We start from the raw sequence: 56,499 nt of genomic DNA, 5'->3' as shown, positions 1-56,499 counted from the left end.
TCATGCTTATATTGTTAGGGCTTGGCATGCTAATCGGTAAACACCTTCCCGTCAAAACAATCTCATTTAAAATCAAATCTGGGAAAGGGTCTGTTTTTCTTTATGGTATTGCTTATGCATTCGGCTCATTAAGTTGTACATTACCGGTGTTTTTATTAGTTGTTTCTCAATCGATGACAAATGATTCAACTGTAACAACCCTGATGAATTTCACTGTATTTTCAATTGGTATGGGGATTGTTGTTACGATTATTACTATACTTTCACTTATTTCACGAAGTCTAGTACAACAATTATTGAGAAAATACCTCCCTTTTATTGAGAAACTAACAGCAGTGGTTATTCTTTTGTCAGGTATATATCTTCTTATCTATTGGATATCTAGTCCGGTCAACTTTTAAGAGTAGAGGTGAAGGAAATGGAGGAAAATATGATGGATATGAAACAAATTCAAAATGAAACTGTCTCCAAATTTTTTTACGGCCTTTCTAATCCAGCAAGGCTAGAAATCGCATTATCATTACTTAATGAAGAAAAAAATGTGAGTCAATTGGTTGAAGAGTTAGGAATGAAACAATCGCAAATTTCTAACCAACTCATGTGTTTAAAGACATGTGGGTTTGTGACTTCCCGAAAGGATGGGAAATTTGTTTACTATAATGTGACAGACCAACGTGTACGCGACATCATTCAATTAGCACAATCTGTTGTAGCCGAAAACGCAGATCGAATCAGTTCTTGTACACGATTATAAGGAGGTATGATTCATGAAAAATACCGTAAAAGGTTTTGGATGGACAGCAATGGCCCTTATTACTTGCCCTTGCCATTTAGTCTTTATAATACCGTTACTTGCAGGTACAGCATTAGGCAGTTTTTTAGCAGAGTATGAAACAATCACTTGGGGAGTGTTAGGTGTTCTTTTTATTTATTTCTTCTACATGGGCTGGAAAAAACTAAGTCAATCAGATGATGATTACGCAGGAAAGGATGATTGTACTCCAAAGGAAAATGAAAAGAAAGCATCATTGGATTGTTGTTCACCTCAACAATTTGAAAAATAAATGTTGAACATAATTTTGTAAACAATAAAACCGAACAAAAAATTGATTTTTAAAGGAGTTTTTTCAATGAGTAAAGATAAAGTTCAAGTTACGCTTCCTGTGCAAGGGATGACTTGTACAGGTTGTGAAGACCACGTAACCAAAGCGTTAGACAAAACCGGAGCAGAAAACCCAAAGGCAGACTTCCGACGAGGAAGTGCAACATTTGATATTGAAAAAGAAAAAATCAGTAAAGCAAAAGAGGCTATAATGAAAGCAGGTTATACGCCCGGAACAGAAGAAGTTGCAGATAATAAACCAGTAAGAGTAAAACTTGATGTTCAAGGAATGACATGTACTGGATGTGAGGATCACGTAACTGAAGCATTGAAAAAAGTTGGAGCAGGCAATCCAACAGCCGATTTTCGTAGTGGTCAAGCGACATTTGAAATTACCAGAGATAAAGTAGAGAAGGCAAAAGAGGCAGTTAATGAATCAGGTTATAAAGCAAGTGATGTGACATTTGAATCTGAAGACAATGTTGTTACTTCTAAAAACAAAGAAGGTGCTTACGATTTGCTGATTATTGGCTCAGGTGGTGCTGCCTTTTCCGCAGCCATTAAAGCCGTTGAAAAAGGGGCTAAAATTGCCATGGTTGAACGAGGCACCATTGGTGGCACCTGCGTCAATATAGGCTGTGTACCTTCAAAAACAATGCTTCGTGCAGGTGAAATCAATCACTTGGCAGGAAATAACCCATTTACTGGTTTGGATACGAAAGCCGAATCAGTTGATATGGCTTCTTTAACTGAGCAAAAGGATGAACTGGTTCAAGGAATGAGGCAACAAAAATATGTTGATCTTATCGATGAATATGGATTTGATTTAATTCGTGGTGAAGCCTCATTTATTGATGAAAACACGGTTAAAGTGAACGGACAAAAATACACAGCAAACAAGTTCCTAATTTCAACAGGGGCATCTCCATCTATTCCGAATATTCCGGGATTAAAAGAGGTAGATTTTCTCACAAGCACAACGGCTCTAGAGTTAAAAGAAGTTCCTGAAAAGTTGGCTGTAATCGGTTCTGGATATATTGCTATGGAGTTAGGACAACTTTTTAATAACCTAGGAGCAAAGGTTTCACTAATGCAACGAAGTGATCGACTTTTGAAAGAATATGATCCAGAAATTTCAGAAGCCGTTGATGAAGCACTAACCGAGCAAGGCCTTAATTTCATCACTGGAGTTACTTATAAAAAAGTAGAACAAGATGGTGACATGAAAAAGGTCTATATTGAAGTAAATGGGGAAGAACAAGTCATTGATGCAGATCAGTTATTGGTCGCAACCGGAAGACGGCCAAACACAAATTCACTTAACCTTGAAGCAGCAGGAGTTGAAATCGGCAAAAGAGGCGAAGTAATTGTAAACGACTTTCTACAAACAAGCAATCCAAGCATCTATGCAGCAGGTGATGTCACGTTAGGACCACAATTTGTCTATGTTGCTGCATACGAGGGTGGAATTGTTGTAGAAAACGCATTGGGATCTGCCAATAAGAAAGTTGATTTGCGCTTTGTACCGGGAGTCACATTTACAAACCCATCTATTGCCACTGTTGGTTTAACCGAACAACAGGCTAAGGATCAAGGATATGATGTAAAGACCTCTGTACTTCCACTAGATAGTGTGCCAAGAGCACTCGTGAACCGTGAAACAAAGGGTGTCTTTAAATTAGTTGTCGATAACCAAACACAAAAGATTCTCGGTGCTCATGTGGTGGCTGAAAATGCTGGCGATGTAATATACGGTGCCACATTAGCCGTTCAGTTCGGACTAACTGCAGATGATTTAAAAAACACTATGGCCCCTTATCTAACAATGTCTGAAGGCTTGAAATTAGCAGCCCTGACATTAGATAAAGACGTTAGTAAATTGTCTTGTTGCGCAGGTTAGATAATATATTTTAGGGAGAGAGGTTGTTCTCTCCCTTTTTGAATACTGAAAAGAGGTATCATCATGTATGAATATTAGAATTCGATAAAGTCAGGGCAAGTATGGTACATTAGCCCGTATTTCTAACGACAAAAATATACTGGTCGTGTTAAGGAAGGGAGGAAATTACATGGCAGGATGTTGTTCCATTGATCCTTATACCCACTTTACGACTATAATTATTGGAGATGGACCACTTGAAATAGCAACCGCATTACATCTTTCGTCATATGGGGAACTAACTGCCTTAGTTCAAAGTGAGTTTTCTCAAAAGAGGACCGAGCAATTCTTCAGTGAGTTCAAGCCGTTTATAGAGGAAAATAGTGAGATGCCTTGGAACTTAGAGGAATTAGAAGATGATATGCACCTCATACTTTTAAATGGACATATCACTATTGGTAAAAACAATACGATAATAATCGAAGACAAAGAAATTTATGGTAAGAAAATATTTTCAGAATATGACACGCTGAAAAAAATAGGATTCCTAAATAAAACTATTCAACCCTATTCAAAAAAAGAAATGTATAAAAAAGTATCAGATAACTTGTGGCTGTTACATCCAGTAGATGGTCAACTCCACGAAACAATATGGAGAGATGCAGAGGATTTTGCTAAATATTTTGTGAGGGGTGAAAGGGAAAATAGGCGCTTTAAATAAAGACATATTTCCTAGTATATTCATATTTACCACCGTGCAAATCGCTGTTAATGTCTTTCCTGCCGTGAAATTTTTGTTAACAAATAGGATTGATAAACATTGTTAACGACGATAAAAGCACATAAGGCACACATCGTCATCATCATCGTTTTCAACCAACTAAACATGATTACCACACCTCTTAAGTTTGATATAAAGGAACATCTTGTCTCTTAATACAAGACGTTCCTTTTGAAAAACTAAATTTGCTGCTCAATATTGTTACAACAACCTTGTATCTCTTTTACCTGTTGACGAATTTCTTCAGGCGAATTAGCATTCTCAATCCTATTGCAGCATTCTTCAATTCTTTTTGCTTGTTGTTTTACATTATCTGTTGCCATATTATTCACCTCCTTTTAACCGCAACAACTTTCTTGGTAGCCTTTATCTGCTGATATAGCCGTTCCAATAACGGCTTCTGAGATACTTGGGTGAATGGAAATAATCTCTGAAAGATCGGTTATCGTCAATTTGCCTTTCATGGCTATCGCGATTTCATGAATTAATTCTTCTGCTCTTGGTCCAACAATGTGAGCACCAATAAGGTGTTTGGATTTTTTGTCACTGATTAACTTAACAAAACCTCTTGTTTCTCCTAAGACCACTGCTGGTCCAACATCTGCAAAGTCCAATCGATTCGAATTAATCTCCATTCCTTTTTCGATCGCCTCTTGTTCTGTCAAACCGATACTTGCTACAGGTGGATGAGTAAATGTTGTTCGTGTGACTAGGCTATAATCGACTTTTTCAATGTTATTTTCAATGGCATTTTTGGCAGCAATTCTACCTTCATAGGAAGCCACAGGTGTTAACATATAGCCACCAATACCATCTCCGCCGGCATAAATGTGCTCCACTGTTGTTTGAAGATATTCATTGACCTGAATACCTGTTTTTTCAACTTTAACCCCAATTTGTTCTAATTCTAGTCCACCTACATTTGGTACACGTCCAGCAGCCAATAAGACCTCGTCCACTTGAATTGTTTTATTCCCTTCAGGTGTTTCAACCTCTACAGTTTTTCCATTTTCACCTTTGGTTACTTTCTTAACCTTACTGTTTAATAACACTTCAATACCTAATTCTTTTGAAATTTCTCCTATGGATTTTGACGAATCAAGATCTTCATTTGCTAACAAGCGATCTCCCATTTCGATTACAGTTAAATCCACACCTGCACTTGCAAAAACGTGTGAAAATTCCATAGCAATGACGCCACCACCTATAATGGCCATTCTCTTAGGTAACTTACGAATGTTTAATACATCCGTGCTATTTATCGTGTATTCAACCCCTTCAATTGGAGGGGTCGCTGTTTTTGACCCTAAAGCCAGAACAAACTTATCAGCAGAAATTTCTGTATCATTGACTTTAATCGTATGTTTAGATGTAAACTGGGCTTCTCCTCTAATTAAATCAATTCCTCGTTCTTTTAAGCCTTTCTCTTTATCTTCTTCAAAGGCTTTAATGATTCTTTCCTTTCGATCTTAACCTTATCCCACAACAAAGATGTGTTTTGGACATCAATGCCAAATTCCTTTGCATTATTGACTAAATCCCAAACTTCACTAGACCTTACCAAGGCCTTTTTGGGGATACATCCCCTGTTAAGTCAGGTTCCCCCTAAAACGTCATCTTTTTCAATTAAAGCCACTTTAGCATTAAGTGCAGCACCTTGTTTCGCAGCCTGAATACCACACATGCCTCCACCGATAACGACAAGATCATACTTTGTCATATGTATTAACCTCCTTTTCATTCCTAGGTTATGTTTTCCCAACTTTTATAATTGTAAACGTTAAAGAGTACCTAGATTAAAATTTAGGTACTCTATCTAAAATAAATTATGCCGGGGTCTGCAGTATTAAATTGTTTTGGAAAAAGTAACCCTTCAGTATATGGAGAAGAAATATTTTGTTTAGTAAACATATAAGCCGTTTGGGCATAGAAGGTTTTTGCTCCTTGTACGTCACGTTGTCCAGTAACAATATCATTTAGCAAATTTAGAGATAAAAAATTCATTGCTTCCTTATGGCATTTTGCTGATGCTTCACCTTTTGTACGGTCTAAATATACACTTCCATCGAAGGCTGCAACATCATCATATAAGTGAATGGGTACCTTATAATCTATGGTTTGTTCTAAAAAGTCTTGGTGAGGAGTTGGAAAGTTATGTGGGACTGTCTCACGATCGATAGTGGTGCGTTTCCACGGACCATTATTATACCAAGTTAGCCTACTCATCGTCGCTTCTTGAGGGTAACCATACTTTTGTATCATGGTTTGTGCTCCCTCTAAAGGTTTCCCTTCCCAATGGGACAAAATTTGTTCTACATAATTATTCATTACCATACCTCCAAATATTCTGCTTAACCTACATGCATTGTATGCAGAGAACCTATTTGGAGGAACAGTTTTATTTGTTTAAACTTAGTTGGACCTCCAAATAGCAATAATAAAATGGATTGGCCCCACTTCAGGAGTACGAATGTTTGAAAATACTTATGTTAGGTTGTATTGAAAGAATGAACGCAATTAAAATGCTCCAATAAATAGAGCATTTTAATTTTAGGATTTTCTAATTGGATTTTTTGACTAGGGTAACAAAAGATTGGGATATTTCATTGTAAGCACTCCGAATGCTAGTATAACAAGTGGAAATAAAAAGAATAAAAAGTGACTAAACCTTAAAGTTTGATTTAAAATCAATCCTTTTAGTAGTAAAATAATAAAACAAATTGCAAAAAGGATTGTACCATTAATTAAGAGTGTGATATAAATACCCTCGCTAAAAGATGTTTCTTTTAGCATGATAAAAATCCCTGTATTGCTAATAATGATTGTAAATACAGCAATAAATATTGCAAGCATTTCTATATACTTGTTTTGTGTGTTATTAATCTTATGTTCAATATTTTCAACTAGGTTAGATATACTTGCATATTTCTCATTCATTTCATCTTGAAGTAACTGCCGATAAACCATGTCACCGGTAATAGTTCTTTCTCCTTGCTCAGTCAATCTTACAAAAGGATCTTGTGCTCTCCAACCTTTTTCTGCTCCCTTTTCGTAGTTGTTTTTTAGTTGTTCACGAGAATCAACCTTTAGGTTATCTACCATGAAAATGTCTGCTGGGACAAAAGATATTAAACCTTTATAGTATAATTCAGTTAACAAGTCTTCAAATTTCGTTTCACTAATTTTGTTATGAAAGAAATCATCATATATCTTTTTTCTATTCTTAATACCTGTATGTGCCTCTATCGGTGGCACCTTTATGTTATCACCAATTAATTGAATAATTTTCTTCTCGTAGTCGCTTAAATCCTGATAATCGAACATTTTCAATAATCCCCCTTAACATAAAAAGAATATCACTTCAATGAGGTAAAACCAATACATATTAATCTTTGGGCAGTTTTAAATATTTGGTGACTCTTTAAAACTGTAATTTTTATAGAGACTGCCTACTAATTTATGCTAATGTTAAAAGGTGGAAGGATTACAGACTGACGTTGTTCTAGTATTTGCAAAGAGTAAGAATGAGTTAAAAAAGTGGCTGGAAGTGGACAAGTAATTGAGGTTTGATGACAAGCAAGATACTTGTAGAGTTGAATATGTGGTATTCAGCAGAGCAAAAGAACTTTAATGTATTGCTTGTTTAGAAGAAGTTGATGATGAATTTAAAAAACATTTGGACTCCCTGAAAGTAGAAATGGTTCACGCAATATCAAAAATAAATGTTTCTAATGGGGAAAGGAGAAACAACCAATATGAAACATATTCACGAAGTTATGAATTTTCTAAATGAAAATAACGGTGCAATTACAGTACTGATAAATATTATATTGGTATCTATTACAGGTGTGTACGTATATTTAACAGGAAGCCTATCTAGGACTTCAAATAAAACAATTGAGCATTCATATAATGAGTATAAAGATAAGAAGAACAAAGAAGAAACTGTGAAAAAGAACCTAATTTACTTGATTAATAGTGAAATATATATGAATTCTTTTATATATGTTTTTTCTCAATACTACCTGTTAAACGGAAAACAAGTAAATTTAAAGGAAAAATTGAGACATTATTTTAATAGTGGTGGAGTTTCAATTGACAGGACTTCAAGAGGCCATATTGTAGTTCACACTGGATTAGATACTTGGAAAGAAATAAACGCACAATGTGCACAATACTTTTCTAATACACTTATGCAGGAATTAACAGGATATTATGCTGGCGTTGAACACTCAAAGATTTATTCTGTTAATGGTATGTCGAATGAGAGTTTTATTGAATTTTGTAGAGGACAACTTATCTCTACATATAAATGTTTAGAGTTATTAAAAGAAGAGGAACCCGGCTTACGAATTGATGAAGGATATAACATTGACGGGAAGATTCTCTCTGTAAATAAGGAAGCAGGAACCCTGTTTGAAATGGATAAACATTTAGAGCAAGTAGGTTCGAAATAATATAAAATTGGTTTCAAACGTTAAGTTCGGAAACAAAATCAAAGAGTTTTGTTGAAATTAAATATTTGAATACAAAAGTTACCAATAATTGATGTTTTTTGGGGTCATTTGTTTTTATCTCTCTAGAATAGTCCCAAATGTTGAAAACTTGTGGAAGAAAAATAAGAAATGATATTGATGAAAATAAAGGTATAGGGAAGTATCTGTAGAATGTAATAATTAATCCTTTTTTCTTTAAAGGTACATATTATTTGTTTTTTCTTTTTGTGACTCTCTTTTGCTGTAATTTGTGGTGTATTCCTTTCTTTGTAAAGAATAAAGACAAATAAAAGCGTGTGAACTACAGGTTAGTTTTACACGCTTTTATTTGTCTTGGTATTGTTAATATTTTATATATAACGATATGAATAATATGTCTGAAAAAAATCCCATACAAGTACTTAATTATTATTCTTATGTTGTTTTACTATTGCTGTATTCAATATTTTACTAATATTCCACCATTCATTATTTGGGAATATCTCCAAAATAAGTTTAATTTTTATATCATGATAGGACTTTACATTATCCGCTCTCACACCAATTGAAACTTCCTTGTCTGCATTTAGCCAATTTAGATCAAGTGCATAAAAATTCGGATGGCTTTCAGGTTTGTTTCCTCTTAAATATTTGGGTGATCTTGTAACTCTAATTATGTTCTCTTGCTCAAGTATCTTAATATGGTTTATGGCTGTTTTGACAGAGCATTGAGCACCCAATGCAATTTGTTCATAAGTCATAAAAAACTCATAATTTCTATCTGCAAATCGTTTTGAGTGAATTAATAAAGCAAAAAGTGTTTTGTGAAATTTTTTTGGGTACTGATACAATGTTAACATTTCACTTCTGGATACAATAATTTTTGTTAAGCCTTTGGAAAACACAACATTTTTTTTAAAAACTAAATTAACGATTCTCGCTATTTCTTTAAAACATTCTTCAAGTGGAGTCTTGAAAAATGCTCTATCTTGCCGCTCCATCCATTGCTGTAGTTTTTGTTCACATTCAGATTTGCTTTCCTTTAAAGTGTTAAAATAAACAGCCAGTTTACAAGTAACAGCATTTCTAGTACCCGGCCTCTTTAATCCATTCTTGTATAAATCTTCTAAGGAATCCAGTGTATCTTCTGAAAGATCCAAGTTCCCCAGAGCAGTGTTTTCTATTTCTTTACTATCAACTTTTATATTTGGTACTTCCTCGTCATCTTCATGTAAATCCGATATTAAATCCTTCAAATATTCAGCGTTCATGGGTTCAATACTTAAAAAATAATCAAAGGATTGAATAGTAGTAAAATTATTTTGCACGTCAACATACCAGCAGACATTACTACTTTTATCCCGATTTTTATGATTGATACCGAGGGGAAGTTTCAGCCCCTGAGTAGGTGTTGGTCGAAGTTCGATTTTCCCATTTATTTTTCCATCTAGTAAGTTATATGTAATTGAAACTGCTGCGTTAAAAAGTACCTTCATTGAATTGTAAGGGATTTCCTCTGAAAAATAAACGTCAACATGATATCCCTTTGTACCGCTCCAACTGGTGAAAATTTTGTCCGTAGGGATTCCGAGAGTGTTTAAAGACTCATAGAGAGCCAATACTACTTTTTTAGCCTCCGGTATAAATGGAACATCCACATCAAAAGTGATAAATTTTGTATGTGTTTTCCTGCAAAAAATGCCGTAAGTACTTTGCTGCAGTATATGAGATTTCAAAAATCCATCATTAAGACTTACATGTTTGTCGTTATTATAAATATTGAATGTATGGTAACTACCATCCTCATTAAGTTTGATATATTTGTATCTAACCGTTATAAACAACTGCTTCAATTTTTCAACTATTTGATTAATATCGCTCATAAAAACACACCCTTCTCTTTAATCTGTCATAATTGGTCATTCCTCCCTGAATTCAATTGTTTTATGTTCCTTAGATTTATATCAATTAAATTTTTTTTGTAAGAAGTTCCATTATGTAATATATCCCATCATCATTTTTTATTAATCTAGTTGCTCGTTTAGTTCAAAGTGTAATTGATTATAGATATTGTCTTTCATTAATCATCATCTCCTTTCATTTTGCCAAATTAAATGGCTTACATTTGTTATAGCATAAAAAGAAAAAGACGTGGTGAGTATGTTTCGAGATAATTGTAGTGGGTTTCTATGAAAATATGAAAACCATTATTACACATGATATTCTTATAAATACTTTAATTGATAAGAAAGAATAATAATTAAGTACTTGTGTGCAATTCTTTTTAATTATATTAAACATATTTACATTGCGTTATTTAAAAAGGGACTAATCGATGATGGTAGAAAGATTTCTGAAGAGTGGGAGTTAATGTTAAAAGAGGGGAATTTTTTCTTTTTGCGGTTGGTATCCATATTTTGGTATATAGTGAGTGGTGGAGAAGTAAAAAGTGCTGGCAAACGGTTTAAAACGCGCTATAATACGACCAAATAAGTTTTGTCAGATAATATGGTTTATGCGACAAGGGTGCTTTATTATCATATATTTTCTCGTCGCATAACACCTATAAAAGAAACACTTTTTTCGTCGTATAACATAGCAGGGAGGATTGTTATTATGAACGCGGTTCCAGCCACTATTTCACAATCACTTGAAAGTTTCAAAACGCATCTTCTAGAAAATGATAAAAGTTTAAACACTATTAAAAGTTACTCTCAAGATCTAAACCACTTCTTTAAATGGGTTCATCAAAGATATGATCCACCTCATTTAATATCTATGCTTACTTCTATTGATTTGAAGGATTATGAACGTCAACTTAAATTAGATGAATCAATTGCTCCAGCAACAATCAATAGAAGATTGGTTGCGTTAATGAAATGGGCGGAATTTTTAGTAACTATCGGATCAACCAATGTTAATCTTTCCAGTAACATTAAAATCAAAAAGATTCAAAAACAGAATAACATACGTTGGCTTACAAGAAAAGAAGTTGGTAAGTTACTACATGCTATTGAGTTAACTAAGCAACAAAACCACAAAAAGGGTATGCTTCATCAAACCATAGTTTATATGGCTGTGAATTTAGGACTTCGAGTACAGGAGATTTGTAATGTTAAAATTGCTGATATTGACTTCCAAACAAACATTGTCAATGTAAATGGCAAGGGGAATAAACACAGAATCATACCTTTGACAGAAAATACTAAGGAGGCAATTGTCAACTGGTTAGAGGTAAGAGATCAAGAATCCGATTATTTACTAATGAGCAGTAAATGTAATCATATTACTACACGAGCCGTACAGCATATTTTTAAGAAATATAGTGATCAACTAGGGATTGAAATAACTCCTCACTCACTAAGGCACACATACTGCAAACAGTTAGCGCAGCATGGTGTAGAAATCCAATCTATTGCGGAACTTGCTGGTCATAGTAGTATTGAGACTACTAGGGTTTATGTCACTCCTTCGATTCAGGAGTTGCAAAATGCTTTGAAACGTACAGAGTTTTAATTTGAGCGTTCAGTTTATTGAGCGCTCTTTTAATATTTATTAATAATGAAGGTTAACCTTTCTAATGAAAATAATGTTTATTTATAATTATTAATAGTTTTATTGAGTGAAATCATTATAATCAATAAAACTATTAATAATAACAGTTAATAAATAAGAATGAGAATCAATAATTAGGAAATTTCTTTTCTGAATTCTTGGTAACAAATAAAATACCATTATAGATGAAAAAAATACATGATATAGAGAATTAAAATCAAAAAAAATAATCCTATAGAAAAAAACAGAAAAAAATAGGTTTTAAACGACATTTAATCCAAATCCCCAATTTCCCCTGATTCTCCTGATTTTTGGACGAATTTAAGACATTTCTATCTAGAACCATTTTTGTAGTTTTTAAATCAAATTTTTTAATTGCAAATTAGATTCCTGTTATTTATAAGATATTTTTATCTACGAATAAAACACCTTACCTCTTTAATAGATAAAAAACTTTAAGATGATTAGATTCGCGCTATAATAGTCATCAAATATAATTTTGAGGTGATAATTTGGGAATGTACATTGGATTAACATTTAAAAGAGAAAGATACTCAGAAATAACAGAAATGTTACAGGACCATGCAAGATTGTTTGACAGAAAACTAGAAATGTACTTAATGGTTGATCTTAATCTTTTGGAACTTCATTTTAAGTCTATGGATTTAGCAGTTATAGATAGGGTATTGCTCTATGACTATGAGGAACTAGGGAATTGGGAGAACTTCAAAAGGTTTTCAAACTTATGCAAAAAGTTTGGGCTAGAGTTTAGCATTATAAAGAAAACAGTAGACTTACACAGTGATGTTGATGTTCCTATTGGCTACCTTACGGAAATTATTCAGTAGAAGGTTGCTAACAAATAAAAAAGAGGGAGGTACAGGTTCAATGGAGAGTCAATCCCAATCATATACAAAAAGCCAAGTTGATTTTATCAATAAACAACTTCAGGCGGCTGCAAGAATGGCTGCTAGAACTGAAAAAGAAATACTTTCGCTTTTTACTGACGATGAAATAAATTTGGTGAAAGTAAAATGGAGTGGCAGCCAACCCTCAAATGGTATTTCTTTTAAAGAAAGGTTAATGAACCAAGTAGATGCTGTAACCCCTGAAGAATTGCTAGTAACTAGATTGAATGTTAATAAGAAAGAACTTTTGCAGAAGATTATGGATCTAACCGCATATCAGGCTTTTACATTAATTCGGGTTTCTAGTCAACGAAGGAATGAATAAAGATGACACTTTTTTGATCGTTGCAGGTTATAGTTTCTCAAGAGGGTGTCGTGAATTTTAGGATATGAATACAAAAAAATCTTATACCACATGTATATAATGTTGTTTCTAGAATTTCGCTAAAGGTGAAAGGGGTTGCTTATTCTGGCTTTGGTGGTTGAAAGACTATTGCATAAAATAGCCTTCCTTATAATCATGCTGTATTTTTCCTTGATCTTTGCCACTGTATGTTTACCATTGATGTGGATTTATTATAGGATTCCAACAACTGATTACTATCTTATTTCTTCTGTTGTCATGTTTTTGGGGGGATTAATTCTTAATATCATGCTGTCCGTTAAATTTCATCATAAAAGTGAAGAATTAGGAAATGGATTTCCAAGAGGAATTGTTCTTAAGATGTTTGGTTGGTTATCGATTGGGTACACCACTGTATTCTTTGTTATGGTGCTACTAACCAGTAAAATAATACCTAGTTTGTATTTTGTTATTTTTCTTATGACTGGCGGGTATTCTTGGTTTTGGACTCTTCAAGGATACATACATGCTAAAAATAATAAAGAAAAGTATGAAAACGGTGATAGTTATAATCCTTGGCTAGGGAGGTTATTATTCTTAGGTATTGCTTTGTCATTACTGATGGGGTATCTGTACTTAGGCTTAATTGAATAAGTGTTCTTTAAAGTCTATTTTTTTTAAATCTTTTCCTCTTAGATTCTTATAGTACTTCTTAATATCTTGTGTTGATCCTTTTCTAGGATGTCGAAAAGACCAAACAGTTTAAGTTGTTTGGTCTTTTCATATAAAGTGAGGGATTTTATTAAGAAATGAAGAGTAATTAACCATTTAAATATTCTCTTTTAACAATTAATCGTCTTCGGAAAGTTCCTCTAACATTCTTAGTGCTTTCTGTCCATTAGCAACATTTATCCCTATATAACTTTTTAATAACTTAATTTTTTCCTTGCGTGTTTTGTGAGTTTTTCCTTCTATTTCTTCAAGGGTTATTGTATTTCTAAAACTGTACTCACCATTAGTTGATTCGGTTAATCTTTTTAACAACGCTTCTAATTCATCTTTCTTCTCTTCGCTTTTTGCGAGTGTTACCACTCTATGGAAAATTGTTATTATCACTTCATAAATTTTCTTTCTGTCTTCCCTTTCTTTAATTGAAAGATCTTCCAAAGATTTGTCAAATTCGTCTTGAAATATAGCCTCTAAAATTCCGAATAGTAATTTGGAAGGTATTGTTTCATCAGAAATATCAATCGTATATCTTTTCTCGAAGTGGTTCTTTATCTTATCTGAAGAATATTGGAAGAATTCCTCTAAAAATTTATGGTCCCATGTATCAAGAACATATTCAGAATGCCCAACCAAGTAATCGACCGATGTATTAAAGTGTTTGGCTATATCTCTGATGGATTCCAATGTAGGTCTTCTAACGTCATTTATATATTTTTGCAAAGTAGAACGGTTGAGACCGAGTTCATCTACTAATTTGTCTCTCTCATAGTCAAATCCATTTTCTTTCAATAAATGTTTTAAGCGTTTCCCAATCATAATTTTCGAATCATTACTCACCAAAATCACCCTTATCTTTTTTAATCATTTATTATGTACATTCTAATTCAATTGTTCAACTTGTGCAAATCAAGAATAAAAAAATTACATTTTGGCTTTACATGCACGACATATGGTGATATTATAATCACAAGTTGAACAAATAAACGATACAATGTGTGATTTTATAATCACAAATCGATTTATGTAGTTTTGGAATAAAGGAGGGGAATCGTTATGAAGGATTGGAAAGTGAAGGAATTAGTTATTTCAGATTTGAGGGAGTTAGCAGCAAGTTGTAAGGGATATGTAGTAATGCTAGGGTGTGGCGGTGTTTTGAATGAATGGGTTAACGGTGTATCACAAGAACTACATAGCGCTGGTGTAACTACTACAAACGATCCAAAAGTTCTGTGGGGTAATATTTATAAGACCCCTACTAAGTATCTAAGGGTTGATTTAGTTTTCATGTTTAAGGAAGACTTTAAAGAAATATTTGATGTGTCAAAGTTAGCGATATGGAGAATCAGTTGGGGTGGCACTATTAGGTTGAGTGACTACTTAAAAAATTTTAAAAGTAACCATGAAAACAATGAAATGGCAGGGGGAGATTTAAATGTTTACGTTAGATGAAACGAAAGAATTACGAGAGATGTTTCCTGATAACGAAGATGTACTAGCAGATGAGGAATTTCAAGTAATCGGGTGGTACATTTATTCTCTTTGGGAAAAGAACGATTTCAAGAATGAAGAAATTATCTATCGAAAGGAAACTGGTGATATTTTTAATTACTTTTTCGAATACGATAATCAACTATTTATGCTTTCTGATGAGACCATTTACTGGGGACAAGGTCAAATTAGTCTAAGGAAAGTTTGTGACACTAATGAAAAGATTAGTAAGAACTACATTAAGAAGTTTATTAGGTATGTAGAATGGACTAATGAATATGACTACTTTGAAGGTCAAGAGGACGAATTTGACTTTGAATTGCATGGAGAAGGTCATGAACACCATGTTGAAATGGCATATGGTCTTATTGAAATTTTGAGAAATAAAGGCTATGACATTACAGATTAGAATTTAAAAAGCACGCATGGGATGAGTAGCATGTTTTCTTCTAGATGGGAATTATACTTAACTTCCCAAAACTAAATAATTGAATAAAGTTGGAACAATCTATGGAGGGTAGAATGCAAGCAAAGTATTAGTCAGCAATTAAATACTTAATATTCAGGTATTAGGAGGAATTGAAATGAAAAAGAATGCAATAGTCTATGTCAAAGGATTTACAAATGAGGTAGTAGAGGCAAATCTTGAACCAATAAAGGAGTATTGCTATAGGAATGGGTTAGAAATAGTTGAAATATTGTCTGATGAAACAGCCTATAACGAAAAGGATCTAGATTGTATAAGAACCCTTTACAATTATATGAGTTCAAAGAAAGTTACTGCAATCATCTTCACTAGTTGTTACCCCGATGTTTCTATAAGAAAGTACATTATGCAGTTAGGTATTTTTCCAGATTATGAAACTCTAAATTTCGATTATGGTGTTCTTGAATCAAGGATAACCAATTGCGCTAAAGGTGAAGAAACGATATTAAATCAGGCTACTTTTGATACTGAGTTAAGTGTAGATTTCGGCAATTTGGTCGAACGATTATCAAAAGAGCAAAATGATCTTCGCTTTATTAACAGAGAGGAAAATGCTCGATTAGTTGAGGAAAGCAAGGGGAGAAAACAAAAGGCTTTTCGAGATTTTATAAAGGAAAAAAGAATATTAGGAATTGTTTTTAATGAAGGAAATATGTCAACGATGATCAGTTATCTTGGGGTTGAATCCTTTATGGATAATACAGGAGATACCGATGCTATGGTTTACAGCAATTATCACGACTTGGAAACAGTATTAAGTTCTAATAACTACTATAAAGTCATATTTGATGGCTTGGGAAACGGAGACCTCGGCGATTTTAGAGACTTAGTACTACTTTGCGAACAATATGCTGTTGAGGTTCAATTCTGTTTCGGTCACTTATCTTCAAGAGGCAATTATGAGTTGATCGAGATACTTGATGAATTAACAGAAAATGCTTAACAGCCAATAATATTAATAAAGAATTACTCAATAAAAAACAAGGGAACAGGTAAGTTTTCTTTACACTGTGGTACTTAATCAAAATTGAGTCAGATTACTTGATATCTAAGGAGGAAATTTCTATGAAGAATAATGCAGTTAATAAAGTTGGTTATATGGTTCACTTAAGTTCTGAAAGGGATGACAGCATAGACTTAGAAATGAAAAGCCGCGTACTAGAGGTGTTATTAGAGAATGTTAAAGGGATAAGTGTTACAAATTATCATTCATATAAGAGTAATCCACTGGTAGCCCAGTATTTTATCAGTTTATTAAGAAAGCAGGACATCGACACAATTGCTGTACAGGATCGTTCAATTTTTAAGAAGGACATCATCAATCTGTTTATCGAAGAGGGGTTTCATTTCATTTTGATTGAAGTTAATCGCAGCAAGACAAAATATAGGATTGAGGAAATTACTAACAACCAATTGAGGTCAGATCTACATAATGTAGCCAGAATCAGTAAGGTTAAATGGGAAAACTTAGGTTCTGACTATAGAAAGGCCTTAATCAATTATGAAAGAGTTGCAAGGATGTCGAATGATTTAGTAGATGAATTCGAATCTACTACTGGTATTAACGTTTCTGCCTATTAAGTTCGTTATTGAAGGAATACAATGTTTGATTTAGTGATAAGTGAATATAAAAACTAAAAAACTAATCAAGGAGATGATACTTTATGAAAAACGTAACATTTTTCACATTATTACCGGAGACTATTCTAGGGAGAACAAGGAATTCTGCTGAGGAATTTTTTGAATACACCATGATGGTGGATATATTTGCTGAGAACAACAACCTTAATATCGTTAATGGTTGCGCAATTTCAAATTTTGAGGATAAGAGTATGAATGATAAGTATTTTTCTAGACTGAAAAAGAAGTCAACTGTATTAATAATATCTCCTGTACATGTTGCAAACTCTAATATTCTAGATTTATTTATAAGTAAAGATGTCACCTTTAGGGTCATTCAGGGGGATTATTTGATGAAACCAAAACTTCTAAAAAAAATCTGGTTAGAAGAAGCAAAAACAACAAAAATTCCACTGGCGGTAGAAAATTTGTTTAAAACAGAGTTATTAACAGCAGAGGGAAAAGTTAGTTCAATATAAAAAATGTCTAGTTAGTTGAAAAATAAAAATAAGAAGACAAAGGAGAGTAAAAAATGAATCCACTTGAAAAATTGATATCAGAAGGAAATGCTCAAATTGTGACGGAGTTAGAAGCAATAAAAGAACCGAACAAATTTATTCTAATTGACTGCGATCCACTGGCTCCAAGACCAAATCTGGTTCTTGAAGAGGTCTTAAAAGGAACAGGTATTACTAGTGAAAAAGAGCCATTATTTAAGGTTTTTGGAGCATGGCAATGGGATTATAGTGAGATTGATGATGAAACTTGGAATAACGTAATAGAAACAATTGAAGATAGGTTAGATTTAGCGTATGAAAATGGATGGGCAAGAAGGGTAAGTTGGAAGCCAACAAGTAGAAAATACCGACAAAGTATCATATAAGGTTATAGTCCGTAGGGGCGGATAGATCCATGCATTTTCCAAATTGATATTAAGTATGACTATCATGCCCCAATTCTAAATCTTAAAGATAAATACTGCTTAAGTATTTCGTACTGATAAGCAGAAAGAGCAAAATTAAGGAGGAGATAAAATGGTAAAGGTAATTGATTATGATGAACAAGGTAACGTAAGAGTAACTAGAGTTTTTAACGGTGAGATAAAAGAAGAAAGAATCTATCGTAAAGAAGATATCGAAGTTATAAGTGAAAAGGATTGTAGAATTCCTATTCAAAGGATTAGTCTTCAAAAGTCAAACAAAGATGAAATTAAAGATCTATTTGATTTCCTTACTAGTGATAAGTTATAACGAAGGTTCCAGAAGAACCTTAGTAAAATTTAGAGGGGGTGGAAGGGATGATTAATACAAGGTATAAGAGATTACAAGACTTAGAAGAGGAGTTGCGTATCATTCGCTCCTTATATGATAGATTTTGGCCTGAAATGTCTGAACAACAGCAAGATTATCTAGCAAATAATGAGCACCAAATTGTTAAAGTAATACGTTTACTTGAGTATCAGTTAGCAGGTTACACTCCTAAGTCTAATTTTTAAAATTAAAAAAACTTATTTGCCTATTTATAAGAAGGGGATGACATTATGAGAACTAAATACAGTAAAGCAATAATGAAAATTGATTGGTCTGGTCCAGAGGGAAATGTGTATCACATTATGTGGAAGGCTGAAGCAGTTCTTGAACATATTGAGGAATTTAATAAGTTAGAGGAACTAAAGTATCGATTAAAACATGATAACTTGAATAGTTATGAGGAAGTTCTTACTTTAATTAATGCGTATGTAACAATTGAGAATATAGATGACTATTATTCTCTTAGAGCCGAACTTGATGGGGAGGAGAGTTAATTATGGGTAAAGTTGGGGTAGCCTTAAGATAGAATTTTTATGATTAGTCGATACGCCCAATAGAAGAATATTGGGAAAATTAGTGATAATGGAGTGGCTTCTATTAGTCCCCGTTTCAATAAATCCTTGAAGGTGAATAAATTCACGCTATACTTTCCCTAAATAACAATATAGTTGTTTTTACTAAATGAATGGACAAGAGAAGGGGGAACAAAATGAATTGGCTTAGAAAAACAATAACCGAAATGAACTATAAAGGAATGACATTATCCTCAATCATTATGGGTCCAATATTAGGATTAGCATCAGTCTACATAGTAGATAGCAAACCCAACCTTGTTACAACGTTTCTCATTCTGTTAATCGTATCGTCATTATCCGGTAGTGTAGATCGCTGGACAAGAGCAAATGAAAAACGGGAGGTAAAAGATTGAAAACTCCACGTTTCAAAAATGAAAAGACCACTAAGTTTGTCTTATTAATTGGAAAGAGCGTTACAATGATGATTTTAACAACGATAACATACCCATTTATACTGTTTGTCAGTGAAATTGATATGACACAGGAAACATGGCTCTTATACGTTGGAGGAATGGCTGCAGGGGTTTTATCTGGAAAAATGAAACTACATGGGGAAGTAAACAAAAAAATGACAAGGTGGTTTGTGTTTTTATCATGTTTATCCATCATGCTTGTAGTTAACACTCTAATGAATATTGAAGAAAAAGCATTGATAACCATATTAGGTCTACTTGTTGGAATTCCGACCTATGTGAGCCTGAAGTATCATTTTAGTGATTTAGAAAATGAAATAAAGAACTATTATGATAATGCAGATTCAGATAATGAAGGATATAAACGTTTTAGAATTTAAGAAAACGAGCATTAACATACTTAAAGGAGGCGATCTCTTAATGGAAAAATTTAATACTAATTACGACGGTAAAATCTATTTGAATTATATCCCGAATGAAAATAAAATGGTTGAATTTATTGTAAATAATGAACGGGTTATGAATTTATGTGTAGAATTTCAGTTTCAGAGAATAGCACAAAAAATAATCAGAGAATTACCATCTACCCTTAGAACAGATGAGGATTTTGAACGAGGAATTGAAGTGTTGAAGAAATATGTAGTCTTTTCCGAAGGAGGTCGGTAATATGGAATTTAAGAATGCTGGATATTTTATGCATATTCAACCTAACGATAACAAGGAAATGTTGGATTACGAATATGCGATAAAGTGTAATGCTGCGTTGATGAAAGGGATTTTTGTCAAAAGTAAGTTTGAGTATAGTAATCACAAACATACTTTACGAAAGTATTTAAACGAATTGGAGTCGCAAGGTATTAAAAGTGTAATCATTCATGACATATTAACACTTTTGGATGAAGAAATTATGAGGTATTTTATTGAAAGAAAATTCAATATAGTGGTTGTAAATCTTTATTTAAATAAAGGATATTGTACAATAACAGAAAGAATTCCTACTGACTTTTATGATTTAAACAAAGATTGCTTTAATGATATTGAAAAAATTAAAGCGTACAAACAAGCGATAAAGGAGGGGAAAGTTGATAAGGGTCTTCAGAGGAATATAATGAAACTTCTAAAGTACTTTGAGCCTCAAGTTAGTAGTACTTCTAACGTTTAGTTTATGTATAAAATATCAGCCACTAATGGAAACGATAGAAAAAAACATGTCGAAACAAAATAAAGTATGTACATACAGGGTCCGGTGGTTTGCACCCAGAGTGGGGGGATATTCACAGTACTTTTTTATGTGAAATTGTAGTGCCTGTAAGTGAAGCAAATGTCAGAATAATAACGCTTTTATAAATTTTTATAATCGTGGAATATTATTTATAAAATGATTTATAGTTTTGGTGGTGTTTAATATTCTTGATGGTGAAGGAATGATGGTTACTCAAAACAATAAAAATTCGATGTTCTGGATTCTTGTTGTATTCTTTTTATTTTTACCCATTATTTTGGAAAAGTTCGCACCGATACATTTCTATAGCAGTTATTGGTTCTTAAGTTTCCCTTCAATTCTCATTGTCTTATTTAGGTTTGGTCCTATATTTGGTATTACAATACTTGGTATATCTTCACTTATCCATATTATTTGGGAAGCATATGAGTTTATTAGAATGGGTGAGTTAATATCAAAAGAAGAATTGGAAATGATTGTTATCGTGAATTTTGTAAAAGTTTCCGTAACTATACTTACCACTGTCTATTTGGTAAAGATAAATCAACATAGGAAAGAACTACAAAAATTAAATGAAAAGTTGGGAAAACTGACGTATAGGGATCACCTTACAGGCTTACCTAATCGATTAATGTTGGAGGACTACATTAATCAGGTAATAAAGCATAGTGAGAAATACAACGAAAGGTTTTCTATTATGTTTTTAGACTTAGATCGATTTAAAGAAGTCAATGACACTTTGGGACACGCTAATGGCGATTCTCTATTAATACAAGTTGCTGAGAGACTGCAAAGAAGTGTGCGAAAAAATGATGTCGTTTTTCGATTAGCAGGAGATGAATTTATTATTGTTTTGAAGGATATAGATAAAGAGGAATGTAGAAATGTGGCGGAAAGAATAATTAACGAAATGTCTGATTCATTCACATTGGAAGGAATGGAATCTAGTGTTTCCCCTAGTATTGGCATTAGTTTTTACCCTGAAAATGGTGTGATTTATCAGGAGATAATAAAAAGTGCTGATAAAGCCATGTATCTCGCTAAACTGAAAGGTAAAAATAATTTCCAATTTGCTTAACTTTATATGTATTTATTAAAGGAGATAAAACTCCTTTTTTTATTTTGAGTTAATAAAAAATATAACATTAAATTTTTTTAATCGTTCAATCCTTAAATTTTCATTCTTTATTGTTATTCTCTTTTATATGTTCAGAATACCTGTTTATTGATAAATAAAGGAGTTAACTAAATGAAATTAAAAGGGCATTTATTAAGTGCTTTTCTCATCGGACTTGTTTCATTAATTGGTTTTAGTTTTATAGCGATTCTAATTAGCGCTCAGAAAATAGTTCGATTTGATCAAGCATTGATTTCCTTTATTCAAGGTTTTGAATCACAAACACTGACTTCAATCATGAAGTTTTTTACATTTATCGGTTCGTTTCCTTTGGTGTTAGTTTTATTTCTTATAGTGTCCTTTATTTTATATAGTGTATTGCAATCCCGGGCCGAAGTTCTTTTGTTAGGAACGGTTATTATAGGAACACAAGTGATAAATCAGGTTTTAAAAATGTTTTTTCATCGGGCTCGACCAGACTTCCATTTGTTAATTGATGTTAGTGGGTATAGTTTTCCGAGTGGGCATGCAATGAGTGCCTTTTCCGTTTATGGTATTTTGACATTTGTTTTTTGGCGGCATATTCCTAATCGCTACTGGCGAACTACAATTGTTTTATTAAGCAGTATATTTATCCTCATAATTGGTACTAGCCGCATTTATCTGGGGGTACACTATCCGAGCGATATTATAGGTGGATACTTTGCTAGTGCGATATGGCTAACTGTTGCCATTTGGTTCTTCCAAAGGTATAAAGAGAAACAATTTGAAAAAAGTTTCTTATAGGAACAAACGTTTTGTTGGTTATTTATGAGAGGACAGCAAAGGAGATTTAAGTGCATTTTCTCTAATTGTGGGCAAAAGAAGAACTTTTTATAAAAAATTTTTAATCATTGTAACGTAAAGTTTTCATCCATATTTGGTATTTTAATAGTGACTTTTGATTTATTGGTAATAAAGATAGGTAATATAACAACTTAGAAGGTCTTCCCATTAGTAAAGGAGAGGTTTTTATGGAAAATTGGATTACTGAAATAATGAATAGTTATGGGTACATGGGGATATTTCTCTTAATTATGTTGGAAAATATATTTCCTCCCATCCCATCAGAGGTCATCCTAACTTTTGGCGGTTTTATGACCACAACCACAAATATGAGTGTTCTAGGGGTAGTTGTTGCCTCGACTGCAGGTTCAGTGGCAGGTGCTGTTGTTCTATATGCTATTGGAATGCTGATTAATGTAAATCGGCTTGAAAAAATTGTAGACAAATGGGGGCACTTTTTACGCCTTACCAGAAAAGATATCTATAAGGCACAGTCATGGTTTGATAGGTATGGAGTGTGGACTGTTTTCTTTTGTAGATTTATCCCTCTAATTAGAAGTTTAATATCCATCCCAGCAGGTATGGCGCGTATGCATTTTTGGTTGTTTTTCCTTCTTACTACAGTGGGAACAATGATTTGGAATATTGTCTTGATTAAAGTGGGTGCTACAGTTGGTTCATCATGGCATGATATTGTTAATTATATGAACATATATTCGAACATCGCCTATGCAATTTTGGCTGTGCTGTTCATTATTTTATTGGCTATTTATGTTAAAAAGAAAACAAAAAGGAACAGCAACGGATAGGAGTGCTTGTACGTGGATTCAATGAATATGATTGAACTATTAAAGTATTTATTTTTGGGATTCATTCAGGGGATAACGGAGCCAATTCCTGTATCGTCGAGTGGACATTTAATTTTATTCGAACATTTTTTCGGCTTACAAATTTCTGGATTAAGTTTTGAGGTGTTGGTCAATTTTGCCTCATTACTTGCCGTTTTGTTTATTTATCGCTCTGATTTGATTCAATTAACAAAGAATAGTGTATCCTATTTAGTCGTTTCGGATAAAACTGAAAGTATGAAAAAAGACTTTTATTTTGTTCTTTATCTGATTATTGGTACCATACCTGCAGGAATTATTGGAGTCCTATTTCAGGACCAAATAGCAGCCATATTTAAAGGAGTAAGGGTTATTGGCTTCACTTTAATAATAACGGGTATTGCACTCTGGTTAATACGAAATCTTAAGGGTAGTAAAGGTGATGGCGAACTAACTCTCAAGGATTCTATTATAATAGGGTTATCTCAGGCTGTGGCGTTAATACCGGGTATCAGTCGTTCAGGTGCAACCATTGTATCTTCTATGGCCCTAGGTACTAAACGTGAGACAGCACTTAAGTTTTCCTTTTTTCTCTATATACCTGTTAGTGTAGGTGGGATGATATTGTCGCTTTCCGAATTAATTCATGATCCAAGAATGGGAGAACTCTTTCTTCCCTATACACTAGCATTTATTGCCTCTTTAGTTGCTTCCTATTTTTCATTAAAGTGGTTCATTAATATTATGCAAAAGGGAAAACTCGGTTACTTTTCAATCTATTGTTTTGTCGTTGGAATTGCAGTCATTATTTTAGGATAAATAAATTCTTATATTTCTACTCCGCCTAAATGGTGGAGTTTTTTTATATGGTCAATTATGAAAAAATTTTCATTAAAATTTTAATTTGTATTTTTTTAATCTTCGGGAGAGATTCATAGTCATTCTTTATATTAAAACTGTACTTAAAAAGTGGGTATTAAGGAGGGTTTGAAATGATTAAGGCAACAAACTTAACAAAACAATATGACAATGGTTTTGTGGCTGTTGATTCTTTAAATCTTCAAGTGAATAAAGGTGACATATACGGATTTTTAGGACCAAATGGTGCAGGGAAAACGACTACCATCCGAATGTTAAATGGGTTAATAGAACCGAGTGATGGGTCAGTAACCATTGAAGAAAAAGAGGTAAAAAGTGAAAATGCATTAGTAAGCAAATTAATTGGGGTATTGCCAGAATCTCATGGTTACTATAATTGGATGACTGGAAGAGAATATTTAAAATTATTTGCTGAACTTTATGGCGTTGATAAGAAAAGGATCAAGTCGCGGGTTGAAGAGGTTCTTGAATGGGTAGGGATGGCCGGGAAAGCAGATATTCTAATCGGACAATATTCACGAGGGATGAGGCAAAGGATTGGTATTGCGAAAACTATTGTGCATGAGCCCTCTATTATATTTCTTGATGAGCCTACATTAGGTTTGGACCCACAAGGGCAAAAAGATATACAGTCGATTATTACAAGATTAAATCAAGAACAGAATGTTACTGTATTTATCACTTCACATTTATTAAAAGAAATCTCAGAAATTTGTAATCGTGTAGCCATTGTCAAACAAGGTAAACTGCTTGAAGAAGGGTATTTAGACGAATTAATAAAAGGCTATCGTTTAGTCTTAAGGAATGAGAATCCTACATTAGAGGATATATTCTTTAGTTTAACAACTGATGAAGTTGGGGGGAGCATCTAATGTCCAGTTTAATAAAAAAGGAAATAAGGGAACATGTCTTTTCCCGAAAAGGCGTTTGGATCTTCTTTGCCATTTCCATTCTATTCAGTGGTTTGACCTATAGTTTCATATCGGTGAAGGAACTAAGTTTACTTGCTCAAGTCGAAGTAAACATGACTTTTATGAAAGCGTTAATTGGTATCAGCATTTTAGTATCTATCATATTAGGATCAACAATGGTTTCTGGTGAAAGGGAGCAAGGAACTTTAGAAAGTCTTTTATTAACACCCTTATCAAAGGTGAAAATAATCCTTTCTAAAGTAGTGGGAATTTTGGTTTTTTGGTTGATTATTTCGGTTATATCTATCCCTTATTTCTATGCTTTGACATATGGAACGAATATGTTGCTTACGATTTTATCCTATTTATATCTAATCGGGTTACCGCTAGTTATTAGTTTTTCATTGCTGTCATTAGCATTTTCTACATGGATATCGTCAAGTAAAAATGCAACCCTTTTGTCGATTGTCTTGTTTTTGGTGACAGCCATACCAATGTTTCTGTCAACAACGATGAAAAAGTCAGGATTTGCACATTTAGTTGATTTATTGAGTCCAGTTTCTGCTAGTATGCTGACTTTAAAGGATTGGCTAGTAAATAGATTAGGTTTTTTCTTTATCTTTATGGATAGTTTACCTGTGCTATGTTTCTTGGCTATATCCATCATTTGCTTATTCTATGCAAGTAAAAAAATGGACTTTTTAGGAGGGGAGTAATTTGTTAAAAAAGGCAGGAATCGTTCTGGCGATACTTTTAGGATTTGTAGTTACTGGGCAAAATGCATTTGCTATGGAACAACCTAATGTTGAGGTTAAAGTAATTTCTCCTACTCAGGTTAAAGATTATCCGGGGAAAGAGACAACAGTTAAAGCACAAATAACGAACCATACCAACCAATCTATAAAAGATCTAGTCGTCTATATTACAATGGCTGATATGGGAAAAAAATGGACGGTTAATCTGGAAGACTATAGTGCAGATAAACCGGAACAAGTTAAAGAATTAAAACCGGGTGAAACAAAGGAAATCTCCCTTCCCATTCGTTTTGTGTATACCAGCAATTATTATCTTTATGTAACGGCCGCTAGTACTCATAGTTTAGATATCTATTCAAGTAATGGAATTCCCATCGATATTATGGGTAATACAAAGATTAATCCGACGATTATACAAGTTGTTTCAATGGGAACCCCACTTATTGTTTTAGTTTTTGTGGGATTGAATTTTACAAAAAATAGAAGAAAGAGAGTTGCTTAAGGAATAATATATGGCTCCGGGAAAAGACTTAATTTTACTGAAACAGGATATTGAAAAAATGTTGGCAGAAAAGCAACAAGAGTTAAATAATGTAGTGTTGAAATATGGATTAAGAAGTAAAGAGGCCCTGTATATAAGTCAAGAATTGGACATAATGATCAATCAAGTAATGAAGGAAAAGGCACTCACATAATAACCTATAAGAAAATGAAAATTTTTTCACGTAAAGGTTAATTAAATTTTAAATTAAATTCAGACTTACTTCATGGTAGGGGCTTAAGATAAGGATGTACCACAGTTTAACAATATGAGGAGGAAGACAAATGAAGAAAAAGTTTATAGTACCAGCATTGGCAGCAGCAATTATTGGAGGAGGAATAGCAGGGACTGCTCTAAATACCTCAGTATTTGCAGCAAGTGCAGACACTAGTAATAGTAAAGTAGAGGTAACAGATGAACAGGAGCAGCAGCAATTGGAGAAAGAAGCAACCATCACTAAGGATGAAGCCATTTCAGCCGCACTAAAAGAGGTTGCAGGAAAAGCAGTGGACACTGAACTTGAAGATGAAGATGGAACAGTTGTTTATGGTGTAGAAGTTACTGATGAACAAGGAAAGAAACAGGATGTAAAAGTTGATGCCAAAACAGGTAAGGTTCTAAAAGTGGAGGCTGATGATGAAGAAGAAAACGAAAAAGGAGAGAAGGAAGAAAAAGAAGATAAAGATGGTGAAGTTTCCGATCAACAAGAGCAACAACTATTAGAAAAAGAAGCAAAAATTACGGCTGAAGAAAGTACAACTATTGCACTAAAAGAAGTAAAAGGCCAAGTAACGGATACTGAACTTGAAGATGAAGACGGAACAGTTGTTTATGGTATTGAAATAACAGACGACCAAGGAAAAAAACATGATGTAAAAGTAGATGCCAAAACAGGTAAGGTCTTAAAGGTTGATGTGGATGATGAAAATGATTCCGAAAGTGACAGTGAACAAGAATAATTTAGTAAATTCAAATATGGTCCTACTTGCTTGTGCAAGTAGGGCTTATTCATTATATATGAGCCACTTCAATTAATGCATTTTGTATCATAACTTTACTTTTTGGTTTAAGATAATAGTGTCATTTTAATCAAATTTTGAAAGTAATGCAAAATAGATAAAGTAACATTTGGAGGTCATGAATTGGATATTTTAGTGATTGAAGATGAAGAAGCATTATCGGAATTTATAGTCCTTGAGTTAACGCATGAAGGATACAATGTAACGGCTGCTTTTGACGGGAGAGAGGGGCTTGAACTTGCATTAGAAAGAAATTGGGATGTGATCCTTTTAGATTTAATGCTGCCAAAGTTAAACGGAATCGAGGTTTGCCGAAGATTAAAGGCAGTAAAGGACGTTCCGATTATTATGATAACGGCAAGAGATAGCGTAATGGACCGGGTATTAGGGCTGGATAGTGGCGCTGATGATTATATCCCGAAACCATTTGCGATTGAAGAATTACTAGCGAGAATTAGAGTCATTATGAGAAGAGAAGAAAAACGTAATGATTTGCCTTCCCTACTTTTGTCATTCAAAGATTTAGAATTAAATATTGAATCAAGGTTATTAAAAAAAGGCGAACAATTGATAGAATTAACGAAAAAGGAATATGACTTATTGTTTATGTTTATGAAAAATATTAATCGTGTCTTAACAAGGGAGGTTCTCCTAGAAAATATTTGGGGTTATGATGCGGAAATTGAAACAAATGTCGTTGATGTTTATGTAAGACATCTTAGAAATAAATTAGATTCTGTAGATAAGGAAAGTTATATTCAAACGATGAGAGGGATGGGGTACGTGATGAGAGAATGAGAAACGTAAAAGAGTTCATTCCAAAAAGCATCAATATTAAATGGAAATTAACTTTATGGGCTGCCCTTTTAATGCTATTTTTATTTTTTTCTTATAATATTTTGCAGTATTTTGTCATTCAGAACTGGGTAGTTAATCAAGAAAAACAAACCATTCAAAAAAAGATGGAAGAAGTAACCGCGTACATTCAAGATTCAAATTTTAAGGGGAATGTTTCGGGAAGTGAACACTATTTAGACGTTCTGAATGAAAAATATCAACTGATAAGGATTGTGAAGGAAAACAATTCTCCGCTATTTACGATATCAGACGAGGTACCACAAGGTTGGGTATCTCCGAAAAATGTAAAAAAAGAGGAACTGGTGGAATTTTCTCCAAAAGGAGATCGTTTGTTGATATTTAGGAAGCCAATCGAAGTAAATGGTTTTAAAGGAACAGTAGAAATAGTTCGCAACTTAGAAAACTTTGATAGTTTGATTAATCAAATATTTATGTTGGTTATCGTCGCAGGACTGGTTGCTATTCTCCTTAGTTTAATCGGCGGCAGACTTATTTCCTTTCAACTACTAAAGCCAATTAATTCAATGATAAGAACAATGAAAAGAATAAAAGAGAATGGGCTAAAAGAAAGGGTTCTAATTAACAAGCAACGAGATGAAATGACAGAGTTAGGAATTATGTTTAATGAATTAATGGATAACTTAGAGAAGTCATTTCAGCAGCAACAACAATTTGTAGAAGATGCCTCTCATGAATTAAAAACACCGTTGTCCATCATACATGGACATCTATCGCTTATCAATCGTTGGGGGAAGGACAATCCAAAAGTTTTGGAGCGCTCAATTGATTTAAGTTTAAATGAAACCAACAGACTTATTCACCTAGTTTCGGAATTATTGACTCTCTCAAGAGCAGAAGAATCCACTACAAATATGAACTCATTGGAAGAAGTCAAAATGAAGGAGATTATGGAAGATATTGTTGAAAACTTTCAAACAATAAATAATGATTTTAAAATATCCTCCACTATAGATGTTGACACGGATTTTACTATAAAAATACTGAAGAGCCACCTTGAACAAATCATGATCATTTTATTGGACAATGCCACAAAATATTCAACAGATGAAAAGGTCATACAGATTAATGTAAGAAACACAGACAAGGAATTGACAATTGAGGTAAAAGATTATGGAATGGGTATCCTGAAAGAAGAATTACCTTTTGTGCTCAATCGCTTTTATCGTGTGGATAAAGCAAGAAGTAGGAAACATGGTGGGAATGGGCTAGGACTATCGATCGCAAAAAGGATACTAGATATTTATCAAGGAACTTTAGAAATTGATAGTGTGTATGGGAAATGGACGAAGGTTCAGATTACTATTCCATTAGATTAATAAGAAGTAATCCTCCTTGTTATATCAATTCTATATAAGAAAATGGGAATTTTGTATTTTAACGTGAACGGATTTTATATAATGGGGAACGGAAAATTTCAAATTCTTCTAGATAATTATTGTGTTACTATAGAGGATAGAAAAAGTAATTGTGGGGAGGTAAATATGACTGATAATGTACAACCGTTAAACCCAATTGCGCTTGAACTCGGCCCAATATCCGTTCATTGGTACGGTATTATCATTGCCTGTGGCATTATACTGGGGTTATGGATAGCGACACGAGAGGCTGATCGTTTGGGATGGGATAAGGAGATTATAATTGATTTTATTATGATTGCCGCACCAGTTGCAATCATTTGTGCACGAATTTATTATGTAGCATTTGAGTGGGAGCATTATTCACAATATCCGTCTCAAATTATTGCCATATGGCAAGGTGGAATTGCCATACACGGTGCGTTGATTGGTGCCGTTTTAACCGCAATCATTTATACAAGAAAGAAAAATATTTCTTTTTGGAAACTTGCTGATATTGTTGCGCCAAGTTTGATTCTTGGACAAGCAATTGGTCGATGGGGAAATTTTATGAACCAAGAGGCGCACGGTGGGGAAACAACAAGAGCATTTTTGGAAAGCCTCCATCTACCCAATTTTATTATCAATCAAATGTTTATTGATGGAACTTATTATGTACCGACCTTTCTTTATGAATCTTCATGGGACCTATTAGGATTTGTTATTTTGTTCTTTGTACTTAGAAGGTTAAAGTTGAAGAATGGCGAATTATTCTTAAGTTATCTTGTTTGGTATTCCATCGGAAGATTTTACGTTGAAGGTTTACGAACCGATAGTTTAATGCTGACATCACAACTACGTATTGCCCAAGTTGTCTCTTTGGTATTAATTGGAATCGGAATAATCATATTTGTGTATCGAAGACTCAAGATACGAACACATACTTCAGGGTAATGATATGAATACGAAACAAAAAGATAAGCAGGAAGAAAGGTCCTTAATAAAAGATAGTAATCAATTAAAGTATGCTCAACAGCATTTAGCGAACGAAAGAACATATTTGGCATGGATAAGAACTGTAGTTTCAATTGTTGGCGTAGGGTTTCTAACAACAAGTTTGCATTTTACGATTGGTGTTAGAAGGAATCCGACTATAGATATGATCAGTATAATTTTAGGGATATTTGCATGTATTCTTGGAATTGCGGTCATTCTTTTAGCAACGAAAAATTACACTAAAAAGAAACGCCAGATTTTCGAGGAAAGGTTCAATCCCTCGAATACCCAAATAACGATGGTCTCCACTCTTATGATTATTTTAATAATCATGGTTATAATCTACTTCTTATTGATAAAGTTTTAAAGTGCTTAGGGGTCTAATAATCTTTATTAATCTTCTATAGTGAAGTATGGGAAATAAGGTAAGAGGGGGCTTCCCTACAAGTGATTTGTAATGACTTATGGGAAAGCCCTATTTGTTTCAAATTAATGGAACTGTACCTGTATCTTTTGTTTGTACCTATAAAAATTACTTCCTTTATCTTGTTCTATATAGGATATGAACAAAAAGTCTCCCTGTCTTCCAAGGGTTATTTATTTAAACAGTTAGTTCTGTAGATCTAACCCATTTATTATTGTGAATTTTAAGGAAAAGCAGAATCGCTCTGAATAGGTTGTCTAAACCTATTGCAATCCATATTCCAGCGATACCCATTCCAAGCCATATACCTAATACATAAACACCAACTGTCCGAAGAAGCCAGATGCCAATTGTTGTGAGATAGAAGGGATATTTAGAATTTTCCGCACCTTGGAATGCCCCTGTAAGGATAAGAACAATGGCTAGAATTGGTTGAATAAATGCGTCAATCTTTAATGCGATAGTAATTTGTTGAATAACAAAGATATCATTGGTGAAAAATGAAGCAGTCCACTCACCGAATACAAATAAAAACAATCCGAAAATTGACATGACGCCTACACCAAGAAAAGTAGAATAATAGGCTATTTTTTTTGCTAATTCATATTGCCTAGAGCCTAACACTTCACCAATTAAAGTGGTTGCCGCTGTTGCAAAACCATAACCTATCATATAGGAAAAAACCTCTATATTACCTGTAATTTGGTGAGCCGCAAAAGTATTAGTCCCAAGTTGAACTATAAACCCAAAGTATATAACCTGCCCAATTCTCATTGCTAAGCGTTCTGCCATGGCTGGGGTCCCAAGTTTGATAAGTTCCTTTTGTTGCTCTTTATCCCAACTCCACTTTGTTAAATTTAAAACATTCCCGATTTTGGATTTTTTTACATAGAAAATGAGTAAGATTACTCCTACTAGTCTAGCGATAACTGTCGCCCATGCTGCTCCAGCGAGACCAAAGGAGGGAATAAGCCAAAAGCCAAAGATAAATACGTAGTCCAAAATAATGTTAATAATATTAATAAATATAGTTACTTTCATTGGTGTTTTGGTATCTTTAGTTCCTCTTAATATACTACTTAAACCAAACATTAAAGAAATTAGTACAGAGGGTATCGCAACGATTTTAAAATATATAACACCTTGGTCCAATACGGTTTTTTCTATGCCCATAAGTTTCAGGAGTGGTTCAGCAAACAAAAAAGTAATGATTCCGAATAATAGTCCTATAATCACACTTAATAAAATTGATTGTTTGGCCACTTTTCCTGCTTTTTCAATTTGATTTGAACCTATATATTTTGCAATATAAACATTAGTAGACACGCCAACTGACATAAATATTGCTAAATAAATTGCAAGTATGGCATTTGTCACTCCTACCGCAGTAACTTCATTAATCCCAATTTGGGACACAAAATATGTATCAACAAATCCTAATATAGTTTGAAAGAAATTTTCAACAATAGCAGGAATAGCGAGAATCATAATCATTTTAAAAATATCCTTTTGAGAGTATTTAGTCTCAACCATCGGGTTTCTCCCTATCTTATAAATTTGTCTATGGCATCATTTAAATCCTTTAATACTTCTTTATCCCCCTTCATTATTGCTTCGGTGACACATCCTTCTAAATGGTCTTTTAGTATCAGTTTTCCGCAATTATCCAAAGCCGAACGTATAGCCGCTATTTGTATGAGTAAATCGCTACAGTCACGATCCTCTTTGGCCATTTCCTTAACTGAACGAACATGTCCTTCAATTCTTGCTAGACGGTTAACAATGCTTTTTCTGTGTTTATGGTGACCAGACATTTTTTCCTCCTTATAACCCCCTAGGGGGGATGCTTTATAAGGGGAGTTTAGGGGATTATATATAAAAGGTCAACTAAATAATCCTCACTTTCAAAGATCCTATAGCAAATAAACTAAGAGTCAGACCAATAAACGATACATGTAATACTAAAAATTAAACTTTGTGAAACATCGGTGGAATGATTACTTGTGAAGTTCTTAAAATTCGCCTATAGAAGTATTCTAGTTTTGCAATTTTAATAAGTTTACTAATTAATATTTTTATTAGCCTTGCTGGTGTTATCCCAAGTGTGTTTTTAACCGCTGCAAATATTATTTTTTTCGGCTTTTGGTATGGTCTGGTCATTTCATTTGTGGGAGAGGCATTAGGTGCAATTGTTTCTTTTTATGCGTATCGGCAGGGTTTTAGGAAATTACCGAAGACAATTTCTATGGAAGCGATTCCAAAGGTCAAAAGATTATTACAGGTAGAAGGAAAAAAAGCCTTTCTTCTTATTCTTTCCTTGAGGTTGCTCCCGTTTATCCCATCGGGGGTAATTAATTTATTTTCGGCTATGGGAAAAGTATCTTTAATACTATTCTCACTTGCCAGTTCACTTGGGAAAATACCTGCATTAATTATTGAAGGATACTCAGTCTTGCAAATTACTGAATTTACATGGCAGGGGAAAATCATATTAACTGGGATTTCCATATACCTTTTGTACCTGTTAAGGAAGATTATCAAGGGAAATTTATAACAAAACTATTAAGTATCTTAAAGGGTACGAGTCATTATTTGTGGGCTTCAATGGAAAGAAAAGCCTATTGTTTAAAGTGACCACAGAAAAAGAGCAATTCCAATCTGCGAAATATGCTCTTTCTATTGTTCTTTATTAGAATTACTTGTTTTCAAGTGGTGCTAGTTCGCTTTCTGTTACCCATTTATGATTGGTCACCTTTTCTCCACCAGTTGTTGGAGTATAGTCAATCATATAAACAGTTGTCTTTTCGGCTGAATCAATTTCAGCAGTTGCACCATCCATTCCTGACATATGTGAAGCCTCTAAAGTTACCTCTGCGCCGGGTTGTAATGGTTTTGCACCTGCTTCTGGAATTTCTTCATGGATAACCCATTTGTGATTTGTTACTCTTTCTCCACTAGTAGTTGGGTTGTAAGAAACAGCATATGCAACGGTATCATAGGCACCGACAACTGTTGCCTCTGCACCCTTCATGCCTTCCATATGCCCTTCTTTAATAATCACTTTACTTCCTACCTTATATGTTGGGTTTTCTGCTGTTTTTAGGTCATTAGGAACTTCACCTGAACTAGAGTGATCCATATTTGCATGATCCATTTGAGTACTTTCATCTGAAGTTGTCCCTTCATTTGCCTTTTCCTTGTCAGTGTTACCACCACATGCAGAAAGCGTAAACACAATAATCAAAGAAACTACAATAAACATTATTTTTCTTCTTTTCACTATTTCTCACCTCAAAGAAAGATTTTAATGAACTTACCAACGGATGTCAAAAACTGGTTCCATTATGATGCTTACCATAGTACAGGGTAAAGGGGATTTTTTTTACTAATTCCAGCCGTAGGGAGTTATATAGTTGTTATGACTCACAATATTTCAAAAAGAGTTTGAAAAAGCATTTTATTAGACAAAGAAATTGTTGAGGGGATATAATCCGAGATACCAAATTATCTCTAAATCGAGATTCTTTGATAAAAGTAAATGATGATACTAGGTTTATATTGGTATTATACATGAATTATTATCAAATACTTGTAGATAATAATTCAGTATTTTAAAAAGAAAGGGGATTATGACATGACATCCATTTTATTCAATAATTTAAACCTTGGAAATACAACTTTAGATAATCGTGTAGGAGTTGCTCCCATGACTCGAACAAGTGCGACACCAGAAGGGCTAGCAACTGACCAAATGGTTGATTATTACGCGAAATTTGCACGTGGAGGTTTTGGATTAATCATTACTGAGGGAACTTATCCAGATAGTAAGTACAGTCAAGGATACTTTGATCAGCCGGGAATTATCGATAATGAACAGGTACAAGCATGGAAAAAAGTTACCGATGCTGTTCATCAAGAAGGAGGTAAAATTTTTGTTCAGTTAATGCATGCAGGTGCTCTATCTCAAGGAAATCGTTTTACCAAAGAAACGTTGGCTCCATCTTCTGTTCAACCAAAGGGTGAACAAATGAAATTCTATGGGGGAGAGGGATCTTTCCCTCAACCAAAAGAGGCAACAAAAGATGATATTACAGATTTAATAAAAGGTTTTGTTGATGCAGCACAACGGGCAAAAGATGCAGGGTTTGATGGTATTGAAATACATGGTGCAAATGGATATATATTAGATCAATTCTTAACAGATTACACAAACCAACGAACAGATGAGTACGGTGGATCAACTGAAAATCGCGTTAAACTTTTAGTTGAAGTATCGAAGGCTGTTCGTGAGGCTGTAGGCCAAAGTTATACAGTTGGTATTCGTATTTCACAAGGAAAGGTAAATGATTATACGCATAAATGGGCAGGCAAAGAAAAGGATGCAAAAATTATTTTTAGTCAGATAGGACAAGCAGGTCTGGATTACATTCATGTTACGGAATACGAAGCATGGCAACCTGCATTTTCTGAAGGAGAAGGGACTAAGGCAACAGATTCTGCTTTTGGTGATGATGGTCCTTCACTTGCTGCCTTAGCCAAGAAATATGGAAAATTACCTGTCATTGCAAATGGTGGTCTGGAAGATCCAGAAAGGGCTGAGGCAATTATTTACAAAGGTGAGGCAGATGTAATTACTCTGGGGAAAGGTGCACTTGCTAACGGTGATTGGGTCAAAAGAGTGAAGAACGATGAACCATTAAAAGAATTTAATCCTGAAAAAATATTAAGCCCTAATGCCAAAATAAAAGATTTTGAAGTTTGAAATATAAAATAAGAAGTTAAATTGGAGGTTACAAAGTGGCAAAAGTACTAGCAGTTTTATCTAGTGGATATAAAGATGAAGAAAATAGTTATGAGACAGGTTGGTGGGGCGAAGAACTTTTTGCTCCTCTAGAAGCCTTAGAAAAAGCAGGACATCAAGTAGATCTTGCTTCTCCGCTAGGGGGAAAACCAACTGTGGATCAGGCTAGTTTTTTACCAGAGTATGATCCAGAGGAAACTTTCAAGTCCTTATATGAATCAGGGCGTGCAGATGAAACACAGAAATTATCGGATATAAATCCAAATGATTATGATGTTGTATTGATTGTAGGTGGTCACGGCGCAATGTATGATCTAGTGAAAGACGAAGATTTGCATAGAATTATCAATACTATATACGATAATAAAGGAATCGTTGCGGCAGAATGTCATGGTCCAGCCCCACTAATCTGGACAATACGCCCGGATGGAAAAAGCATTATCGCGGGGAAAAAAGTAACGGGTTATCCAGACGAAATAGAACCAGAAGGCTTGCTTGATATTCTTCCATTCAGCCTAGAACAAGAAATGGCAAAGATCGCTCAATATGATAAAGGTGATGTAACCAAAAAAGCCTATGCTGTTTGGGCAGATGATCAAATTGTTACAAGTCGTGATCCATTTTCTTCTAAATTGATGGGCGAAGAATTAGTTAAAGCACTTGATAAGGAAAAAAGATAGAAAGTTTGAAAATGAGGGAGTGTTAAGATGAAGGCAAATTTTGATTTGAGTGGAAAGGTAGCATTAGTTACAGGGGCAGGAAGAGGAATAGGGAGAACTCTTGCAGAAGGGTTGGCATATGCTGGTGCAGATGTTGTATTGGTTGCTAGAACTGAAGAAGAGGTGAGTAATGCTGCAAAGGAAATCTCCGGGGCTACAGGTCGTAATACGTTAGCATTAGTTTGTGATGTCACGGATGGTGACTATGTGAATAAAACCGTAAACAAGGCATATGAACATTTTGGGCATCTTGATATCCTTGTTAATAATGCTGGGACAAGTGTTCGTGAAACAACACTAGATTTATCAGAAGAAAATTGGGATAAAGTAATGGATGTTAATTTTAAATCAGTATTTTTGATGTCCAAAGCCGTTGGAAAGTATATGGTTGAACAAAAGTCAGGGAGAATTATAAATGTAGCCTCTGTGGCTTCTTCATTAACGTTATCATCGGGAACTCCATATGGCCCAAGTAAAGCAGGTGTTGTTCAATTGACGCGACAAATGGCAAATGAATGGGCTACCGAAGGAATTACGGTCAATGCGATTAGTCCTTGGTTTTTTAAAACATCATTAAACGAAACCGCATTAGAAAATAAAGAATTTCGGACACTGTTAGAGAATAGAACACCCATGAGAAGACTAGGACAATTAGAAGAACTTATAGCCCCTGTGGTTATGTTTAGTTCAGATAGTGCAAGTTATATAACTGGTCAGAATCTCTTTATAGATGGAGGGGTAACTAATTACGCATTTTAAAGAAATAGTTAATATTTTCAACGGAAAAACGTGATTTTATTTTGAACTCATGGTTCAATAATTATCTGAAGTTGGAATCCTTGTTACTATATGACTCATTTTAGTAAAATGAGAAATGACTCATACATTTGGCACATGAGATGAAGCAAAGGTGCCAGTGCGATTATTAAGTAAAATAGTGTCTCACCTCCGTTAGTGGGGTGGGATTTTTTATACCTTGTATTATATACTAAAGAGTTATTGAAAGGGGGACAGGAAATGAATAGAGCATTGTTTATTTTATTAATAGTTTTAACAACAAGTTTAATGGGGTCTTCGTTTGCTGTTGGGAAGATAGGTTTAAATTATATTTCACCTTTACTTTTGGTTGGATTGCGTTTCACGCTTGCAGGTTTACTGATGGGGTTATTGGTTATTTTATTAAAACGGAATCACCCAAAAAAACTAAGGGAATGGATCCAAATTATAATTGTCGGTTTTTTTCAAACAACTGGGGTTATGGGCTTTATATTTTTAAGTCTACGCACGATAACGGCTGGAGAATCATCCATCTTAACTTTTACTAATCCTTTGCTTGTTATTATATTCGGTACTTTGTTTTTAGGAACTAAATATCGGTGGAATCAGTGGTTAGGTGTTCTAGTAGGATTTATTGGTGTATTTATTACTCTAGGTGGCAACTTAGATGTTCAACAACTAGGTACCCTTTTTGGATTGTTAAGTGCAGTCTCGTGGGCTATCGCAACCTTATTGTTGAAAAAATGGGGGGCTTCATTTGATATATGGGTTTTAACAGCCTATCAAATGTTATTTGGTGGTCTCCTTTTATTGATAGGAAGTGCTTTATTTGAACAAGTTCAAATTGTAATTACGTCCGTTTCAATTTTGATTGTTTTGTGGTTAGCGATTATGGCCTCAATTGTGCAATTTGCTATTTGGTTCTTTTTGTTACAAAAAGAAAATCCGGGGAAGGTAAGTTCTTTTCTATTTCTGGCTCCTTTATTTGGTGTAATATTTGGCTGGCTTTTATTAAAAGAACAACTGCATATCACAACATTAATAGGTGGGGCTATTATATTGGTTGGAATATATCTTGTTAACAGGCCACAAAAAATAAAAGAGATTGATAACACACTCTAAAATTCTACATTTTTGCAAAACTAATTGATATTCTTGGTTATAACATTTAAAAAGAGTCGCAAAAGGGGTGACAGTAACTCTACTGTCGTCCCTTTTTTAGTCTATTACTTCCTTTAAAACTTGTTGCATTTCAGGAGTTTGCATAAATTCAATCATAACTTCTTTCATTTCTGGACTTTGCATATTTTCAATCATTGTGCGCTGTACTTCAGGGTTTTTCATTGTTTCAATCATAGTATCCTGCATTTCAGGAGAACTCATTATATCAACCATTGCTTCTTGCATTTCAGGGGTATTCATCATATCTGCAAGCATATTCGGTGTAAGGCTACTATCCATCATATCCTCATTATTCATGTTCATCCCACAGCCAACTAGCAGAAATAATAAAGTTGGTATTAAAATCATAAATCTTTTCATCGTTAGTCTCCCTTCGAGCAAATTCCGGTATTTTACTTTTACTATGTCCTTTAAGGGAAAAATAATACTTTTGGAACTTTTACACATAATAACAACGCATTTTAGTTTAGGAAAAGAGGTATTCGTTTATGTCTGATTCTATAGAAGAAATATCCCCGGAGGAAGTTGAGGAACTAATTAAGCAGGGAAAAGCCGAAAGTATCATTGATGTTCGTGAACATAATGAGGTTATGGGAGGGCGAATCCCTAATGCTCGTCATATCCCATTAGGGGAGATAATACAACGCACCTATGAGATAGAAAAGGAAAAGGAGCACGTTATTGTTTGTCGTTCAGGTAATCGTAGTGGACTTGCTAGCGAATGGTTACAAGAGCGCGGGTTTAAAATCAAAAATATGACAGGTGGAATGAGTAAGTGGAAAGGTGATTTAGAGGCCTAAACATACTTTTTTCAAAAAGGAGTACAGATATATGAGTGTAAAAATGATTGGTGTTAAGGAACTAGTAAAAAAAATCATCCAAGGCGAACGATTATACATCCTCGATGTGCGAACCAAGAAGAGTTTTGATGATTGGAAAGTAGAGGGGAAGAATGTTGAAGTAATTAACTTACCTTCAAGTGAGTTGTTGGAGGTTATTGATACTGTAATGGAAAAAGTACCGAAAGGAGAAAAATTATATGTTATTTGTGCAAAGGGTAAATCTTCTTTAATGGCTGCAGAGAAAATCGTTCAAAAAGGATATGATAATATCTATTCGATTGAGGGTGGGATGAGGGCATGGAGTGAACATTTGGAGCCCATTAAAGTTGGAGATTTAAATAACGGTGGGGCTCTTTATCAATTTGTACGTATAGGAAAGGGGTGTCTTTCCTATCTTATTATTTCTGATGGAAAAGGTGCATTGGTTGATACTAATCGAATGACAGATACTTACGAAGAATTTCTAACGAATCATTCTATAGAACTAACACATGTTTTTGATACCCACCTTCATGCTGATCATATTTCAGGGGGAAGGAGAATTGCAAATAAGTTAGGAGCAGCATACTATCTCCCCCCGAAGGATGCAGGGGAAGTATTGTTTGAATTTAACCCAATCAATGATGGGGATGAAATAACAGTTGGTAACTCAAAAGTTAAGGCAGTATACTCTCCGGGGCATACAATTGGAAGTACCTCTTTTATTATTGATAATGCATATTTATTGACCGGGGACATATTGTTTGTAGATTCTATTGGGCGTCCAGATTTAGCAGGTAAAGCAGAGGACTGGGTCGGTGACTTAAGAAATACCCTGTATGGTACTTATAAAGGATTAGCAGACGATTTAGTTGTTCTTCCTGCGCATTATATGGGTATAAATGAAATGAACCAAGATGGAAGTATATCTGAAAGATTAGGTGTGTTATATAAAGAAAATCATGGATTAAATATACAAGACGAAAGTGAATTTAGAAGAGCAGTCACAGATAAATTACCTCCACAACCAAACTCTTATGAAGAAATACGGCAACTTAATATGGGGAAATTAAAACGTCAAGAAGTGGAACAAAGTGAAATGGAAATAGGGCCAAATCGCTGTGCAATACGCTAGAAAGTTCTACTTTTGTGTGTATTTTTTTTATACTCTTAAAATGTTTGTTAGAAAGGTGTGATGATATTGGCAGGACATCGGTTTAAACCTGATAAAGCAGATAAGTTATTAGATCCTAAACGTAGAGAATTGGTTTCACCTGAACAAGTCGTAAAAGAATTAAAGGTTAAAAAGGAAAATATAATTGCTGATTTAGGGGCAGGTAATGGTTTCTTTACCATTCCATTAGCAAAGGCAACTGAACAGGAAGTTTATGCTGTTGATATTGAGGAAAAAATGTTAAACCTCTTAAGGGAAAATGCTAATTCTGAAAAAATTGGCAATATCCAATATGTAATTAGTGACCTAGAGGATATACGGTTGAATGACGACCTTGTAGATAAGGCCCTTATAGCCTTCGTAGTACATGAAATTCCTAATTTAATAAAGGCTCTTGGAGAATTCAAAAGGATACTGAGACCAAACGGAACTCTACTTATTCTTGAATGGGAAGCCATTGAAATGGAAATGGGACCACCATTACATGAAAGGATCTCCTCAGGTAAAATGAAAGAAATATTAATTGAAAATGATGTTGAGCCTTCAATTATTCATTTTAGTGAAGCCGTTTATGGAGCCCTTATCAATATATAAGGAGGGAAAGTCATGCAATTTGATTATACTGTTGAAACTAAGAATAATTCCAAACAGCCATATCTACATTGGAGGAAACCTTAAAAGAAGAGAAGTTTGGTGTGCTATGGGAATTTGATATTAAAGGAAAGTTACAAGAAAAGGGATTAGAATTTAATCAAGATTATAAAGTCTTAGAAGTATGTAATCCACATGAAGCCCAACGAATATTTAGTGAAAATCAGATGGTTGGGTACTTTCTACCTTGTAAAATTGTTGTTTATTCTGATCAGGGTAAAACAAAAATTGGTATGCCGAGGCCTACTAAGGTGACAAAAACTTGCGGTTTCATTTTGGATTTGCTAAAGGTCGTTATTTGTATCTATGTCAAATCAAAATAAAGTTTGCAGAATGAGAAAAAAGTCTGCTTAAGAAGAAAAAAGTTTGCACGAAGCCTCGTGGGTGTATCCAGTATATGGATATATTCATGGGGTTTTTTATGTTGAACTGTGTTCATATAGAGGTGTCCTAAAGGGCTTAATGTTCCCCTTACGGGATTAATTAGCCCAAGGGCAGAAGGGGGCATGCGTATGTCTCTCTGAGAGGATACAGCCGGCAACCAATCCAATCAACGAATGGCACAAACCCTGTAACATGTAAAACAATCCATGTGGCAATGAATAAAAAAGGATACTTTTAATCAGAATAAGATGTGCATTACCTTCTAGGTTCAAGGAATAAAGGAGTTATTTAAATGAATGAAGAACAGAGAAGTATTTTTGATAAAATAATCGAAGATTATGAAAACCTAATGTCTGAAGGTATTGATTATTGGGCTAGATTTTCAAACTTAGATACGTGGCAGTTTTGGGTCAATGTTGTATTCCTCATATTGCCTTTAATTGTTATATGGTTTTCTATTGATAAGAAGAGGGCATTATTATTGGGATTCTACGGTTTTAATGTGCACGTTTGGTTCACATACATAGATAGTTTGGGTGTTAATTTTGGGACATGGGGTTACCCATTTAAGGCGATTCCGCTATTTCCTGTTAGTTTTGCCTTAGATGTATCATTAATACCAGTTGTGTATATGTTGGTTTATCAGTGGACTTTAAACCATAGAAAAAATTATTATTTGTATTTAACCATAACAAGTGCCTTTCTTGCATTTATATTTAAACCAATCTTGGTGTGGTCAGGCCTGTTTATTTTATTGAAGGGGTTTAATTACTTTCATTTATTTTTAGGTTACTTAGTCATTATGTTGGTATCTAAATGGATAACCAATATATTTGTACATTTTCAAAGAAATGAACCGAAAACAAGTATCTGATGTTTTTATGAAAAATTAATCATAGGTCATGTCGGGAGTATAGAAATAGTAAGATGTCCCATTACTTCCTGTAAACTAAAGTGGAGGCATAGTATAACATGAGGCATAGATTAGTCTAAGAATCGGGAAACGTATCTACGATACCTCTTCTCGGTTTTTTTATTTGGAGAAGGTTTGGCAATTACTTTTCGCAGACAAGGAGGAAAGCAATGGATGGGGGTGGTGCATATGTTGTTTAGGATTCCCTTTAAAAGGTCTTCTTTATATTAGTGGTACTCCCGGCATAAGTACAGCACAAGGGCCGTGTCAATGTCTCTCTGAAGGAGTACATTAGAATCAACACAATAAGGGCAGCCCACGTCCAGCAACGTGTAACATGCCCCAAGGAAAGTCCTCGCCCTTAAAAATAAATATATATAAATAATTAGGTATAGGTCACGAGGTAAGTAGGGGAAGGGTGTGGAACAGGAGAAACCGTAAGGTATAGTAGTGTTTCCTGTTACAGCAGTCTACTCTCTCTTATATTTGGTAACTGTACATAGTAGGGGAGGAGGGAGCCAGACTATGTATGAGGCATATGGATTAGATAATTGAATCGGGAACGTATCTACGATATCACTCCTCGGTTTTTTATTTAGAGAAGGACGGGGATGGATAATCTCGGCATAAGTACAGGACAAGGGATATTTCCATGTCTCACCGAAGGGAGCATTAGAACCAACCCATTCAAAGGAAGTCGTCCTCGTCCAGTAATGTGTAATACGCTTCAGACAGCAGCACTCGCCCATAAAGAAATAATTAAAAATAAAAATAAATAATTTTGTATGGGTAACGTGGTAAGTATGGGATTAACGGTGGTATATGTGAGGAACCGTAAGGTATTATGTATAAGGCAGATGGATTAGACTATCGAATAGGAAACGTATCTTCGATACCTTTTGCCGGTATTTAATTTGGATAAAGGTGAAACGCAGAAAATCCTTTCTCCTCATTCCTCAATTCACCTTATAAGTTCAAGTCCTATTTTGAAAGAAGCAAAAGAGTAAAAGGAAAATGAGGAATTTTGGGGCATAGTCGTAATTGTATGGCTTCTTTCAAACTCACACCTAAACGGTTAAGGACATCCCCTTCTTTCGTTGATTCCCCTTCAATGTATTCTTGTCTTTTTAACACTATTGACGAGGTGCAAATAATATTACTGAAACACCCACTAAGCATATACCCGCACCTATCCAATCGTATAAATCAGGTGTTTTTTTATCAATACCCCATCCCCACAATACAGAAAGAACGATAAATACTCCTCCATAGGCAGCGTATACTCTGCCGAATGATGGGAATGTTTGAAATGTGGCAATAACACCATATAACGCCAAGGCTATTCCTCCGAAAACACCCCAATAGAATGGCTTACCTTCTCTTAACCATAGCCAAATAAGATAACCTCCACCAATCTCAGCAAATCCAGCAAATATAAACAATACAATTGCGTAAATCATTTAAAGCCCACCCTTGATAAATTTATTGACATGGTAATTATACCGTATCCCAAGGGTAGTAAAGCACTGCATTACCATAGAACAACCAGAAGGCAAGAATCGCTTATTGTACAGGTGGCACCGTAAGGTGCTCTCATAAGGTTTAGGTCACTCCCTTTGTTTGGTGATCTCTACTCTATATTTAAGCAAACTTTATTCTTACTTTTTTATTTTAGAGTTCAATTCTGGCTGAAAAGGGGCAAATCTTTGAGCAAACTTTATTCTAAAGGAATAATCTGGATAACCCCATTAAAGTCAGATTAGATAAGGGCTAAACTTGCTTCCTCGCTTCTGCAAACTTTATTCTAATTTAACAATAATCAGGTTGTTACATTGACAATTAGGTTGTGACTTAACACTTATGTGTAATTGGGCTTTTCATGACTGTTAAATTTAAAGCGATTTAAATTGAAATTTTTAATTGCAAAATAAATTTTTATAACAAAAATAAAAGAACTTGGATTAATTTCCAAGTTCTTTTTACATAAACATTTAGTTTTGAATATCATTAAATATTTTCATTAGTCTTAGGACGCCCTCAATTATAATCATTATGTATTATTAACTTCTATGCTATAGTAGAAGATGTGTTAAGATAAGAAATGGTTTCCCATAATTTTTTAATATTATCTATAGAAATACCAATAAGAAAAAAAGGGGGATTTCTATTTTGAGAATCTAATGACTAATTTATTATATCGACTATTTCAGTTGAGTCCCTTTTTTAATATGATAGTTAAAATCTAAATCTCTGCTAATATATTCACATAAACAACCTTTAAATTTCATTGTTAAAAACGGTTTTTATGTTTTAAATAAATGGATAGCACATATAATATGTACCCTTTGTAAAGGACATTTTAATACCACACCTGTCCTTATTTAAAATAGTAAAAACAAAGATCAAATGTTTATGAAAATTAGTTTATTAGGTATTGTGATTTTTGAAAAAAAGGAGCCCAAAAATAGACTCCTTTAATTTTTTAATCTTCCTCACCGTCTTCCTCATCTTCATCTTCATCTTCATCATCTTCATCATCATTTTCAATTTCAATTTCGGTTTCTTTTCCATTGGTAAATTTAATTTCAAGCTCTAGTTCTTTAATATCGTCCTTTTTAATATTAAGTCCTGACAAAATGTTCTCTAAAATTTCATCTTTTGTCATGTCCTCAGTTAAAGCTATTTCATCAACAAAGTTTTCAATCCATTCAACAGCTTGTTCACCATTATGTTTTGCTTTTCCTTCTTTAGTTTCCTCTTCAACTTCAGCCTTTACTTTTCCTTCTTCACTTTCATATTTGAGTTTTAACTTTTGGCTGTCAATCAGTTTCAGATTAAACTCAAACTCACGAATCCCATTATATCCTTCATCAATAATTTCATCTTCTAATTCTATTTCCACTTTATTGCCATTGGTAAATTTAACTTCAATTTCTAGTTCTTTATACTTACCCTCTTCAATTTGTAATGTTTCTAATACATTCATTACAATCTCATCTTTGCTCATGTCTGATGTTAAAGCTAATTGATTGATAATTTTTTCAATTAGTCGTATTGCTTCTTCGCCTTTAATTTTAGTCTCTTCATTCTCTGTTTCATTTTTTAATTCAGCCTGAATTTTCCCTTTTTTGTTTTTATACTTTAATTTATACCCTTGATTCAATCCCTCAACTTCAATCTTTAACTCTACCAAGTTAGAAGTTGTGTTAACGTCATTTTCATTGATGAGGTTTGCTTCTATCACTTTATTATCTTTAACGATCAGTGTCACGAAGTCTCCTTGCATCAACTGATCAGCAGTAATAAAGCGTTCATAGTATTGTACCAATAAGTCAGGTTGTATGCTGTATGTCATAGACTCTCCGTTAAATGTTTCAACAGTCACTGTTCCTACTACCTTCTCTGTTGATTCATTTTCCTCTTGTTCTGATTGAACTGTCTTTTGTTCAAAGGAGATGTCTGTAATCTCCCCCTGTATAGTAAGTGCACCTGACTGTTCTAAGAGATCTTCATTTGTACGCTCTAGAAATGCTGCCATTTCAGCACGTGTAACGTTTTTGTTTGGCTTAAATGTATTGTCTGAATAGCCTGCTGTAATTCCTTCTTCTGCAGCTACGTTTACATATCCGATAGCTCCAGCAGGGATGGAGTTAACGTCTTTAAACTCAGGTATATTTGTCATTTCCTGTAAAGCTACATCTTCTAACCCAAGAGCTTTAACTAGTAATTGGACAATCCATACTCTTGAGGCTGGTTGACCTGCATCAATTTTATCTTCTGTACCATTGAATAATCCATTTTCTAGGGCTATAACAACATGTCCTCTTGCCCAAGAAGGTATTTGTTCTTCATCTTTAAAATGTAGAGGTGTATCACTAGGTACGGCTAATGCTTCGTCCTCTAAATTCATTAAACGAACGGCCATGACAATCGCTTCAATTCTCTTAACAGGTTTGTTGGGGCGGAATGAACCATCCTCGTAGCCCTTAATTACATCTTTTGATTGCATTTTCCCTATGTATTCTGATGCCCAAGATGCTTCTTCTGAATCATTGAAGTCAAATGTAAAGCCTTTACGTTCTTGTGTCGAATCATTTATTCTTGTTTCCTCGTCATTTTCCTTTGTTTCTTCTGCGAAACTAGGAATTGCTAAAGTTGATATGAGGATTAATACAAGTACAATTCCTAAAAAAAATTTTGTTTTGTTCATATAATACTCTCCTTTATTTATAAAATAAAAAAAGTCTAACAATTACTTGTTAGACAGATTTACCCAAAAATTTTAGGTAGCTGGCTAACATAGATCAAAAGATCTTTAGTCCCTAAAGCTTTGCGTCCTTACCTTTCGGTAAGTTTGCCTTTAACTAAGTCAATATAATAATGTAGAGAGAGTCTAGTCCTTACTGAAAGACTATCAATTGATACATGTCCTTGCAAGGACCTATATACCCATAATGTGACGGATTATAGTAACTAAAACTATTATTAATAAGGCAATCTCTTAAAAATGCATGGTAATAAATGCCTACCAGTTGAAATTTAATATAAGCTGAGCTTCCCTAATCTAATTAGTAAAGCTTGTTGGCTGACATTGAATTTATTTGCTAATTCTTGGATGTTGTCATCACTTTCTAAATCAATTCCATCTTTAAATATGGCTTTTTTTAATACTTCCCCTGGCATTAATAGTGCGGCAGTAAATGTACTAGCTTCTATTTCTTCATAGTCAATTGCCTGAGAAGATAGTGAATTTCTAAAATAACCCCTAAAATTTCGATCAACGTGTATTTGTTCACCTTCATGTAAAACAAAATGACCAATTTCATGAGCTATTGTGAATCTGTGTCGAGTATCTGAATGGTTGTCATTTAATCCAATAATAGTTTTATTATTATCTATATAGAGAACACCAGAAATGTCACCCTTCAACGGTTCGGCTTTTATTGAAATTCCTAAACGTTTTGCAATTGATTTAACATCAATTGGAATGGTCTTAAGTTCAAATTTTTGGAGGAGTTCGTAAGCTTTTCTTTCAACATTTTCTAGTTTCATTATTTTCCCTCCTTTTCCTCCGAAATTAATTACTCTATTCAATTTAATTCTTCACTACTAATGTTATCATTTATAAAAACTTTATTTTTGTGGACTTTTATATTACGTTTTTCTCTTACTCTTATATTTTTGGTAGGAATTCAGTTGGAGACACTTATAATGCTTCTGACAAATAGTATAAAACGTGAACAGAGAGCTTTTTCAATATTTGTTACTGATGTCCTCCTGAGTCCAAGTGATTCAGCAAGAGCTTGTTGAGTAAGTCCTTTATTATTACGGATATTTTTAATCTTTTTACCAATTTATCTATAGACAAGGTGGCAAAAAAATTATGGCACCGGTGGTAAATTTCAAAGAACTATGGAATACAATTTTAATGAATAAACAAATATAAAAAGTTTTAACAAGTGAGCTAATATTATCTATGTGACAACTTGATTGTCAATTTGTCCGTGGACTTCTCAATTTTAAAACTACAATATTTAAATCTGTTTGTAATTATCAGAAAATAAACACCCCATATTACAAGTTTTTTATTTTTACTCATATTACAAGCTGAATGTAACTCAATATGTTGTGAAGTTATAATCAGGTTGTAATTTATCAATTATGTAAGGGAAGATTCTTACTGCTGCAGTTTAAAATGTTTAGTAATTAGAACGAGGTTGGGACAAATATGAATTTTCATAAAGAAAATCCAAGCGATTCTATTGAATCTGTCTGGATTATTTATTGGTTGCACATTTAAATTTGCTCCGTTAAAATACTCCGTATTCCGCGGGCAAGGCTCGAGCTAGGGAACTTCATCGAAGAAACTTCTTTGTTCCTTGTGACGAGTAACCGTAGGCGCATCCGTCGGCAGAAAAGCACTGCCTGTGGGGTCTCGAAACTCGTGCTGTTTTCGCAGGAGTCTCCGTATTTTAACTGCACTAGATATCTCCTCTTACACAATACAATAAAAAAATACTCAACTTTTTATGAACACATTTTTTTGTCCCAGCTCCTTTTTGTGAATTATCAAAGGCGAAAAGCAAGGTAGACATAGATATTTTGGAATAAAAGATCCAGGAGTTGCTAGCGTTATAACCATTAAAAATGTCTATCCCTATTATTACAGGGACAGACACTATTTTAATACTATTCATTTTCGTTTACTTCACCATTTACCTGCTCCTCAGAACAACTACTAATATCATAAGCTTCAATAATAGATTTTAAATCCTGAGATGAATAACTAAGGTTTTCTGCTGAGCTAGATACAGAGTGTAAAGCTTGAACCTGTTGATCAAGTGTGGCATTTACTTCTTGGTTAGAAGCAGCTGTTTGTTGAATACTCTCTGATATTTTTTCTGTTGCTTGCAATACTTGTTTTTTGTTTCCGTTCATCTGGTTTACTTCTTCTACATTTTGCTTGATGTTGTTATTAATGCTTTGTATGTTGCTTTCAATATTATTAAAGACATTAACAGTTTCTGATACTACCTCTTCCTGACGATTAGAGAGTCTTTTTGTTTTAGTAATAGCTTTAACTGCTTCCGATGAGCTATCTAATATTTGTTGTACTATGTCTTGTACTTCAGTTGAGGATTGAGAGGATTGTTCAGCAAGCTTACGTACTTCTTCAGCTACTACTGCAAAACCTTTTCCATGCTCTCCTGCTCTAGCCGCTTCAATGCTTGCATTTAAAGCAAGAAGGTTTGTTTGTTCAGAGACATCATTAATGCTATCTATTGAATTGTTAATCCTTTGAATTTGATTAGATAGTAACTCTATAATCTTTTCAACTTCTTTAATTTTCTCAGAAGATTCTTTAGAGCTTTCATCTAACTCATTCATTTGAGATAAGCCCGATTTATTAGCCTCTATCGCTTCTTTTGATTGTTCATTCATTTGATGAGACGTTGTTGTAACCTGTTCAATACTAGATGACAGTTTATGAATCTCTTCAATAGTCATTTCTATTTCCTCAGCAGCATTTGATGAAGTTAATGCAATTTGATCCATTGTCTTTTTAATTTCATCACTACCTGCTGTCGTCTCCTCTGAAACAGCACTAAAGTTTTCTGCTGATTCAGTAACAACTGCTGAGGAGCTTTTCGCTTTTCTAATGAAGTCTCTCATACCTTCAACCATGGAATTAAAATGATTCGTTAACCTACCAATCTCATCACTTCGATCAGAATGAACCATTACATTTAAGTTTCCTTCTGCAACTTTTTGTGTTTGTGTAGCTAGATTCTCCAAAGGGCGTGCAATTCCTCTTGCCACGAACATAATTACAATCACTACCACCATAAGTGCTACACTAACTATAATGAGCAAGTTTATTAACAATTGATTTGTTGATGCGTAAACTTCCTTAGTTGGAATTGCTAAGCCAAGTTTCCACCCTGTCTTAGAAAGTGTTGTATAAAAAACTTCTAAGACTGTATTTTCATAGTTAATATGTACATTTCCGTTCTGCTCTTCAATAATTACTTTCGCCTTATCTTTAAAATGATCCGCTATGTTTTTGTTCATTATGGTCTCTGGTTTAGGATGGGCTAGGTATTTACCATTTTGATCTATTAAAAAAGCATAGCCGCTTTCACTAACATCAATGTTGGAAACAATGTCTTGAATACTAGATAAATTGATATCACTTGATACTACTCCTTCAAACTCACTACCATCGTAAAACGGTACAGCTGTGGTTACCATCGTGATATCTGATGCTTTGTCATAGTAAGGGTTTGTCCAACCAGCCACTTCTGCATTTTTCCCAGCTTGATACCATGCCGTTGACGGGAAGTCGTAGTCAGGTGCCTCATAATCTTCTGTATAAGTGACACCGTTATCTGTTTTATAAACATATGGGCCAAAGTATCTTTCAGAAGAACTGTATGTGTATGGCTCATACCATACACCGGCTCCTAATGAATCTTCATTTGCTTGAATGGTGTTTTCCAGAATATCTTTATAATCAGATCTTGTTAGTTTTTTTCCATGTGCTTCTACAACTGCCGCTATTGACTCAGCAATTTTTTGATGTTGATTAAATTTTGTGTTTATATCATTAATGATACTTGTCTGAGTCGCATTCATTTTATCTTGTATTTCACCTTCAACTTGATTTTTAGATGTGAAGTAAGCTGCTAGTGTCACAATTAATAATGACACAACAATAATAGGTAGCAATGCAATTAACATTTTGTTTCTTAGTCGGGATTGTTTTCTATTCAATTTTATAACCTCCTATTGAAATATTTTTATTTATAATTCATTTTTATTTATCGAAGCAAGCTGATCACCCTTCCTAAGAGAATAGTCCTTGTTAATCATTGGTATTAGGACTACTCACTTTCTTAATATCGTCTGTGTTAAATAAATTTTAAACAAAAAATATAAATTTAACATTTAATGTAGCAATTCAGATTCAGAACAAATATTCCTTGACAGGAATATTCTTAATGTGGAATAATTAAATTGACAACAATATATGGCATAAAAGAGAAGAGCATGGTGGTGATATTTTATTTGTAGTAATGCAATTTTAGATTCTGAAAAATTCACATGGTGGGAGAGAATTCAACATGAACGCACAAACATTTAATGCATTGGCGGATCCTAATCGTCTTAATATCGTGGAACTGCTTATTGATGAACCACTTCCAGTGGGGGAAATTGCAAAAAAACTAGATCTAAATCAGCCCCAGGCTTCGAAACATCTTCGTGTATTGAGCGACGCTGGTCTTGTTGAGGTTCAGCCGGTAGCTAATCGTCGAATTTATAAGCTAAGAACAGAACCACTTCAAGAATTAGATCAGTGGATTAATTCCTATCGTCGTATGTGGGAAGCGCGGATGGACCGTTTGGACGATTATCTCGATGTTTTACAAGGAAAGAAACCGTTAAATTGAGGTCATACAGCCCTCACACTTTCATACATCTAGAAAACTTTCCTTATTTCTTTTTTGATCATTACTTTGAAAAAAGGTAAATAAAAATTTGAATGGAGGAGTTAAGATGTCAGTTCATGAATTAAGCTCTAGAGTAGAGAATGATAAGGTTTTGGTACTTGAACGTACTTTTGATGCACCACGTGATTTAGTGTTCAAAATGTTTAAAGATCCTGAGCACCTCAAACATTGGTGGGGACCTCGTGGCTGGGAGCTTCCAGTGTGCAACGTTGATTTCCGCCCGGGTGGTGTATGGCATTACTGTATGAAATGTGTGGATCAAAACCAAGGAGATTTCTACGGAATGGAAGCTTGGGGAAAAGCCGTTTACAAGGAAATTATTGAGCCGGAAATGATTGCTTACACGGATTACTTTTCGGATGCGGAAGGAAATATTAATGACAGCATGCCCCCATCCGAAAACACATTAGAATTCATTGACTTGGATGGCAAGACAAAGCTGATTAACCGTTCTGAATATGTATCTGAAGGGGACCTAAAAACGGTCATGGACATGGGAATGTTACAAGGCATTACCGAAACTTGGGACCGTTTGGAAGAGCGTCTTAACGAGGTTAAATAAAATCTTAATTGAAATGAGGGTATTTCAATGACCAAACAAAAAATTGTCCCGCATCTATGGTTTAATCAGGAAGCAAGTGAAGCTGCACAATTTTATACATCCATTTTTCCGGATTCAAAACTCACTAATGTCAATACGATTCACGATACTCCATCTGGGGATAGTGATGTTGTTTCTTTTCAAATCGGTGGACATTCATTTATGGCGATCAATGGTGGGCCGCATTTTCAGTTCAACCCGTCGATTTCATTTTTTGTTAACTTTGATCCATCAAGAGATCCAAATGCAAGGGAAAACTTAGATCAACTGTGGAATGACCTTTCCCAAGGTGGGACACCACTTATGCCACTTCAAGAATACCCATTCAGTAAGCATTATGGATGGATACAGGATAAGTATGGATTGACATGGCAACTCATTCTTAGGGAGCCAGATGAAATGGAGCGACCATTTATTGTACCTTCTATGATGTTTGTTCAAGATGTGTACGGTAAGGCAGAAGAAGCGAGTGACTTTTATATGTCTGTTTTCAATGAATCAAAGCGAGGTGAAATCGCTCGCTACTCTGCAGGGATGGAGCCTGATCAAGAAGGAACCGTCATGTATACCGATTTTATGATTGAGAATCAATGGTTCACGGCAATGGACAGCGCTTATCCACATAACTTCAATTTTAATGAAGCCATTTCGCTGTTAGTTCGGTGTGAAAATCAAGAAGAAATAGACTTCTATTGGGAAAAACTCTCTTCAGAACCAAGCGCTGAACAATGTGGTTGGTTGAAAGACCAGTACGGAGTCTCTTGGCAGGTTTGGCCTGAAGTGATGGGAGAAATGATGACCCACGGGACGGAAGAACAAATGGAACGATTAACAAAAACATTTCTTCAGATGAAAAAATTTAACATAGAGAAATTAAGAGAAGCATATACAGGAAAGTAGTAAAAGAAAAAGCTGGTAATCGCCAGCTTTTTCTTTTAATCTTCTTTAACAAATATGTAACTTTTACATAAGTGTATCGTCAATAACTATATAGGAAAAAAACAGGAGGTAAATACATCATGATGAAAAAATTTAGTGGTTTGTTAATTTTATTGTTATTGCTCCTCGGAGCCTGTGGGTCTAATGACGAAAATAATGATATGAATCAAGAAGATGAAAACAAGGAGCAAGAAGAACAAACGAATGAAGAAGCTGAGAATTCTGTAGATGAGAGCGAAGAAGACAAAGAGAATAGCGGTCAGTCTTTAGATGTAGAAGAAACGAAGACAGTTGATATGATGATTGAAGGGACAACTGAGGAAATGGTCGTTAACCTTCATAATCATGAAGAATTAGGTTTTTATACGTATGTGCCAGAGGATATGGTTGTCGAGTCAGATGCCGAAACATTTAATGTGTACACGAACTTCCAAGGTAATAAAAACAAAGATGCCAGATTGTTTATGATGAAACAAAGTGAAGAAGAAATTAAAGGGTACCTTGAAGGTGAAGACTTTGCGTTTTCTGATGTAGATGAGAATGCTTACGAATTTTCTAATAAAGAGTTTCACTTAGAAAAAGAAGAGTTTATTGGGCGAGTGTCACTATTTACACATAATGATGAGAATTATGTTTTAGGTTATTACTATCCAGCAGCCTTCGCTGATGGCTTTAGTCCACGATCTCATATAATAGTTGATGAAATGGAATGGCATAACAATTAAATCATTATTCTAACAAGAAAGCGATCAAGAGTCTTAGAAAATTCTAAGGCTCTTTTTTGTTTATGACCAATAAATACTTTTTTATTCGAATGTAAGTGTCCTCTCATTAATAAAATGACTAATAAGAAACGCATGTTTATGTCAAATTTTTTCAGGGAAATAACCACTAACATGTAATAAGTGTAAAGGGGATTGAATGATGTTAATAACTGATAGCCCTTATTTATTAACAAAGGAAAACCTCGAAAGCCCGAAACGACTTCCAGGATGGTTGATTAATGAATATCAAACGTTTAGCCAAATCGTAACTGAACCAACTTTTCCTTGTTTCTTTGGAAGAACAGCGCAACGTAAAGGAGAATTACGTTATTCATATATAGAGCATGATAAATGGGGACATCTCCCTGAAGCGGTTGAGAGTTTCTTAAGTTTGTTTAATGAAAAAACTCAAACAAGGCATGGCTTGTTTATTTTTGTTGAGCCAGAATCAACTGAGAAATCTATTGAGTATTATCGATCTTACTTCTGGGACATTCTTCAATACTTGCATGAACACGATCGCTTTGATTGGCCAGAAAACGCACCTAAAGATCCTGACCATTACTTATGGGATTATCATTTTGCAGGAGAACCTATTTTTGCATTTGGTAATGCCCCTGCTTATAAGCAACGAAAGACTAGGGATTTAGGCAATAGTTTAGTCTTAGGTTTTCAACCGAGACGAATATTTCAAGGGCTGGAAGGCACTGAAAAAGGTGGCATTATGTCACGTGAAAAGGTTAGAGCAAGAGTGGAAAAATGGGATGGTTTACCTAAGCACCCTGACATTAGCCATTATGGTGACCCAGATCACAATGAATGGAAACAGTCCTTTATAGGTGATGATATTGAGCCAATTAAAGGTAAATGCCCATTTCATCATAAAATTATGTAATCTGGAGGCTATTTAAATGAAAGCTGTAACAACAGTAAAACAAGTCAGTTGTGAGAATGAATATTCAACGCTTAGAGAAATCTTAGTTGTGAAGCCCACATTTATGAGAATAGCGGAAGTGATTAATGAGACCCAAAAACACTATGTAGAGAGCAACATTAATGTGCATAGGGCTCTTAAACAGCATGATGCTTTTGTGAGTGTTTTAGAAGAACATAATGTTGCAGTAAGAGAATTAGAGGCGGACCCTAAGTTAAATGAACAGGTTTTTACGAGAGATATAGGGTTTGTAGTGGGTAACGAGTTCTTTATTTCTTCTATGAATGAGCAAATACGTCAGAATGAAACGAATTACTTAGACGCTTGGCTTAAACAGAATTCAGTACCATCGCAGACTGAACTTCCCCATTCGATCGAATGGGGAAGTTCAGTCTGCGATGGTTCTACCATTTGGGTGGGGAACAGTAGAAGAACCTCAAATAAGGCCATTAAAGAGCTTCAAAATAGACTACCTCACTACCAAGTTGAATCGATTGTGGTGAAGCCTGATATTCTTCATTTAGATTGTGTGCTCAACATCTTAAGTCATGATACGGCAATTGTGTATCGCCCAGCTTTTACTTCAAATGGGTTAGAACGTCTTGAAGCTCGATTCAAACACATCATTGAAGTCGCCGAGGATGAACAATTTGAAATGGGGCCTAATGTATTGTCAATTGGAAATGAAAAAGTCATCAGCTTACCTCAAAACAAATTATTGAATAAACGTATGACAGAAGAAGGTTTCCAGGTGATTACTATACCTTTCTCTGAAATTATCAAATCAGGTGGATCATTCCGCTGTTGTACACTACCACTGGTTAGGGATGTTTAAAAATATGAAAAAACAGGAAAACATATAACAAATCCTTTGATAGGTGGTGAGATATATGAGTCAAACTGATCGTAATAAAAGGGATTTAAAGCATAAGGATAAAATTGCTGATATGCGTGACACTATTTATGAAGAGAGAAGAAACGAACTTCACAAGTTTAAAGATGAACAGTTAGTTGATGATATACCACTAGAAGATTTAGAAATTGAAGAAAAGAATAATAGAAAGAAAAAGAATAGTCAAAGCACTTCTCAGTCTGAAGAAAAATACAAAAAGTAAGAAATAAAAGGTCAGCAATTAAATTTGCTGACCTTTTTACATTTACATAAAGTCGAAGAAATACCTAATAATATGAAAAAATACTGGAGATGTATATGATAGACTATCAACCCTGCTCAAGTAACGGTTTTTAAGGGATTCTTGTTTTTCATGATCCCCAATTAATAAATCACGTTTAAGAACAGAGATTGTGACACTGCCCTGGTAACCTGCCACGCTAATAATCACTCCTGATAGAATACCGAACGTCAAATCAAAGGTTGTGAGATATGGGTAGAGTAAATAAGATGCACCTGCAGTGACTAGTAATGCACCAATA

69 protein-coding genes, 1 pseudogene and 1 riboswitch (2 of these 71 cut by a window edge) are annotated in these 56,499 nt (G+C 34.2%); of the genes and pseudogenes, 53 read left to right on the top strand and 17 right to left on the bottom strand.

Translation table 11 applies throughout. The features are described from left to right. The 5 genes from E3U55_RS09065 to E3U55_RS09045 all read left to right on the top strand — a co-directional run. Positions 1 to 401, top strand: the 3' portion of a protein-coding gene (locus E3U55_RS09065; protein ID WP_134340121.1) for a cytochrome c biogenesis CcdA family protein. 271 nt of this gene lie to the left of the window's left edge; 401 of the gene's 672 nt are visible here — the last part of the coding sequence; its start codon lies beyond the left edge, outside the window; it ends in the stop codon at positions 399 to 401. A 32-nt stretch (positions 402 to 433) separates the two neighbouring features. Beyond that, entirely contained in the window at positions 434 to 754 is a 321-nt protein-coding gene (locus tag E3U55_RS09060; RefSeq protein ID WP_228547520.1) for an ArsR/SmtB family transcription factor, read from the top strand. A 13-nt stretch (positions 755 to 767) separates the two neighbouring features. Then, positions 768 to 1,064: a hypothetical protein gene (locus E3U55_RS09055; protein WP_134340119.1), complete on the top strand. Its 297-nt coding sequence runs from the start codon at positions 768 to 770 to the stop codon at positions 1,062 to 1,064. Positions 1,065 to 1,130: 66 nt separating this feature from the next. Further along, positions 1,131 to 3,002, top strand: a complete 1,872-nt coding sequence (gene merA / locus E3U55_RS09050) for a mercury(II) reductase (RefSeq protein ID WP_134340118.1) — start codon at positions 1,131 to 1,133, stop codon at positions 3,000 to 3,002. Between the two features lie 169 nt (positions 3,003 to 3,171). Continuing rightward, positions 3,172 to 3,702, top strand: a complete 531-nt coding sequence (locus tag E3U55_RS09045; RefSeq protein WP_134340117.1) for a hypothetical protein — start codon at positions 3,172 to 3,174, stop codon at positions 3,700 to 3,702. A 239-nt stretch (positions 3,703 to 3,941) separates the two neighbouring features. Here the strand turns inward: E3U55_RS09045 and E3U55_RS17350 are convergent, their stop codons facing one another. The 5 genes from E3U55_RS17350 to E3U55_RS09020 all read right to left on the bottom strand — a co-directional run bounded on the left by E3U55_RS17350 (position 3,942) and on the right by E3U55_RS09020 (position 7,086). After that, positions 3,942 to 4,085, bottom strand: a complete 144-nt coding sequence (locus E3U55_RS17350) for a hypothetical protein (RefSeq protein ID WP_153801931.1) — start codon at positions 4,083 to 4,085, stop codon at positions 3,942 to 3,944. Positions 4,086 to 4,100: 15 nt separating this feature from the next. Then, the gene (locus tag E3U55_RS09040; protein ID WP_267195385.1) at positions 4,101 to 5,156 is read right to left on the bottom strand and encodes a dihydrolipoyl dehydrogenase family protein; all 1,056 of its coding nucleotides are present in this window, start codon (positions 5,154 to 5,156) and stop codon (positions 4,101 to 4,103) included. A 200-nt stretch (positions 5,157 to 5,356) separates the two neighbouring features. Further along, entirely contained in the window at positions 5,357 to 5,482 is a 126-nt protein-coding gene (locus E3U55_RS09030; RefSeq protein WP_194840856.1) for an FAD-dependent oxidoreductase, read from the bottom strand. Between the two features lie 92 nt (positions 5,483 to 5,574). After that, positions 5,575 to 6,090 (bottom strand): hypothetical protein, encoded by a 516-nt coding sequence (locus tag E3U55_RS09025; protein ID WP_134340113.1) that lies wholly within the window; start codon positions 6,088 to 6,090, stop codon positions 5,575 to 5,577. A gap of 249 nt (positions 6,091 to 6,339) precedes the next feature. Then, entirely contained in the window at positions 6,340 to 7,086 is a 747-nt protein-coding gene (locus E3U55_RS09020) for a hypothetical protein (RefSeq protein WP_134340112.1), read from the bottom strand. Positions 7,087 to 7,517: 431 nt separating this feature from the next. Here E3U55_RS09020 and E3U55_RS09015 point away from each other — a divergent pair, with 431 nt between their 5' ends. Then, positions 7,518 to 8,219 carry a hypothetical protein gene (locus E3U55_RS09015; protein WP_134340111.1) on the top strand — a complete coding sequence of 234 codons (702 nt, stop codon included), beginning with the start codon at positions 7,518 to 7,520 and terminating at the stop codon, positions 8,217 to 8,219. 440 nt (positions 8,220 to 8,659) lie between these two features. On the opposite strand, the gene E3U55_RS09010 is transcribed toward E3U55_RS09015, so the two are convergent. Further along, positions 8,660 to 10,120 (bottom strand): hypothetical protein, encoded by a 1,461-nt coding sequence (locus E3U55_RS09010; RefSeq protein WP_134340110.1) that lies wholly within the window; start codon positions 10,118 to 10,120, stop codon positions 8,660 to 8,662. A 733-nt stretch (positions 10,121 to 10,853) separates the two neighbouring features. Between E3U55_RS09010 and E3U55_RS09005 the strand changes: the two genes are divergently transcribed. The 4 genes from E3U55_RS09005 to E3U55_RS08990 all read left to right on the top strand — a co-directional run bounded on the left by E3U55_RS09005 (position 10,854) and on the right by E3U55_RS08990 (position 13,697). Then, positions 10,854 to 11,753, top strand: a complete 900-nt coding sequence (locus E3U55_RS09005; protein WP_194840855.1) for a tyrosine-type recombinase/integrase — start codon at positions 10,854 to 10,856, stop codon at positions 11,751 to 11,753. 557 nt (positions 11,754 to 12,310) lie between these two features. Then, on the top strand, positions 12,311 to 12,640 hold the full coding sequence (locus tag E3U55_RS09000) for a hypothetical protein (RefSeq protein ID WP_134340108.1): 330 nt from the start codon (positions 12,311 to 12,313) through the stop codon (positions 12,638 to 12,640). 40 nt (positions 12,641 to 12,680) lie between these two features. Next, positions 12,681 to 13,025, top strand: a complete 345-nt coding sequence (locus E3U55_RS08995) for a hypothetical protein (RefSeq protein ID WP_134340107.1) — start codon at positions 12,681 to 12,683, stop codon at positions 13,023 to 13,025. Between the two features lie 237 nt (positions 13,026 to 13,262). Continuing rightward, a complete protein-coding gene (locus E3U55_RS08990) occupies positions 13,263 to 13,697 on the top strand; it encodes a hypothetical protein (protein ID WP_134340106.1) in 435 nt (144 codons plus the stop codon). A 195-nt stretch (positions 13,698 to 13,892) separates the two neighbouring features. Here the strand turns inward: E3U55_RS08990 and E3U55_RS08985 are convergent, their stop codons facing one another. Then, positions 13,893 to 14,609, bottom strand: coding sequence for a helix-turn-helix domain-containing protein (locus tag E3U55_RS08985; protein WP_134340105.1), 717 nt, complete (start codon positions 14,607 to 14,609; stop codon positions 13,893 to 13,895). Between the two features lie 216 nt (positions 14,610 to 14,825). On the opposite strand from E3U55_RS08985, the gene E3U55_RS08980 reads away from it, so the two are divergent. The 26 genes from E3U55_RS08980 (at position 14,826) to E3U55_RS08855 (ending at position 31,337) form a co-directional block, all read left to right on the top strand. Continuing rightward, positions 14,826 to 15,221, top strand: a complete 396-nt coding sequence (locus E3U55_RS08980) for a hypothetical protein (protein WP_134340104.1) — start codon at positions 14,826 to 14,828, stop codon at positions 15,219 to 15,221. Next, on the top strand, positions 15,205 to 15,669 hold the full coding sequence (locus tag E3U55_RS08975; protein WP_134340103.1) for a hypothetical protein: 465 nt from the start codon (positions 15,205 to 15,207) through the stop codon (positions 15,667 to 15,669). Before E3U55_RS08980 ends, E3U55_RS08975 begins: the two co-directional genes overlap by 17 nt. 175 nt (positions 15,670 to 15,844) lie before the next feature. Continuing rightward, on the top strand, positions 15,845 to 16,690 hold the full coding sequence (locus tag E3U55_RS08970) for a hypothetical protein (RefSeq protein WP_134340102.1): 846 nt from the start codon (positions 15,845 to 15,847) through the stop codon (positions 16,688 to 16,690). 122 nt (positions 16,691 to 16,812) lie between these two features. After that, positions 16,813 to 17,328: a hypothetical protein gene (locus E3U55_RS08965; protein WP_134340101.1), complete on the top strand. Its 516-nt coding sequence runs from the start codon at positions 16,813 to 16,815 to the stop codon at positions 17,326 to 17,328. Positions 17,329 to 17,411: 83 nt separating this feature from the next. Then, positions 17,412 to 17,846, top strand: coding sequence for a hypothetical protein (locus E3U55_RS08960; protein WP_134340100.1), 435 nt, complete (start codon positions 17,412 to 17,414; stop codon positions 17,844 to 17,846). Positions 17,847 to 17,899: 53 nt separating this feature from the next. Then, positions 17,900 to 18,250, top strand: a complete 351-nt coding sequence (locus E3U55_RS08955) for a hypothetical protein (protein ID WP_134340099.1) — start codon at positions 17,900 to 17,902, stop codon at positions 18,248 to 18,250. Between the two features lie 151 nt (positions 18,251 to 18,401). Beyond that, the gene (locus tag E3U55_RS08950; RefSeq protein WP_134340098.1) at positions 18,402 to 18,617 is read left to right on the top strand and encodes a hypothetical protein; all 216 of its coding nucleotides are present in this window, start codon (positions 18,402 to 18,404) and stop codon (positions 18,615 to 18,617) included. A 47-nt stretch (positions 18,618 to 18,664) separates the two neighbouring features. Beyond that, the gene (locus tag E3U55_RS08945) at positions 18,665 to 18,862 is read left to right on the top strand and encodes a hypothetical protein (protein ID WP_134340097.1); all 198 of its coding nucleotides are present in this window, start codon (positions 18,665 to 18,667) and stop codon (positions 18,860 to 18,862) included. A 45-nt stretch (positions 18,863 to 18,907) separates the two neighbouring features. Beyond that, complete coding sequence (locus tag E3U55_RS08940; protein WP_134340096.1) at positions 18,908 to 19,171, top strand: hypothetical protein; 264 nt, start codon at positions 18,908 to 18,910, stop codon at positions 19,169 to 19,171. 215 nt (positions 19,172 to 19,386) lie between these two features. Next, the gene (locus E3U55_RS08935; RefSeq protein ID WP_134340095.1) at positions 19,387 to 19,605 is read left to right on the top strand and encodes a hypothetical protein; all 219 of its coding nucleotides are present in this window, start codon (positions 19,387 to 19,389) and stop codon (positions 19,603 to 19,605) included. Continuing rightward, complete coding sequence (locus tag E3U55_RS08930) at positions 19,602 to 20,045, top strand: hypothetical protein (RefSeq protein WP_134340094.1); 444 nt, start codon at positions 19,602 to 19,604, stop codon at positions 20,043 to 20,045. Before E3U55_RS08935 ends, E3U55_RS08930 begins: the two co-directional genes overlap by 4 nt. Positions 20,046 to 20,085: 40 nt before the next feature. Then, a complete protein-coding gene (locus E3U55_RS08925) occupies positions 20,086 to 20,331 on the top strand; it encodes a hypothetical protein (protein WP_134340093.1) in 246 nt (81 codons plus the stop codon). A gap of 1 nt (position 20,332) precedes the next feature. Continuing rightward, positions 20,333 to 20,827 (top strand): hypothetical protein, encoded by a 495-nt coding sequence (locus E3U55_RS08920; RefSeq protein ID WP_134340092.1) that lies wholly within the window; start codon positions 20,333 to 20,335, stop codon positions 20,825 to 20,827. A gap of 262 nt (positions 20,828 to 21,089) precedes the next feature. Further along, a complete protein-coding gene (locus E3U55_RS08915) occupies positions 21,090 to 21,965 on the top strand; it encodes a GGDEF domain-containing protein (protein ID WP_134340091.1) in 876 nt (291 codons plus the stop codon). Between the two features lie 171 nt (positions 21,966 to 22,136). Next, positions 22,137 to 22,790 carry a phosphatase PAP2 family protein gene (locus tag E3U55_RS08910; protein WP_134340090.1) on the top strand — a complete coding sequence of 218 codons (654 nt, stop codon included), beginning with the start codon at positions 22,137 to 22,139 and terminating at the stop codon, positions 22,788 to 22,790. A 227-nt stretch (positions 22,791 to 23,017) separates the two neighbouring features. Next, positions 23,018 to 23,638, top strand: a complete 621-nt coding sequence (locus E3U55_RS08905; protein ID WP_134340089.1) for a DedA family protein — start codon at positions 23,018 to 23,020, stop codon at positions 23,636 to 23,638. 21 nt (positions 23,639 to 23,659) lie between these two features. Next, entirely contained in the window at positions 23,660 to 24,475 is an 816-nt protein-coding gene (locus E3U55_RS08900; protein ID WP_134340154.1) for an undecaprenyl-diphosphate phosphatase, read from the top strand. A gap of 173 nt (positions 24,476 to 24,648) precedes the next feature. Next, positions 24,649 to 25,407, top strand: coding sequence for an ABC transporter ATP-binding protein (locus tag E3U55_RS08895; protein ID WP_134340088.1), 759 nt, complete (start codon positions 24,649 to 24,651; stop codon positions 25,405 to 25,407). Next, entirely contained in the window at positions 25,407 to 26,162 is a 756-nt protein-coding gene (locus E3U55_RS08890; protein ID WP_134340087.1) for an ABC transporter permease, read from the top strand. Before E3U55_RS08895 ends, E3U55_RS08890 begins: the two co-directional genes overlap by 1 nt. 1 nt (position 26,163) lies before the next feature. Further along, a complete protein-coding gene (locus E3U55_RS08885) occupies positions 26,164 to 26,703 on the top strand; it encodes a hypothetical protein (RefSeq protein WP_134340086.1) in 540 nt (179 codons plus the stop codon). A gap of 10 nt (positions 26,704 to 26,713) precedes the next feature. After that, complete coding sequence (locus E3U55_RS08880; RefSeq protein ID WP_226793457.1) at positions 26,714 to 26,896, top strand: aspartyl-phosphate phosphatase Spo0E family protein; 183 nt, start codon at positions 26,714 to 26,716, stop codon at positions 26,894 to 26,896. Positions 26,897 to 27,026: 130 nt separating this feature from the next. Beyond that, positions 27,027 to 27,701 carry a PepSY domain-containing protein gene (locus E3U55_RS08875; RefSeq protein WP_134340085.1) on the top strand — a complete coding sequence of 225 codons (675 nt, stop codon included), beginning with the start codon at positions 27,027 to 27,029 and terminating at the stop codon, positions 27,699 to 27,701. Positions 27,702 to 27,884: 183 nt separating this feature from the next. After that, positions 27,885 to 28,559 (top strand): response regulator transcription factor, encoded by a 675-nt coding sequence (locus tag E3U55_RS08870; protein WP_134340084.1) that lies wholly within the window; start codon positions 27,885 to 27,887, stop codon positions 28,557 to 28,559. Next, positions 28,556 to 29,956 carry a HAMP domain-containing sensor histidine kinase gene (locus E3U55_RS08865; protein ID WP_134340083.1) on the top strand — a complete coding sequence of 467 codons (1,401 nt, stop codon included), beginning with the start codon at positions 28,556 to 28,558 and terminating at the stop codon, positions 29,954 to 29,956. Before E3U55_RS08870 ends, E3U55_RS08865 begins: the two co-directional genes overlap by 4 nt. 165 nt (positions 29,957 to 30,121) lie before the next feature. Then, positions 30,122 to 30,928 carry a prolipoprotein diacylglyceryl transferase gene (lgt, locus tag E3U55_RS08860; RefSeq protein WP_134340082.1) on the top strand — a complete coding sequence of 269 codons (807 nt, stop codon included), beginning with the start codon at positions 30,122 to 30,124 and terminating at the stop codon, positions 30,926 to 30,928. 4 nt (positions 30,929 to 30,932) lie between these two features. Next, a complete protein-coding gene (locus tag E3U55_RS08855) occupies positions 30,933 to 31,337 on the top strand; it encodes a YidH family protein (RefSeq protein WP_134340081.1) in 405 nt (134 codons plus the stop codon). Positions 31,338 to 31,571: 234 nt separating this feature from the next. Here E3U55_RS08855 and E3U55_RS08850 read toward each other — a convergent pair whose 3' ends face one another. Together E3U55_RS08850 and E3U55_RS08845 are read right to left on the bottom strand one after the other, a co-directional pair. Next, complete coding sequence (locus tag E3U55_RS08850) at positions 31,572 to 32,927, bottom strand: MATE family efflux transporter (protein WP_134340080.1); 1,356 nt, start codon at positions 32,925 to 32,927, stop codon at positions 31,572 to 31,574. Positions 32,928 to 32,938: 11 nt separating this feature from the next. After that, positions 32,939 to 33,208, bottom strand: a complete 270-nt coding sequence (locus tag E3U55_RS08845) for a metal-sensing transcriptional repressor (RefSeq protein ID WP_134340079.1) — start codon at positions 33,206 to 33,208, stop codon at positions 32,939 to 32,941. 233 nt (positions 33,209 to 33,441) lie between these two features. Here E3U55_RS08845 and E3U55_RS08840 point away from each other — a divergent pair, with 233 nt between their 5' ends. Next, a complete protein-coding gene (locus E3U55_RS08840; protein ID WP_134340078.1) occupies positions 33,442 to 33,948 on the top strand; it encodes a TVP38/TMEM64 family protein in 507 nt (168 codons plus the stop codon). A gap of 141 nt (positions 33,949 to 34,089) precedes the next feature. On the opposite strand, the gene E3U55_RS08835 is transcribed toward E3U55_RS08840, so the two are convergent. Continuing rightward, positions 34,090 to 34,674: a YdhK family protein gene (locus E3U55_RS08835; RefSeq protein WP_228547519.1), complete on the bottom strand. Its 585-nt coding sequence runs from the start codon at positions 34,672 to 34,674 to the stop codon at positions 34,090 to 34,092. Positions 34,675 to 35,028: 354 nt separating this feature from the next. Here E3U55_RS08835 and E3U55_RS08830 point away from each other — a divergent pair, with 354 nt between their 5' ends. The 4 genes from E3U55_RS08830 (at position 35,029) to E3U55_RS08815 (ending at position 38,813) form a co-directional block, all read left to right on the top strand. After that, positions 35,029 to 36,156 carry an NADH:flavin oxidoreductase gene (locus E3U55_RS08830; RefSeq protein WP_134340077.1) on the top strand — a complete coding sequence of 376 codons (1,128 nt, stop codon included), beginning with the start codon at positions 35,029 to 35,031 and terminating at the stop codon, positions 36,154 to 36,156. Between the two features lie 35 nt (positions 36,157 to 36,191). Beyond that, on the top strand, positions 36,192 to 36,875 hold the full coding sequence (locus E3U55_RS08825) for a type 1 glutamine amidotransferase domain-containing protein (RefSeq protein WP_134340076.1): 684 nt from the start codon (positions 36,192 to 36,194) through the stop codon (positions 36,873 to 36,875). 27 nt (positions 36,876 to 36,902) lie between these two features. Further along, positions 36,903 to 37,673: an SDR family NAD(P)-dependent oxidoreductase gene (locus E3U55_RS08820; RefSeq protein ID WP_134340075.1), complete on the top strand. Its 771-nt coding sequence runs from the start codon at positions 36,903 to 36,905 to the stop codon at positions 37,671 to 37,673. A 258-nt stretch (positions 37,674 to 37,931) separates the two neighbouring features. Next, entirely contained in the window at positions 37,932 to 38,813 is an 882-nt protein-coding gene (locus tag E3U55_RS08815; protein WP_134340074.1) for a DMT family transporter, read from the top strand. A 96-nt stretch (positions 38,814 to 38,909) separates the two neighbouring features. On the opposite strand, the gene E3U55_RS08810 is transcribed toward E3U55_RS08815, so the two are convergent. Beyond that, entirely contained in the window at positions 38,910 to 39,233 is a 324-nt protein-coding gene (locus E3U55_RS08810; RefSeq protein WP_134340073.1) for a hypothetical protein, read from the bottom strand. 128 nt (positions 39,234 to 39,361) lie between these two features. On the opposite strand from E3U55_RS08810, the gene E3U55_RS08805 reads away from it, so the two are divergent. The 5 genes and pseudogenes from E3U55_RS08805 (at position 39,362) to E3U55_RS08785 (ending at position 42,777) form a co-directional block, all read left to right on the top strand. After that, positions 39,362 to 39,673 carry a rhodanese-like domain-containing protein gene (locus E3U55_RS08805; RefSeq protein ID WP_134340072.1) on the top strand — a complete coding sequence of 104 codons (312 nt, stop codon included), beginning with the start codon at positions 39,362 to 39,364 and terminating at the stop codon, positions 39,671 to 39,673. Between the two features lie 31 nt (positions 39,674 to 39,704). Next, a complete protein-coding gene (locus tag E3U55_RS08800; RefSeq protein ID WP_134340071.1) occupies positions 39,705 to 40,829 on the top strand; it encodes an MBL fold metallo-hydrolase in 1,125 nt (374 codons plus the stop codon). Between the two features lie 60 nt (positions 40,830 to 40,889). Then, positions 40,890 to 41,462 (top strand): class I SAM-dependent methyltransferase, encoded by a 573-nt coding sequence (locus E3U55_RS08795; RefSeq protein ID WP_228547518.1) that lies wholly within the window; start codon positions 40,890 to 40,892, stop codon positions 41,460 to 41,462. 12 nt (positions 41,463 to 41,474) lie between these two features. Beyond that, positions 41,475 to 41,773, top strand: a pseudogene (locus tag E3U55_RS08790) (DUF302 domain-containing protein); the annotation flags it as partial. Between the two features lie 422 nt (positions 41,774 to 42,195). After that, entirely contained in the window at positions 42,196 to 42,777 is a 582-nt protein-coding gene (locus tag E3U55_RS08785) for a CBO0543 family protein (RefSeq protein ID WP_134340070.1), read from the top strand. 1,172 nt (positions 42,778 to 43,949) lie between these two features. Here the strand turns inward: E3U55_RS08785 and E3U55_RS08780 are convergent. The 5 genes from E3U55_RS08780 to E3U55_RS08760 form a co-directional block, all read right to left on the bottom strand. Further along, a complete protein-coding gene (locus E3U55_RS08780) occupies positions 43,950 to 44,276 on the bottom strand; it encodes a YnfA family protein (RefSeq protein ID WP_134340069.1) in 327 nt (108 codons plus the stop codon). A 1,022-nt stretch (positions 44,277 to 45,298) separates the two neighbouring features. After that, entirely contained in the window at positions 45,299 to 47,026 is a 1,728-nt protein-coding gene (locus tag E3U55_RS08775; protein WP_134340068.1) for an S-layer homology domain-containing protein, read from the bottom strand. Between the two features lie 72 nt (positions 47,027 to 47,098). Beyond that, positions 47,099 to 47,185: riboswitch (cyclic di-GMP riboswitch) on the bottom strand. Between the two features lie 170 nt (positions 47,186 to 47,355). Then, a complete protein-coding gene (locus E3U55_RS08770; RefSeq protein WP_134340067.1) occupies positions 47,356 to 47,868 on the bottom strand; it encodes an ImmA/IrrE family metallo-endopeptidase in 513 nt (170 codons plus the stop codon). Between the two features lie 140 nt (positions 47,869 to 48,008). After that, complete coding sequence (locus E3U55_RS17975) at positions 48,009 to 48,158, bottom strand: helix-turn-helix domain-containing protein (RefSeq protein WP_407644110.1); 150 nt, start codon at positions 48,156 to 48,158, stop codon at positions 48,009 to 48,011. A gap of 847 nt (positions 48,159 to 49,005) precedes the next feature. After that, positions 49,006 to 51,090, bottom strand: coding sequence for a methyl-accepting chemotaxis protein (locus tag E3U55_RS08760; RefSeq protein ID WP_134340066.1), 2,085 nt, complete (start codon positions 51,088 to 51,090; stop codon positions 49,006 to 49,008). A gap of 350 nt (positions 51,091 to 51,440) precedes the next feature. Here E3U55_RS08760 and E3U55_RS08755 point away from each other — a divergent pair, with 350 nt between their 5' ends. From E3U55_RS08755 to E3U55_RS08725, 7 genes are all read left to right on the top strand, one after another. After that, entirely contained in the window at positions 51,441 to 51,767 is a 327-nt protein-coding gene (locus E3U55_RS08755; protein ID WP_134340065.1) for an ArsR/SmtB family transcription factor, read from the top strand. A gap of 106 nt (positions 51,768 to 51,873) precedes the next feature. Further along, on the top strand, positions 51,874 to 52,389 hold the full coding sequence (locus E3U55_RS08750; RefSeq protein ID WP_134340064.1) for an SRPBCC domain-containing protein: 516 nt from the start codon (positions 51,874 to 51,876) through the stop codon (positions 52,387 to 52,389). Between the two features lie 27 nt (positions 52,390 to 52,416). Beyond that, on the top strand, positions 52,417 to 53,328 hold the full coding sequence (locus E3U55_RS08745) for a VOC family protein (RefSeq protein ID WP_228547517.1): 912 nt from the start codon (positions 52,417 to 52,419) through the stop codon (positions 53,326 to 53,328). Positions 53,329 to 53,447: 119 nt separating this feature from the next. After that, positions 53,448 to 54,092, top strand: coding sequence for a hypothetical protein (locus E3U55_RS08740; protein WP_134340062.1), 645 nt, complete (start codon positions 53,448 to 53,450; stop codon positions 54,090 to 54,092). Positions 54,093 to 54,291: 199 nt separating this feature from the next. Then, the gene (locus tag E3U55_RS08735) at positions 54,292 to 55,026 is read left to right on the top strand and encodes a YqcI/YcgG family protein (protein WP_134340061.1); all 735 of its coding nucleotides are present in this window, start codon (positions 54,292 to 54,294) and stop codon (positions 55,024 to 55,026) included. Positions 55,027 to 55,042: 16 nt separating this feature from the next. Then, positions 55,043 to 55,900 carry a dimethylarginine dimethylaminohydrolase family protein gene (locus tag E3U55_RS08730; protein WP_134340060.1) on the top strand — a complete coding sequence of 286 codons (858 nt, stop codon included), beginning with the start codon at positions 55,043 to 55,045 and terminating at the stop codon, positions 55,898 to 55,900. Positions 55,901 to 55,955: 55 nt separating this feature from the next. Further along, on the top strand, positions 55,956 to 56,180 hold the full coding sequence (locus E3U55_RS08725) for a hypothetical protein (protein WP_134340059.1): 225 nt from the start codon (positions 55,956 to 55,958) through the stop codon (positions 56,178 to 56,180). A 42-nt stretch (positions 56,181 to 56,222) separates the two neighbouring features. Here E3U55_RS08725 and E3U55_RS08720 read toward each other — a convergent pair whose 3' ends face one another. After that, on the bottom strand, positions 56,223 to 56,499 hold the 3' end of the coding sequence (locus E3U55_RS08720; RefSeq protein WP_134340058.1) for a phosphatidate cytidylyltransferase. The gene runs 653 nt beyond the window's last position; only the last 277 of its 930 coding nucleotides appear in the window; its start codon lies beyond the right edge, outside the window — the gene reads right to left on this strand; its stop codon occupies positions 56,223 to 56,225.

It is taken from the genome of Filobacillus milosensis (assembly GCF_004402015.1).
Lineage (GTDB): Bacteria > Bacillota > Bacilli > Bacillales > Alkalibacillaceae > Filobacillus > Filobacillus milosensis.
The sequence above is the reverse complement of the archived record's forward strand: the minus strand, read 5'-3'. Positions and strand labels throughout refer to the sequence as shown.

Bases quoted from the DNA above. Each gene is read 5' to 3' on its own strand.
- E3U55_RS09060 (WP_228547520.1), top strand. From the start codon at position 434: ATGGATATGAAACAAATTCAAAATGAAACTGTCTCCAAATTTTTTTAC.
- E3U55_RS09055 (WP_134340119.1), top strand. From the start codon at position 768: ATGAAAAATACCGTAAAAGGTTTTGGATGGACAGCAATGGCCCTTATT.
- merA (WP_134340118.1), top strand. From the start codon at position 1,131: ATGAGTAAAGATAAAGTTCAAGTTACGCTTCCTGTGCAAGGGATGACT.
- E3U55_RS09045 (WP_134340117.1), top strand. From the start codon at position 3,172: ATGGCAGGATGTTGTTCCATTGATCCTTATACCCACTTTACGACTATA.
- E3U55_RS17350 (WP_153801931.1), bottom strand. From the start codon at position 4,085: ATGGCAACAGATAATGTAAAACAACAAGCAAAAAGAATTGAAGAATGC.
- E3U55_RS09030 (WP_194840856.1), bottom strand. From the start codon at position 5,482: ATGACAAAGTATGATCTTGTCGTTATCGGTGGAGGCATGTGTGGTATT.
- E3U55_RS09025 (WP_134340113.1), bottom strand. From the start codon at position 6,090: ATGAATAATTATGTAGAACAAATTTTGTCCCATTGGGAAGGGAAACCT.
- E3U55_RS09020 (WP_134340112.1), bottom strand. From the start codon at position 7,086: ATGTTCGATTATCAGGATTTAAGCGACTACGAGAAGAAAATTATTCAA.
- E3U55_RS09015 (WP_134340111.1), top strand. From the start codon at position 7,518: ATGAAACATATTCACGAAGTTATGAATTTTCTAAATGAAAATAACGGT.
- E3U55_RS09010 (WP_134340110.1), bottom strand. From the start codon at position 10,120: ATGAGCGATATTAATCAAATAGTTGAAAAATTGAAGCAGTTGTTTATA.
- E3U55_RS09005 (WP_194840855.1), top strand. From the start codon at position 10,854: ATGAACGCGGTTCCAGCCACTATTTCACAATCACTTGAAAGTTTCAAA.
- E3U55_RS09000 (WP_134340108.1), top strand. From the start codon at position 12,311: ATGTACATTGGATTAACATTTAAAAGAGAAAGATACTCAGAAATAACA.
- E3U55_RS08995 (WP_134340107.1), top strand. From the start codon at position 12,681: ATGGAGAGTCAATCCCAATCATATACAAAAAGCCAAGTTGATTTTATC.
- E3U55_RS08980 (WP_134340104.1), top strand. From the start codon at position 14,826: ATGAAGGATTGGAAAGTGAAGGAATTAGTTATTTCAGATTTGAGGGAG.
- E3U55_RS08975 (WP_134340103.1), top strand. From the start codon at position 15,205: ATGTTTACGTTAGATGAAACGAAAGAATTACGAGAGATGTTTCCTGAT.
- E3U55_RS08970 (WP_134340102.1), top strand. From the start codon at position 15,845: ATGAAAAAGAATGCAATAGTCTATGTCAAAGGATTTACAAATGAGGTA.
- E3U55_RS08965 (WP_134340101.1), top strand. From the start codon at position 16,813: ATGAAGAATAATGCAGTTAATAAAGTTGGTTATATGGTTCACTTAAGT.
- E3U55_RS08960 (WP_134340100.1), top strand. From the start codon at position 17,412: ATGAAAAACGTAACATTTTTCACATTATTACCGGAGACTATTCTAGGG.
- E3U55_RS08955 (WP_134340099.1), top strand. From the start codon at position 17,900: ATGAATCCACTTGAAAAATTGATATCAGAAGGAAATGCTCAAATTGTG.
- E3U55_RS08950 (WP_134340098.1), top strand. From the start codon at position 18,402: ATGGTAAAGGTAATTGATTATGATGAACAAGGTAACGTAAGAGTAACT.
- E3U55_RS08945 (WP_134340097.1), top strand. From the start codon at position 18,665: ATGATTAATACAAGGTATAAGAGATTACAAGACTTAGAAGAGGAGTTG.
- E3U55_RS08940 (WP_134340096.1), top strand. From the start codon at position 18,908: ATGAGAACTAAATACAGTAAAGCAATAATGAAAATTGATTGGTCTGGT.
- E3U55_RS08935 (WP_134340095.1), top strand. From the start codon at position 19,387: ATGAATTGGCTTAGAAAAACAATAACCGAAATGAACTATAAAGGAATG.
- E3U55_RS08925 (WP_134340093.1), top strand. From the start codon at position 20,086: ATGGAAAAATTTAATACTAATTACGACGGTAAAATCTATTTGAATTAT.
- E3U55_RS08920 (WP_134340092.1), top strand. From the start codon at position 20,333: ATGGAATTTAAGAATGCTGGATATTTTATGCATATTCAACCTAACGAT.
- E3U55_RS08915 (WP_134340091.1), top strand. From the start codon at position 21,090: ATGATGGTTACTCAAAACAATAAAAATTCGATGTTCTGGATTCTTGTT.
- E3U55_RS08910 (WP_134340090.1), top strand. From the start codon at position 22,137: ATGAAATTAAAAGGGCATTTATTAAGTGCTTTTCTCATCGGACTTGTT.
- E3U55_RS08905 (WP_134340089.1), top strand. From the start codon at position 23,018: ATGGAAAATTGGATTACTGAAATAATGAATAGTTATGGGTACATGGGG.
- E3U55_RS08900 (WP_134340154.1), top strand. From the start codon at position 23,660: ATGAATATGATTGAACTATTAAAGTATTTATTTTTGGGATTCATTCAG.
- E3U55_RS08895 (WP_134340088.1), top strand. From the start codon at position 24,649: ATGATTAAGGCAACAAACTTAACAAAACAATATGACAATGGTTTTGTG.
- E3U55_RS08890 (WP_134340087.1), top strand. From the start codon at position 25,407: ATGTCCAGTTTAATAAAAAAGGAAATAAGGGAACATGTCTTTTCCCGA.
- E3U55_RS08880 (WP_226793457.1), top strand. From the start codon at position 26,714: ATGGCTCCGGGAAAAGACTTAATTTTACTGAAACAGGATATTGAAAAA.
- E3U55_RS08875 (WP_134340085.1), top strand. From the start codon at position 27,027: ATGAAGAAAAAGTTTATAGTACCAGCATTGGCAGCAGCAATTATTGGA.
- E3U55_RS08865 (WP_134340083.1), top strand. From the start codon at position 28,556: ATGAGAAACGTAAAAGAGTTCATTCCAAAAAGCATCAATATTAAATGG.
- lgt (WP_134340082.1), top strand. From the start codon at position 30,122: ATGACTGATAATGTACAACCGTTAAACCCAATTGCGCTTGAACTCGGC.
- E3U55_RS08855 (WP_134340081.1), top strand. From the start codon at position 30,933: ATGAATACGAAACAAAAAGATAAGCAGGAAGAAAGGTCCTTAATAAAA.
- E3U55_RS08850 (WP_134340080.1), bottom strand. From the start codon at position 32,927: ATGGTTGAGACTAAATACTCTCAAAAGGATATTTTTAAAATGATTATG.
- E3U55_RS08845 (WP_134340079.1), bottom strand. From the start codon at position 33,208: ATGTCTGGTCACCATAAACACAGAAAAAGCATTGTTAACCGTCTAGCA.
- E3U55_RS08830 (WP_134340077.1), top strand. From the start codon at position 35,029: ATGACATCCATTTTATTCAATAATTTAAACCTTGGAAATACAACTTTA.
- E3U55_RS08820 (WP_134340075.1), top strand. From the start codon at position 36,903: ATGAAGGCAAATTTTGATTTGAGTGGAAAGGTAGCATTAGTTACAGGG.
- E3U55_RS08815 (WP_134340074.1), top strand. From the start codon at position 37,932: ATGAATAGAGCATTGTTTATTTTATTAATAGTTTTAACAACAAGTTTA.
- E3U55_RS08810 (WP_134340073.1), bottom strand. From the start codon at position 39,233: ATGAAAAGATTTATGATTTTAATACCAACTTTATTATTTCTGCTAGTT.
- E3U55_RS08805 (WP_134340072.1), top strand. From the start codon at position 39,362: ATGTCTGATTCTATAGAAGAAATATCCCCGGAGGAAGTTGAGGAACTA.
- E3U55_RS08800 (WP_134340071.1), top strand. From the start codon at position 39,705: ATGAGTGTAAAAATGATTGGTGTTAAGGAACTAGTAAAAAAAATCATC.
- E3U55_RS08795 (WP_228547518.1), top strand. From the start codon at position 40,890: ATGATATTGGCAGGACATCGGTTTAAACCTGATAAAGCAGATAAGTTA.
- E3U55_RS08785 (WP_134340070.1), top strand. From the start codon at position 42,196: ATGAATGAAGAACAGAGAAGTATTTTTGATAAAATAATCGAAGATTAT.
- E3U55_RS08780 (WP_134340069.1), bottom strand. From the start codon at position 44,276: ATGATTTACGCAATTGTATTGTTTATATTTGCTGGATTTGCTGAGATT.
- E3U55_RS08775 (WP_134340068.1), bottom strand. From the start codon at position 47,026: ATGAACAAAACAAAATTTTTTTTAGGAATTGTACTTGTATTAATCCTC.
- E3U55_RS08770 (WP_134340067.1), bottom strand. From the start codon at position 47,868: ATGAAACTAGAAAATGTTGAAAGAAAAGCTTACGAACTCCTCCAAAAA.
- E3U55_RS08755 (WP_134340065.1), top strand. From the start codon at position 51,441: ATGAACGCACAAACATTTAATGCATTGGCGGATCCTAATCGTCTTAAT.
- E3U55_RS08750 (WP_134340064.1), top strand. From the start codon at position 51,874: ATGTCAGTTCATGAATTAAGCTCTAGAGTAGAGAATGATAAGGTTTTG.
- E3U55_RS08745 (WP_228547517.1), top strand. From the start codon at position 52,417: ATGACCAAACAAAAAATTGTCCCGCATCTATGGTTTAATCAGGAAGCA.
- E3U55_RS08740 (WP_134340062.1), top strand. From the start codon at position 53,448: ATGATGAAAAAATTTAGTGGTTTGTTAATTTTATTGTTATTGCTCCTC.
- E3U55_RS08735 (WP_134340061.1), top strand. From the start codon at position 54,292: ATGTTAATAACTGATAGCCCTTATTTATTAACAAAGGAAAACCTCGAA.
- E3U55_RS08730 (WP_134340060.1), top strand. From the start codon at position 55,043: ATGAAAGCTGTAACAACAGTAAAACAAGTCAGTTGTGAGAATGAATAT.
- E3U55_RS08725 (WP_134340059.1), top strand. From the start codon at position 55,956: ATGAGTCAAACTGATCGTAATAAAAGGGATTTAAAGCATAAGGATAAA.